This is a genomic window from Steroidobacter sp. (genome assembly GCF_036402275.1).
Classification (GTDB): domain Bacteria; phylum Pseudomonadota; class Gammaproteobacteria; order Steroidobacterales; family Steroidobacteraceae; genus Steroidobacter.
Genome location: NZ_DASWTF010000029.1, coordinates 112,154 through 169,071, shown reverse-complemented (window position 1 = coordinate 169,071; position 56,918 = coordinate 112,154). Strand labels below are relative to the sequence as shown.

Sequence of the window (56,918 nt, the reverse complement as noted above, 5' to 3'; positions counted from 1 at the left end):
CCAAAGTGGCTGGCTCGACTGCGCGGCGTCCTCGGTAACTCAGGGGTCATTGGCAGCACCGAGTCAGTAAAAGCAGAGCTCTACGAACTCTTCCCGCAGACGCGATGGCGCTTACAAACACTGCCGATTCCACTACCCGGCGCTGCAGCCGGTGCCGACCCGTGGGTGAGCAACGGACCTCCCGAGCTGCAATTCTTCGCTGAAAACGACGGCTCCGTTCGGCTACTCTTCGCGAGCAGGATCGAGCCCGAAGAGATTCGGCGGCTGGAAAAGAGACTCCGAGTCGTGGCCATCAACATGCAAGCCGACGGCTTTCGCGAGATGTTGTTCAGCTGACACTCATCATAGGGATTCTCATAAAGAACGGCGTCAGTCGTTGTCGCGGTGTATCGCTCCCGGGGTGAGTTGGGACGACACCGACACGATGCAGAATGCGCCCACAACGAGCGCCGCACTCACGATGACGCGACGAATGTCGGAGCCCAACAGAAACTTGTCCTTCTGGGATCGAATGCCGCTGTCATACTATCGCACTCACCGGTCGATCGTACGGAACACCTGCCACGACGGATGATCCATTATGTCGTCTGCATCCGGTTCGATGAAATGGCTCATCTTGCCAGCGTTGCTCGCGATGTCTGGCGCTGTTTCAGCTGAGCCCGATGCAAAGACACGGCAGGAAATCTTGCATCTGATCTCGCACCTCTCCGCATCAGGATGCCGGTTCAACAGAAATGGCACGTGGTACGACGCAGCTCGCGCGGTAAGTCACCTCAACCGCAAGTACGAGTACCTGTCGAAGCGGGACCTGATCCCGAACACCGAAGCATTTATCGAGCGCGCAGCTTCCGAAAGTAGCGTCAGTGGCAAACCGTATCTGGTCAAATGCGGAAACGCCCCCGAGGTGCAGAGCGCCGCATGGTTTCGCGAAGCACTGCAGAAGTTCAGGTCGATATGACGCGCGTCCGGTCGCGGGAATCGTAAGTGCAATTCATCGAGAACAGCATCATCGGTGTTCGAGCCGCGTGTATCCGGCTCAGCGCAGGCCCGGAAGCCCCGGATGTATGCCTGTTTCCGATGATTCACATAGGGTCGTCGGCTTATTACGCCGAAGTGAGACGCCGCCTGAGCACATGCGATGTGGTTCTCTTCGAAGGAGTGAGGTCGTTTCGTGCTTGGATGATCACTCGCGCGTACTCGATCGCGACTCACAACAAGCGCCTTGGCCTCGTTCAGCAAAGACATGCACTGCCGGTAGCCACGTTGAGCCAGCGCAAGATCCATGCAGACGTGAGCACAGATCAGTTTCACGCCGCATGGGCCGACATTCCCTGGTATCAACGAGCCCTGCTGTTCTTTGGCGCACCTCTGTTTGGACTCTGGCTCTACTTCACGGGAACTCGTCAGTCCATCGGGCGCCGCTTGAACACCGAGGAAGTCGAGTTGAACCGGGACTTCGAACGCTTCGAGCTCAGACCGGAGCTGGAAAAGATGTTCGCAACAACTCGGGATCTCCGTCTGGTCGATGAAGTTGCCAAGGCCGTGGAAACGAGCGGGGTTGGGACTCGAATCGCAGTACTGTACGGAGCAGCCCATATGCGGATCGTCTCGCGCCTACTCACAGGCAAATACAGGTATAGGGTGGTCGAGTCCGAATGGATTATGGTCTTCGATTATCAGGAATGAAGCGATATCTCGGCGCGCTGTTCGTCATGATGTCACCGGCTACAAATTCGTTTGCATGCGAATGCCCGCCGCCATCGGCTGTCAGCGATTTCGATCGAGCAGATGCGGTCTTCGTGGCCGTCCCGAGCAGGATTGAGGACACTATCGCAATCAGTGGACCCAGGCGGATCACGCTCAAGGTGACGGAGGCGCTCAAAGGCAATCTCGGCCCCGTGGTCAGCGTGAAGACGCCTGCTTCACAAGCGGCCTGTGGCATCCCCTTCGCGCTCGCGAAGTCGTATCTCGTGTTTGCAGAGGCGTCTGCCCGAGGGTGGGTCGTGCGTGCATGCGAAGGTACGAAGTTGATGAGCCAGGTAACAAACGAAGAGATGGCGGCGCTCAGAAAGCCCACCAAGCCGTCGCATGCGGTGCGCGCTCCCCGGGAGCCTGAGCGCTGACGTCATTCTAGAAACGACATGAACAGCGCCAACGCAACTGGTCCTGCATACCGAATCCGCACGCCACGTCTCGTGCTTCGCTGCTGGAATGCCGAGGATGCCCCGCTTCTCATGACGGCGATCACCGCCAGTTTGGACCACCTGCGCGCATGGATGCCCTGGGCACATCACGAACCGGAGAGCATCGAAGCCAAAACGCAACGGCTGCGTGACTTCCATGCCGACTTCGAGCAGGGCCGCGACTTCATCTATGGCATCTTCAGTCCCGATGAATCCCAGGTGCTCGGTGGCACAGGGTTGCACCCGCGCTTGGGTGAAGGCGCGCGCGAGATCGGCTACTGGATTCACGCCGATCACGCGGGCCAAGGATATGCGACCGAAGCGGCAGCCGCGCTGATCAAAGTGGCTTTTGAAGTAGAGAACCTCCGGCGGGTAGAGATCCACTGTGACCCGAACAACTCGCGGAGCGCAGCTGTACCCCGAAGGCTAGGCTTCACGCATGAGGCCACGCTGCAGCAGTCCGTCGACGGCACGCCGCGCGATGTGATGATCTGGCGTCTGCTTCGAGAGAATTATGACCGCACACCCGCGATAGCGATCGAGATCGAGGCTTTCGATGCGCTGGGACAAAGACTGCTGTGATTCACAAGAGCGAATCAGTCGAGTGGATGCCTTTTGTTCTTCGGGGATTCATGTTTTGCCAATGCCTAATGCCGACAACGCGCTGCGTCCAAGTTTCATAAGATTACGTCCGATTTCTGCGCATCTGAACTTCCCATTTCGCACTTCCCATGAGAGGTTTGATTTCTCTCACATCGCCACCCCTTTTCCCCCGGTTCACGCCTGGCTGGCTCTAATTAAGATGACAGCGATCATCGACGTTCTCGCCGTGTTGTTCCCAGCACTCTTCCTCGCCTGCGCCCCGCTGCTATTGGTGACACGCTTTCTTCGGCCGAAGCTGCTTCCCTGGTGGGCCGTGTTCCTGTGCGCCTCCAGCGTGGGGTGGGTATTGCTTGTGCTCAGCGAGCATTTCGACGACCTCAGTTACGAGCAATGCCTGGAGGAATCCGTATTCCGACTCGAATCGCGACCTGAAGGCCTGACACAAGTAGTCGATCCGGACTGCCCGTTTATGTTCGTGACCGAGGTGTACTCGTACAACTTAGAGTTGGGTTGGTTGTGGGCGCTCCTCTACCTGAGTCCCTGGCTTGCGCTCTACGGATGTATTCAATTGGCGCGCAAACGCGTGAGCGGCGTACCGCATCGCTAACAAGTCATCCAGATTGCGACTGTTCTACTGGGGATAAAGTGTGGGCATCGCGCGCCAGGAGCCAGCGGCCATCGGGCTGCTTGCGGTAGATAGTGATACGGTGTCCGGCGAGTTGCGTTGCTTCCCCGCCGTCCCGCGGCGCGACCGATAACGAGTCGCGACTGCGCGTGTAGGCGACTTCGCCGACAACCACGACCTCTTCCAACTCGCTGACGCAACCGATCCGAAACTTGCGGTGGGCGGCTGGAAAGTTGGTGGAGAACTCGGCCCGGCCCGATGGCGCCTGCCCTGGATTGAGAAACACGACATCATCCGCCGCCAGGGTGAGCAAGCGAGCGAGATCGCCGGCGTTCACTGCATCGATCCAGGCGGAGTGCACTTCGCGGATTTGTCGTTCATCAGCATCCATCGGTAACCTCCAGCCGGTTGTCAGATTCCCTTGCGGACAGACTTCGCTGTCTGCAATGGGTCAGGACATATATTATCCGTCGCGGCACAGGCGCCGCTTACCTCTATAGGCATGCAGGATAAAACTGCTTCTCCACCGCTCTCGATTCGCTCGTTGTTCGAACGTGCGGGCTGGTCGCCAGCTCGGCAAGTTCAGGTTTCAGCGCGTGTTCCAATCGGTCATCCCGCGCGAGCAATTCTTTGTTCGTTCACTGGGCTAAGGGTAGGTGAATCTGGCCCGGGAGTGGACTGCGCCGCAAGCGACATCGCGTTCCGCGATGAAGACTCCGAGTTCGAAACCGAATGGAGTCCGCACTTGGGCTCGCAGTTGATCTGTGTTGGCGGCCTGCATAACGAACACGGCGAGCTGTTCATCGACTCGAGAGGACGTGTATTCGGCGCGAGCCTCATTCATGATGCCTTCTGGTTTGAAGGTGCGGATGTGTGGACAGGTATCGAGGGCGCGCTGCTTGGGCGCCGGAGCCGTCCTGTTCTTCACCCCACTCAGGATGCCGTCACACTGTACGGGGAGCGTTACGCACGTGGCGATCCTCGCATTTATTTGCCATAAACAGGAGCTAGAGGAGAGGGGACATGTTCAATCACGTAATGGTCGGGTCGAACGACATCGAGCGCTCCAAGCGCTTCTACGACGCGGTGCTTGGAACGCTTGGGGCGCGCGAACCCCTGCGCAATCGGGCGGGTTCTGGCCACATCCGGCTGTTCTACCGGCATGACGGCAACAGCTTTTGCGTTTCCGAGCCGATCAACGGTGAAGAGGCGACCTTCGCAAATGGAGGCACCATCGGCTTCAAATGCAATTCGCCCGAGCAGGTCATAGCATTCCATGACGCGGCGATCGCGCATGGCGGCACATCGATCGAAGATCCGCCGGGACTGCGCGACGGCAGCTTGGGGCCGATGTATCTGGCCTATGTACGCGATCCCGACGGCAACAAGCTCTGCGCAATTTATCGCGTCAAGTAGCATCGTTGACCTAAGCGGAAGAAGGGATTCCGGAAGGCGCGGCAACTCACGCCTGCAGCGCGTTGGCGGGATCCCTTCGAAGGCTGAGAATAAACGCGACCGTCGCCACCAAGGCAGCCGGCAACACGAACGCGCTACACATTGCAACCAGCCCCAACCACTGCAAGTCGTCAACCCGGATCAGTGCCACAATACCCGCGAGCGCAATCCAGCCCGCAGCGATACCCACTCCGTCTTTCAGTCTGCCGCCTTCAGGCGGTGGCACATACTCCGAATGAATCCATAGCCTCTTCGCGATCGACCACACCCGCCACAAGGAGAACAGCGCCAATAGCGAGACGGCTGAAAGGCAGATTCCTATGAACCCTCGCCCCTCAGGGGCAATCTCGATCCCTCCCAGAACTCCAGCCGTAAGATAGCCGTACGCCGCAGGAGTGATGGGCGCTGCCGGCAGATAGGTGGCCACCAGCAGAGTTCGAATCGCGATCCGCTTCCCATTCATAGCCGATCTCGTGCGTCGCGTTCGTTCCGCGACTCGATCGCCGACTTGTACTGCTTTTGAGCTTCCATGGACTCGCGGATGAACTTCAATTGAAGGGGAGTTTTATTGGCCAGCTGCTCGGTCTCTATTCTCCTCGCCAGGCTGGCATGTAGATCGGTGCCGTCGATCGAATCGTGTCTCTGCATGTGGCGGTCTATGCTGTTGAACTCGGAGGCCGTCAGAGGAAAAACAGCACTGCACCCGCCGCAGTGAAGGCGATGCTTGCAAATGAAGCGAAGGACGCGAATGGCCGATAGGGTCACCCACTCGGATTCTCTGGACACGAACCATTCCGAGTCCCGCCTGCAGTCGTAGCAGTACGCGGTCGCGACTTCTCCAAGCAGCCGCTGTTCCTTGTCCCACCCGAACACTATCCACATCGAGATCTCCCTGAATCACCCGCGTCGTATAACTTGTATGCAGACGGCCGAGTGACGCGATATATCATAACGGAGCTGGTGTTTTCCCGCTGTGCCACCGTTTGAAGTCATCACCGTTCATGGGGCGGACGCCGAAAGCGCCTGGAACGAGCTGCGTACCAGGTCTCCGAGACGTTCGATGAGATCAAAGCGGCGGGCCTCGCATTCGATGTGCAGGGCTGGCTCGCGGAGCGGATCGAAGAGAATGCGGAGTACTTCGAGTACGAAGAGGAGGAGGCAGAAGATGTCGGGTCGATTCCTTGCTTCACGCCGGCCTTGGATATCAGCACCGGCGAGCCTCTCGAAGAGGTTTGCTTCGGTTTGATACCGGTGGAGTCGCCCTGGCTCGTCCCTGCGTTTCTAAAGTTTGGCGGCTGGAACGATTGCCCGGAGGCGTCGGTTCATCTGGCCTTCTTCCGTCGCTGGTTCGAGCAATACGGTGCAGAAGTCGTGACTGTGACTAACGACGTCATCGAGTTCCGTGTCAGCAGACCTCCGCGCACGCCGGAGGAAGCGAAACAACTGGCGATCGAACCCCAGGCGACTCCTATCAGCCTGACCTGGAATAAAAAAGCCGGGCGGGACTCCCATCCCGCCCGGCTTCGCTCCGTAGCGCGCGTTAGCGCGTCACCAAAACCTTCTTGACCCAGCCGCCGCCGCTGCTGGACTCGATCTTCAGATAGCCGTCCTGCTCCTCGCCCATGAAGATCATCTCTTCACCTTTGGCCAGCGTTGCGACCGTCTTCGACGTATCGCTCGGGGAGGAATAAACCTTCAAGTTGCCGAGCTTCGGCACGATGGTGTCGCCTTCGTTGTAGACGGCGCCGCCCTTGGTCTTCTTGCCCGCTTCTTCAGCGAGCGTGCCCACGTCGCGCTGCAGGCTCGGCTGGCTGCGAACCGAGCGCACGATGTTGTTGTAGTTATCCATGAGGCTGGCGGCGATCACCTTCCCTTCGTTGGTCTTGGTGTAGCCGCCGAGCGCGCCGGCCGCGCCGCCGCCGAATGCCAAGCCGCCGAGCTTGAGATCCGCCTTCTTCGAGCTGCCTTCGGCGGCCGCGACCTGCACACCGGTGCGCGAATCGGTCACGAGCATGCTGGTCTGCGCTTCCTTGAACTTCAAACCGCCAGCGACGGCGCCGATCACGCGTCCGCTGGACCCAGGAAGCAAGCCACCGAGCGCGCCGCCCATGCCGCCTGCATCGTTCTCGGAAAACACAACCGCGGGCGTGAGCACGAAATCCGCGCTGACCATCTGGCCGCCGCCCATATTCGAATTCTGGCGCAGCTCGCCGGACTCCTGCAGCGCGCGTTCCTGCATCATGTTCTGCATGCCGATGCCGCGCTCGACGACGATGAAGCAGTTCGACTGCTGCACCATCATGCGAATCAAACCCGTGGGAGACTGCAGGCCGTAGCGCGACAACGATTGAGAAACATAGTCCTGCGGCTCGACCACAGCCATCGCACCCATCGGCTTGTCGCAATGTTCGAGGCCGTTAGAGCCTTGCGATCCGCCCGGCCCGGCCGAGCCCTGAATCTCACTTCCGCCCTCGCCTTTCTTCTGACCCAGCATCCCTTGAGCGCCGACCGCGAACGGCAGGCCAAGCAGCAACGTGGCGGCGAAAGCAGCGCGCACGCCCGACGTCTTCACCCCTGAAACATGGGCCGATACGGACTTCATAAGATTCTCCCAACGGATGTGCAGGCAGGCGCACAGACCGCGCCGACGGTGCGTAATACTTGTTTAAGGCCAGTTTGAGCCGCCGGTCGCTTGCCGCCAACGATCTGAGCACGCAGCTCCCAGACGGTCAAGCAGCCAACTTCCACTCATCGCGATAGCTGCAGCGCGTGCGAATCGTCGTTCACGGCGTTGCCTGCAATCGCGGCGGTCCAGCATAGTTACCGAATGATTCCAGCCGGATTCGCCGGCGGTAAATGCAACTTCAGTACACATGCCCGGACGGACCATGCCCAGCCAGCGAACGGTTATTCGAATAAACGCATTGGCGATCCTGATCATGTCACTGGTAGGACTCGCAGCCTGCGGCGACGCCGACTCGCCCGAGCAGCAGGTGCGGGCCGTCATTGAACAGATGGAATTAGCGGCCGAGAACCGTGATGTCGGCGATCTCATGGAACATCTGTCCGAGGACTACCGAGACTCGAACGGGATGGGCCCCGAGGAAGTCTCCCGCTATCTGCGCGGCTACTTCATTGCGAACCAATCCATTCACTTGCTCACGCGGATCGAGGAACTGGCGTTCCCGACGGATGGCGAAGCGCGCGCGCAGGTGCTGGTCGGCATGGTGGGCCGAGACGCGGCGGCGACGAATCAATGGGACCTCGCCGCCGACCTGCACACCTTCAAAATCGCCCTGCGACGCGAGGCCGACGACTGGAAAGTGAGCTTCGTCGAGGTGATGCGGAAATAACCTTCACGGGGCTTGCCTTTCGCGCCGCATTGACGCAGGGACCTCACTCTGTAATATGGCTGGCATTCCTTCGGGTTGTATTCAACGCGCTTGTCCGCGGCGAGGCCCTGGCCGGCCTTACGCGCTGCCAACCTTCGCGAATCAGCCCTACTGAATCAAAGACTTAGACCGTGATCGCGGTGTTAGACACCGATGATCTGACGCCGCGCGCCGCGGCGACGGTCCCGCGCCGGAGGCTCTCTTGGGATGCAGTGACGTTCGCTGCCGGTTCCTCGGGAGGTCCGCTGTGCGGCCCTGACCATGCCCGTCGCTCGCATCGATGGCACGGTCAGGCTCGATTTTCCCGACGATGGTAACGGTAGGCCAACATGACAAACGGCACTGAAGGGGCCTCCAAGGAAGAGGCTGTGAATGAGGTCGCTCTGCAGGGGCGCACCACCCGTCCAGGCAAGCAGGGTCTGTACGATCCCGCTTATGAGCACGACGCTTGCGGCGTCGGCTTCGTCGTAGATATTAAAGGCCGAAAATCGCACAAGATTCTGCAGCAGGGCCTGCAGGTCCTGACCAATCTGGATCACCGTGGCGCCTGCGGAGCCGAGACCAACACCGGCGACGGCGCGGGTGTGCTGCTCCAGATGCCGCACGAGTTCCTGGCCGCGGTGGCCAAGAAGTCGCGCATCGATCTGCCCGCGCCCGAGCATTACGGCTGCGGCATCGTGTTCCTGCCTCGTAATCCGACGCTGCGTCGGCGCATCGAAGAGCGCTTCGAGCAGATCGTGCAGTCCGAGGGCCAGACGGTGCTCGGCTGGCGCACGGTGCCAACCAACAACTCCTCGCTCGGCGACACGGCCAAATCGTGCGAGCCGTATATGCGGCAGGTGTTCGTCGGCCGTAATCCGAATCTGCCGGACGCGCTCGCGTTCGAGCGCAAGCTGTATGTGATTCGCAAACGCGCTTACACCGAGATCCGCACGTCGACGATGGAAGGCGCGGCGTCCTGGTACGTCGCCAGCCTGTCTTATAAGACGCTCGTTTATAAGGGCATGCTGCTGACCGAGCAGCTCGGCCCCTACTTCCCGGATCTGCAGGATCCGAGCATGGAGACGGCGATCGCGCTGGTGCACTCGCGTTTCAGCACCAACACGTTCCCGAGCTGGGATCGGGCGCATCCGTACCGCTATGTCGCTCATAACGGCGAGATCAACACCGTGCGCGGCAACGCGAACTGGATGCACGCTCGCGAAGCGCTGTTCCAGTCCGAAGCTTTCGGTGACGACATGGAGCAGATCCTGCCCATCATCAATCCGAACGGCAGCGACTCGGCGATGTTCGACAACACGCTCGAGCTGCTGGTGCTGGCCGGCCGCTCGTTGCCGCACGCCATGATGATGATGATTCCCGAGCCCTGGTCGAATCATCAGACCATGGACGACAACAAGCGCGCGTTCTATCAGTATCACTCGTCGTTGATGGAGCCGTGGGACGGCCCCGCCGCCATCGCATTCACCGACGGCAAGCAGATCGGCGCCGTGCTCGACCGCAACGGCCTGCGTCCTTCGCGTTACTACGTGACGAAGGACGGCCTGGTCGTGATGGCCTCGGAGGCCGGCGTGCTCGACATCGCGCCCGAGAACGTGCTGATGAAGGGCCGTCTGCAGCCCGGCCGCATGTTCCTGGTGGACACCGAGCAGGGTCGCATCGTCGAAGATGAAGAGATCAAGAAGTCCATCACCACCGAGCGTCCGTATCGCCAGTGGCTGAACGATCATCTGGTCCATATCAACGATCTGCCCGCCGCGCCGGAAGTGCCGGCGCCGGATCACGACACGCTGCTGCAACGTCAGATCGCCTTCGGCTACACGTTCGAAGACGAGCGCATGATCCTGACGCCGATGGCGCAGAGTGGCGTCGAAGCGATTGGCTCCATGGGCAACGACACGCCGCTCGCGGTGCTGTCGAACAAGCCGCGCCTGTTGTACGACTACTTCAAGCAGTTGTTCGCGCAAGTCACCAACCCGCCCATCGACTGTATCCGCGAAGAGATCATCACTTCCGCGGAAACGCGCCTGGGCTCGGAAGGCAACCTGCTGAACCCGCAGCCGGCGGACTGCCGTCGTCTGGAAGTGAAGTGGCCGATTCTCACCAACGAGGAATTCGCCAAGGTCCGCCGCATGGATCTGCCGGGCCTGCGCGTCGGCGTGCTGCCGAGCCTGTTCCGCGTGACTCGCGGCGAGAAGGGCCTCGTGAAGTCGATGGAAGAAATCCGGCTGATGGCTCGCCGCATGATCGAGGAAGAGGAAGTGAACGTCCTCATCCTCAGCGACCGCGGCGTGAACAAGGAGTTCGCGCCCATTCCGGCGCTGCTCGCCGTCGCTGGCTTGCATCACTACTTGATTCGCGAAGGTCTGCGCACTCGCGTCAGCCTCGTGATCGAAACCGGCGAGGCGCGTGAAGTTCATCACTTCGCGTTGCTGATCGGCTATGGCGTAAGCGCGATCAATCCCTACGTCGCGTTCGAGACCATCGACAGCATGATCCGCGACGAGCGCCTGACCAACATCGATCACAAGACCGCCTGCAAGAACCTGGTGAAGGCCGCGACCAAGGGCGTCATCAAGGTGATGGCCAAGATGGGCATTTCCGCCATCCAGAGCTATCGCGGCGCTCAGGTGTTCGAAGCCGTCGGTCTGCGTCAGGACGTGATCGACGAGTACTTCACCTGGACGGCGTCGCGCGTCGGCGGCATCGGCATGGACGTGATCGCGCAGGAAGTGCTGGTGCGTCACCGCGCCGCGTTCCCGGAGCGCCCGACCAACGGCCACACGCTGCCCGTGGGCGGCCAGTATCAGTGGCGCGCGGACGGCGAATATCACCTGTTCAACCCCGAGTCGATCCATCGGCTGCAGAAGTCCGTGCGCAACGGCAACTTCAACCAGTTCAAGGAATACTCCAAGCTGGTCAACGAGCAGGCAACCAACCTCTGCACGCTGCGCGGACTGCTGGACTTCAAGCTGGGCGAAGCCGTGCCGCTCGAGGAAGTCGAGCCAATCGAAGCGATCATGAAGCGCTTCAAGACAGGCGCGATGTCGTATGGCTCGATCAGCTCAGAGGCGCACGAGACGCTCGCGATTGCCATGAATCGCATCGGCGGTAAGAGCAACACCGGCGAAGGTGGCGAGGATCCGGCGCGCTTCAAGCCGTTGCCGAATGGCGATTCGAAGAACTCGGCGATCAAGCAGGTCGCGTCGGGCCGTTTCGGCGTCACCAGCGAATATCTGGTGAGCGCCAACGAGATTCAGATCAAGATGGCCCAGGGCGCGAAGCCCGGTGAAGGCGGTCAGCTGCCTGGCACCAAGGTGTATCCGTGGATCGCCAAGACTCGTCACACCACGGCCGGCGTCGGTTTGATTTCGCCGCCGCCGCACCATGACATCTACTCGATCGAAGATCTCGCCGAGCTGATTCATGACCTGAAGAACGCGAACCGTCGCGCTCGCATCAGCGTCAAGCTGGTGGCCGAGGTGGGCGTCGGCACGGTCGCTGCGGGCGTCGCTAAGGCGCACGCCGATGTCGTGCTCGTCAGCGGTCACGACGGTGGCACCGGTGCGTCTCCGCAAACGTCACTTGCTCACGCCGGTCTGCCTTGGGAGCTCGGCCTCGCCGAGACTCATCAGACACTGGTGATGAACAACCTGCGCAGCCGCATCGCTGTCGAAACGGACGGTCAGCTGAAGACGGGTCGTGACGTTATCGTCGCCGCTCTGCTCGGCGCCGAAGAGTACGGCTTCGCGACGGCGCCGCTGGTGGCGACGGGCTGCATCATGATGCGCGTGTGTCACTTGAACACCTGCCCCGCCGGCATCGCGACTCAGGATCCGCGTCTGCGCGAGAAGTTCGCGGGCAAGCCGGAGCACGTCGTCAATTTCATGCGCTTCATCGCCATGGAAATGCGCGAGCTCATGGCTCAGCTCGGCTTCCGCACCGTCGACGAGATGATCGGCCGCGTCGATCGTCTCGAGGCGCGCAAGGCTGTGAATCACTGGAAGGCCAAGGGCCTCGACTTCAGCAACCTGCTGTACCAGCCGGAGTCGGGCGAGAACACGCCTCGCTTCAAGCAGATGGAGCAGGATCACGGCCTGGAGAAGTCGCTCGACGTGACCCGGCTGCTGGAGATCTGCAAGCCTGCGATCGAGCGGGGCGAAAAGGTCGTGGCCGAGCTGCCGATTCGCAACGTGAATCGCGTGGTCGGCACCATCACTGGCAGCGAAGTCACTCGCAAGTACGGCTCCGCCGGCTTGCCTGAAGACAAGATCCAGATCCGCTTCAAGGGTTCGGCCGGCCAGAGCTTCGGCGCGTTCCTGCCGCGTGGCATGACCTTCTATCTCGAAGGCGACGCCAACGACTATCTCGGCAAGGGCCTGTCGGGCGGCAAGCTGGTGCTGTTCCCGCCGGCGGGTTCGACGTTCAAGTCGTACGAGAACATCATCATCGGCAACGTTGCGCTGTACGGCGCGACCAGCGGTGAGGCGTACATCGGCGGCATGGCGGGCGAACGCTTCTGCGTCCGTAACAGCGGCGTGCACGCTGTCGTCGAAGCTGTCGGCGATCACGGCTGCGAATACATGACCGGTGGCCGTGTCATCGTGCTCGGCCCCGCTGGCCGTAACTTCGGCGCCGGCATGTCGGGTGGCGTTGCTTATGTGCTCGATGAGCACGGCGACTTCCACACCAAGGTCAACAAGGAGATGGTTGACGTTGGCCCGTTGTCGGAGCCGGAAGAGATCGCCGCGGTCGGCGCGATGATCGAGCGCCACTACGGTTATACGAAGAGCGCTCGCGCCCGGCAGGTGCTCGATAACTGGAATGACATGGTGAAGAAGTTCGTGCGTGTGCTCCCGCGTGACTACAGCCGCATGCTGGCTTGTATCGCGCGCGCCCACGAGCAAGGCCTCACCGGCGACGACGCCATCATGGTGGCGTTCGAAGAAAACGCCAAGGACACGGCGCGCGTGGGAGGTAACTGATGAAGAGCCAGGCCATTGCGGCTGCCTGCGTGCGCGTCCCGCTCAAACGCGGCGACGCGCGCGCACTCGCAGTCTGACCGTCGCCATTCATCATTTAGCCAAGAGCCAATTTCAGTCATGGGTAAGCCAACAGGATTCATAGAGTATCTGCGCGAGCTGCCGGTGGATCGCACCCCGCAGGAGCGCGTCAAGGACTGGAAAGAATTCCATCACCACATGGAAGACAAGCGGCTGCGCCATCAAGCCGCGCGCTGCATGGATTGCGGCGTACCGTTCTGTCACACCGGCAAATTGATCAGCGGCATGGCCTCGGGCTGTCCGGTGAACAACGTGATTCCGGAATGGAACGACCTGGTCTATCGCGGGCTGTGGCGCGAAGCGCTCGACCGCCTGCACATGACCAACAACTTCCCCGAGTTCACCGGCCGCGTGTGCCCGGCGCCGTGCGAAGGTTCGTGCGTGCTCGGCATCAACAATCCGCCCGTCACGATCAAGACGATCGAGAACGCGATCGTCGATCGCGGCTGGGAGGAAGGTTGGGTGCTGCCGGAGCCGCCGAAGACTCGCACCGGTAAGAAGGTTGCTGTTATCGGCTCCGGCCCTGCGGGTCTCGCCGCTGCTGCTCAGTTGAACAAAGCCGGCCACAGCGTGACCGTGCTCGAGCGAGCCGATCGTCCGGGCGGTCTGCTCATGTACGGCATTCCGAACATGAAGCTGGACAAGCGCGAAGTCGTCGAGCGCCGGTTGAAGCTGATGGAGAAGGAAGGCATCAAGTTCATCTGCAACGCCAACGTGGGCGACAACGTCGAGCCGCAGCTGCTGCTTCGTGACTTCGACGCCATCGTGCTCGCCACCGGCGCGACCCAGCCTCGCGACCTGCCGGTCGAAGGCCGTTCGCTGACGGGCATTCACTTCGCGATGGAATATCTCACTGGCAGCACGCAGGCGCTGTTGAACGGCGGCGCCGATCACGCTCCGATTCACGCTCGCGGCAAGGACGTGATCGTCATCGGCGGCGGCGATACCGGCACCGACTGCGTCGGCACGGCCATGCGCCATGGCTGCAAGTCCGTCACTCAGATCGAAATCATGGCGCAACCTCCGATGGACCGCGCCGACGACAATCCCTGGCCGGAGTGGCCCAAGGTCTACAAGATGGACTACGGACAGGAAGAAGCCGCCGCGAAGTTCGGCGCTGACCCTCGGACGTATCTCACAACGGTGAAGCGCTTCAATGCCGACGCTGACGGCGCGGTGAAAGAAGTGGTCACGGTGCAGATCGATTGGCAGAAGAACGACAAGGGCGGCTTCGTTCCCGTCGAAGTGCCGGGCACGGAGAAGGTTTATCCCGCCCAGATCGTTCTGCTGGCCATGGGCTTCCTCGGCCCCGAGCAGATGCTGCTCAAGGACCTCGCCATCGAAACCGACGCTCGCAGCAACGTGAAGGCGGACCACGGCAAGTTCTCCACGAGCCTCAAGGGCGTCTTCGCCGCCGGCGACTGCCGTCGCGGCCAGAGCTTGATCGTGTGGGCGATCAACGAAGGTCGCGGCGCGGCGCGGGAGTGCGATCGTTATTTGATGGGGACGACTGAGCTTCCCTAAAGCCCGACGATGAACGAGGGGATGCCTTGGTGATCCCCTCGTGTCCTGCGCATCTTCTAACGATGCCGGGACTATAATAAATAACGAACATTCAACTCATGGAGGAGTACTGTGCAAGCCACCGTATCTCGCACGCCCGCCCTGGCGGTGCTCTCATGGTTGTTCATGGCGCAAGCACCACTATGCGCAATGGCGGCAAATACTGCTGATGCCGTCCAGGCGCTGGTGGAATTCAAGAAAGGTTGCAAACGCGCAGAAGCGCTTTGGCCGGCGCAGCTCTGCGGCCCGATCGTGCTGGTCGATCCGGAAACGCGAGCGGCGGTGTCGAATCAGCGGGATCCGGGCGGGCAGTTCAAGGCTCAGGATGGAATGTTCGTCGGTGAGTGGCCGGCGAACATGGACATTGCAAACACGGCCATGAACTGGGGCGGCACGAGCTGGGCCGTGGTGATGTTGCCCCTCTCGCAAGATCCCTTCAGCCGGCTGCAACTGCTGGCGCACGAATCGTTCCATCGCATACAACCCGAGCTCGGTTTCGAAATGGCTGACGCCATGGCTCAGCACCTCGACGAGCAGGAAGGTCGCTTATGGTTTCGTTTGGAACTTCGAGCCTTCGCACGAGCGCTCCGCAGTGACGGCGACGAGGCGCGTGACGCCGCTTTGGACGGCCTGTTGTTCCGGCGCGTTCGGAATGCTTCGTTCCCAGGATCGGCTGCGATTGAACGCCGCTTGGAAGGCCACGAAGGCCTGGCCGAATATACCGGCATGCGCTTCGCGCTCGACGTAACAGGCAACGTGGAGGAGAGCGCACGGCGCGTGGAGGCTTTCGAGAAACGTCCGACCTACGTACGCTCGCTCGGTTACGGCACCGGCCCTGCGCTGGGACTACTGCTCGATCGATATCGACCGGGCTGGCGGCGGAACGTTGGAAAAGCACCTGACCTGGCTGTTCTTCTCGCCACGACGCTCGCGGGGCCCGAAACGAATTCACCCGAATTGGCCGTGCGTCGTGCCGCGAGTTACGGTTTCGATGCGGTTCGAGAGGAAGAAACAAAGCGCTCCGAACGCTTGGCTGCGGAACGAAAACGCTATCGCGAACAACTGATCGACGGGCCGGTGCTGACCCTCGCACTGCCCGAGCGGCGTCTCATCTACAATCCCAACACCGTGCTGTCGCTCGGCGATCAAGGCAATGTATTTCCCAAGTCCATCCTGACGGGCCCGTGGGGCCGCTTGACGCTTCAGGAAGGTGGCGCACTAGCCTCGTTCAACCGGGATCGCGCCCGCGTCGCTGCACCGAAGATGTTCAAACCGGACGACAAGCGAACCGTGACTGGCCCCGGCTGGACCCTGGAACTCGAGCCTGGCTGGCGCTTGGCGCCCGACACACGCCCCGGAGATTACCGCGTGGAACGCGACGGCGGCGCCCGGTAAAGCTACGTCGATGAATCATTCCTGGTCATCCTTAGCAATTGATCGAGCCAGCATGACGCCGAAGATCGCGCCCAGGAAAGCGACCGGTGTCCCAAACAAAATAGCTAATGGCCACATCGAGGCGCCACCGCCTCGATAGGGCAACACGTAACTATCGAACAGGATCCATAACACGAAGCCGACGACGGGAGCGCAGACCGATAACCACCACGACCCTCGCCACGCCTGAAGCACGAACGCCGATCCGGACGCCAGAGCGACGAGAATGAGCAAGTTCACCGTGCCGACCCGTCTAGTTCGTTACCTCACACCTTCTTCCAGGCGACATCCACGCCTTCCGAATCTCCAACAGCGTCCTTCAGGATCTTGAGCAAGCCGGCGCTGGCGCCATTCACCTCGAGAATTTCGATCGTGTCCGGACAGACGTAATAGTCCGTGTCCGTTTCGTGCTCTTCCTCCAGCTGATCGATGAGCAGCTGCAGATCTGCATCGTCGATAGTTCCCAGAAGCGCGCCAGTATCCTTCAGAGACAATGCGAACATTCGAAACATCCTCCTAGCTTCTTGCTTGTTCTCACGGGACACGTCAGCGCGTGCTTCGGCGGCCTCGTTCCGTGAATGTACGTAGGATAGACGACCCGGACGTGGGACGACAGGACTTCCCTGAATTTCCTGAATAAGCGCGCGGATCCTTACCGGCCCCCTTCAGGCCTTGTAGACTCTGAGAGCGGACTTGGAGGAGCACTATGTCGAAATCCTTGAAGCAGCTCGAAGAGCAGGCTCTCGCTCTGAGCGTAGAGGAGCGTGCGCAGCTCGCTGATTCCTTGCTCGAATCACTGCGCTCATCCACTTCCGATATCGAAACAGCGTGGGCCGATGAGATCGAGCGGCGCATTGCCGCGTTGGATCGCGGGGAGATCTCCGCGTATCCAGCCGAGGATGTGTTCTTCGACGCGCGGCGTCTCACGCGATGAAGCGCGCGAAATTTCGTTTGCACATGAACTTTTGAAGATTCGATCCTCCAGCTGGAGCGTCAACTGTTAAATTCCAGCGGCGCGCGCCGGTTACTCGGGATCCTGCGTCTCACTCTGGCTTCGAAACAGATAGCGATGGAAGCGTTCCGGTGCGTTCAAAAAGTCACGAGTGAGCTGGTAGTGCTCCGTATCTCGGTAGCCGACCTCACGTAATTGACCCTCCTCGATACCGAGCACCGTCGCTCCAGGCAGTGTCAACAGGATGGGCGAGTGCTTGGCGATGATGAACTGCGCCACCTTCATCGAGGCGAGTTGATAAAGGATACTCAGAAACGTGAGCTGACGCCCCGGCGACAATGCGGCTTCCGGCTCGTCTAGCAGGTACACGCCGTCTTCCATGCGATTTTCGAACAGCGCCAGGAAGCCTTCACCGTGCGACTGCTGATGCAAGGATTTCCCGCCATAGGCCAGGAATGAGCTGCCGACCTCTTCTAGGTACGTGGCGAAGTTGAAGAAGGTCTCCGCGCGCAGAAAGAATCCATCCGAAACACGTTGACGCCAGCTCAGCCGCAAGGCGCGTCCCAGCGCGTGGCCATCGGCACCCTCGGCATACGAATTGTCCCGGTTGCCTCCTTGCGCGTTGAAACCCAGCGCCCAGGCGAGCGCCTCGAGCAGCGTGGATTTTCCGGAACCGTTCTCACCGACCAGGAATGTCACAGGAGCTTTGAATGCGAGATCGAAGCGCTGCTCGACCAGCGGGATCGTGAACGGGTGAACGCCTGCCTGAACTCTACCCTCGTCCAGCGAAACTCGCGTGAGAAATGGACTTCCCAGAGCTCCGTGAGCAGGCCTGGGCTTGTTCTTTCTAGCCATCTCAATACATCAGTTATGTCTGTTATTGCAGTCTGCCTAAGCGTTGTGATCGGCGGCAGAGCATAGTCGACTGAGTGACAGATCTCTCCTGAATTTCGAGAAAAAGCGAGGCATTGCGCGTCAGGCTCTTCGCGTCCGCGGTGAAGGGTTGGGCGGGCGTTTCTTCGAAGATGTGTTTTGCTTTCGCTTCGAACCGGCGCCAGAGACGGCTGCACCCAGCAGGCGTCGGAAGGTTGGGCATTCCATGTGCGTCGGCGCTGGGCAAGCGGCGGCGTGGCGCAGGCCGTCGCGCATGGCGCTTAGTTTGCAGATGGTTGCGTCGAGTTCGTCGGCCTTGAGAGCGAGCAGTTTACGGTCGATCCGCAGATTCCCGTCGGGTGCGAACATCTGCGCGATCTCGTCCAGGGAAAGGCCCGCGGACTGTCCCAGTGCGATGAAGGCCAGCCGCTCCAGCACAGAGGCGGCAAAGAAACGACGCAACCCGCGCCGGCCGATCGAGGCGATCAGCCCCTTTTCCTCGTAGAAGCGCAGCGTCGAGGCTGGAACGCCAGATTTCCTGGCCACCTCAGCAATGTCCATTTCCTCTTGACCTCAAGTTGACTTGAAGTGGCACTCTGCCAATGACAGCGACGGTTTTAAAGAGCGAGGAAGCCCGATCTCATGAGCGATGTGCTCTCAATAGTCTTCATCGGCGTGGGCGCCACCATCGTCATGGATGTATGGGGCGTAGCGCGCAAGATGTTTCTTGGCATTCCACCGCTCGACTATGCCATGGTCGGGCGGTGGATCGGTCACATGACACATGGCCAGTTTCGCCATGATCGTATCGCGGCAGCTTCACCCATTGTAGGAGAACGCGCGCTCGGCTGGAACGTCCACTACCTCACCGGCATCGCGTTCGCCGGGGGCTTCGTCTGGATCGTGGGTCACGAATGGCTGCGCCATCCAACGTTATCGCCCGCATTGGCATTCGGTGTCGGCACTGTGCTTGTGCCCTTTCTATTGATGCAGCCCTGCATGGGCCTAGGCGTAGCCGCCTCGCGCGCACCGCGCCCAGTCTCCGCACGGCTCCAAAGTTTCATCACGCATGGGATTTTCGGATTTGGCCTATGGGCGGCCGGATGGGCGACACGCTGCTTGGGCTGACGCGGCGCCAAGCAGGCTGCTAGCGTTCGTCCGCTTCATAGACATAGTGCGCCTTAATATCCAATCCGTCTTTGAACCCTGAATCAAGCAGGTTCAGCTCGATGCCACCGCCATGCATGGACCCTCGAGAAGCATCGGAGCGCTGGCTGCGTCGCCTCTCGTCGCGATAATCACCGCCATCGTGACGGGCAAGATGAGCGGTGGTGTTTTCCTTGCGATACAGAGGCTGCTTCATGGCTCAAGGATGCTCCGTCACCGAGAACAGCTCCGTGAAGTCGAGTTGCAGTTCGTCACGACTCGCCGTGGCGGGCCTGACTCTGGTCAGCCACGCGAACGCCTCGCCTTCAACGTCTGAATCACCTACGCTGACTCGACCGCGAAAGAACTTAACGAGGTCGAGCGGCGTCTTGATCGTATCGAGATCGGCGTCCGTGGGCTGAATCCCAAACAGGCGCTCGAACTCGATAGCCATATCGATTTTGGCTAGATAACCGCTCCAGCTACTGAGCCCCTCGCGCATCTCCTGGCCCACTGCATCGAGCGACAAAGAGCAATGCCGGCATAGCGAGCGCAGCGCCACCAGGTCTCGCGGAGCGTAGCTGCCTTCTTTTCCGCAGCTCGGACAACGGATCAGCAACGGATCGGAAAAAAGCATGATTATTCGCACTCTCCCTGCTGCGAAACTCAGCGTACGTCATCCCCTGTCGCGCTCCAAGCGATTGCCAGGGCTTCACCGAACCACCAGAACGCCGGAGCCACGAGCAGAGCAGTGATGACTCGCATCATTGGGACACAACATGGACCATAGTATCTGCCTCACCGCCACTACAAAGCGCCGCAATTTCCACATCCTGACTTCGCTCCTCGCTCTGCGTTGCAATCACACGGTCGACCTGAATGAGCTCGCCCGTGTCCAGGTTGAAGAGCAAGGAGAACCCGTTGAAAAAGGTCTGACCCTCCACGGAGTGCACGATGTCGATTCCGATGTAGGGCGGCAGACGCGAGGTATCGTGATACCACGACGCGGAAACGCGTAATTCGGCTCGCTCCAGGGAAAATATCGAGGTCAGGCAGCTCGGCAGCACCGTTTCATGGGCCCCGATGCGAAGATTCAATGTCGGCACGGAGTCGGACCAGATGAGGCGTGCTGGTTGGTACTTTTCAGGCAGACCCTGCAACGATCCGTCGCTACCGATCGTGATCATCCTGTCCTTGTGCGCGACGGCCGTGCCTGCGAACAGCAGCAGGATGAGAAGAGCCTTGGTGTTTTTCATGATGGGGCACTGCAACTCAGGAAAGAGCAAAGCGCGCGCCGCTCATAATAAGATACGGCACCGCTGGCTACCAACAAACCGATCATGCCCCGCTACGTTGCCTTCCTCCGCGGCGTGAGTCCGATGAATGCCAAGATGCCCGAGCTGAAGCGGGCGTTCGAAAGCGCAGGTTTCAGGAATGTTAAAACCGTGCTCGCCAGCGGCAATGTGGTGTTCGATTCACCCGCCAAGTCGGACGCAGCCCTCGCGCGTCAGGCAGAGAAGGCGATGGAACAGCAGTTGGATCGCACGTTCCTGACCATCGTGCGATCGGCAAAGGCGCTGAGCGAGTTGATCGATGGCGACCCGTACGGCGGGTTCAAGTTGCCGCCGAAGTCGAAGCACGTGATTACGTTTCTTCGCAAAGCGCCCACGGCGAAGCTGTCGTTGCCGATCGAATTCGAGGACGCACGGATCCTGGCCATTCGCGGCCAGGAGGTGCTCACGTCCTATGTGCCGCATCCGGGGTCGCCGGCGTTCATGCGGCTCATCGAGAAAACGTTCGGTACGGAGATCACAACGCGAACGTTGGACACCCTGAAGAAGTGCGCGGCTGCCTGACGCAGCTCGCGCACTTCCTGCTCTACCTCACTCGCACCGGCAACGGCGGCGCCTTCGCGGGTTTCGCTGGATTCTTCTCGAGTTCCGACAGCGCGATCTCGATGGCGCGGTCGAGCTGAGGATCGCGGCCGGCGTTGACCTCGCGAGGCCATTGCTCCACTTCCACGTCGGGCGCGACGCCTTCGTTCTCTACGCGGTAGCCCTCTTCGTTCCAGAACGCGATGTTTGGCGCCGTCACGCCGCCACCGTCCAGCAAGGTCGGGAAGCCGAGAATGCCAACGAGACCGCCCCAAGTCCGCTTGCCGACGATGGGTCCGAGCTCGAAACGTTTGAACATCCAGGGCAGCAGGTCGCCGCCCGAACCGGCGTTCTCATCGGCGAGCAGAACCTTCGGGCCCTGAATGGCGCCGCGAGGGCTGATCAGGTCCTGGCCATAGCGCATCTTCCAATGCGCGATGAGCGGCCGGCGCAAAACGTCGATGTAATAATCGGCGATCTGACCGCCCCGGTTGTAACGTTCGTCCAGGATCAGGCCGGCTCGTTGCGACTGCGGATAGAAGTAGCGCTTGAACATCGTGTGTCCGCCATTGGCCGTATCGGGCACGTGCACATAGGCGAGACGACCGCCGCTCTTTTCGGAGACATAGCGGATGTTTCCTTCCACCCAATCCATGTAGCGCAGCGTCGTTTCATCGCCGATCGGCACGACGACGACATCGCGAGAGTTCTTGCCGTCAGGCGTCGGGCCGACGGTGATGCGCACTTGCCGATCCGCCCGATTCTCGAACAGCGAATACACGCTGGTCGGCGCACGCAACTCCACGCCGTCGACCCCCAACAGGTACTCACCGGGTTTGACATACACGCCCGGCGCACGCAGCGGTGAGCGCAGCTCGGGGTTCCAATTCAATCCACCGAGGATCTTGCTGAAGCGATAGCGATCTCGGTCGATCTCATAATTGGCGCCGAGCAGACCCACGCTGACTTTCGCAGGCTTGAACGGGTGATCGCCCGGCGACTGATAACTGTGGCCGACCGCAAGCTCGCTCAGCATCATCTCGATGACACGCTCGAGATCGCTGCGCGTGGCGAGGTCCGGCAGGAACGCACGATACTTCTTACGCATTGCCGGCCAATCGGCGCCGTGGAAGTTATCCGCATAGAAATAATCGCGATTGATCCGCCACGCTTCGTCGAGAATCTGCGCCCATTCGGCTCGCGGCTCGACGGCGACGCTCACGGTATTGAGCGCGAGCTTGCCCTTGCCCGGCGGCAGTTCATCGGCGACATCGGTCACGAACCAATCCGTGCCGACGCGATACCCGATGCGCTTGCCATCGCGCGACAAGTGGAAGTCCACCACCTCTTTAGCCAGCGTCTTCACTTCGCGCTTCTCCAGCGTGAAGCGCTTCAACTCGCCGGGCTTGCTCATCGCTTCCTGAGCCGTGGCGCCATTGCCTTCGATGAAATAGATTTCGCCGCTCGCACCGACGCGCAAGCCGTGACGCGCGCCGACGCCCGCAGGCAAGGCGACGATCCGATCCTCGATGCCCACCGCGTCGATGCGCACCGCGGGCGGCTTCTTGCCCTTCCCTTTCGCATCCTTTGCCGCGTCCTTCGCTGTGTCTTTGGATTTCTCCTCGGACTCCGACGGAGTGTTCGACAGTGCCGTGAGATCCACCTCATCGCTCTGCGGCGGCACTGCGCTCGGGCCATCCTGCCGCAGCGTGATGGCATACAGACCGAAGCGCACCGGGCTGTCGATATTGATTTGCGAGAACCAATCCTTCACCGGCCCCGCATCGGTGGACGCCAGCACATACAAGAACTCGCCATTCGGATCGAACGCCGGCTCGAGCATTTCAGACAGGCCATCGGTCACCTGGATGGAGCGACCCGTCTCCACCGACCAGACATTGACGGTCTGAATCAATCCGGCTGCTTGCACCGTATACACCAGCCAGCGGGAATCGGGTGACCAGTTCGCGCGCATCGGGTTGAACGGCGAATACACCGGCTCGGAAGCGATCTTGATGTTCTTGCCCGTGCCGAGTTCGATCACCCACAGCGACTGGGTGTTGTCGCGATAGGCAATACGAGCGCCGTCGGGAGAGAACAGCGGATCCTCATAGAAGCCCGCGCCCGACAAGCGGTAGTGGCGCGGCTTGGCCTTGCCGTCCTGATCCGCGAGCAGCAACTCATACTCGCCGCTCACGTCGGAGAACCAGGCGATCTGCTTGCCATCGGCGGACCATGTGGGCGACTGATCGTTTGCACCGGTCGAGCGCGTGAGCTGGCGCGCATCGCCTTTCTCGGCCGGCACGGTGACGATTTCGCCGCGGTAGTTGAACGCCATGCGCTTGAGGTCCGGCGAGGCCGCCGCTTCGCGAACCCACTTCGGGTCGCTCGCCAGACGCGGGCGCGTCTCGATCAAATCGGAAATCGCCGAGATACGAATCTGCTGCACGGTGTTGTCGCGCGTATCCAGACGATGCAAATAACCGCCCTGCTCGAACACGATGACGCCCGAGCCATCGGTGCTCGGTTCGGTGACTGGGAAGTCCTTCAGTTGAGTGACCTGGGTAGCGCCGTTGGCGTCATGGCGGAACAGGTTGAACTCGCCGTTGCGGTCGGAGTTGAAATACAACGTGCCGCCGACCCACATCGGATCGGTGTCGTTGCCGCCGTCTGCCGGCTTGGGCACTTCCTTTACGGAATAGTCGCCCATGTCCATGAGCCACAGACGGCTCTGCGTGCCGCCGCGATAGTTCTTCCACTGGCGAAACACGTCGCGGCCGGGCAAATACGCCAGCGTGCGGCCGTCAGCGGAGAATGCCGCCTTGGTTCCTACAGGCACTGGCAGGCGCGTCGGCACACCGCCGGTCACGGCTACGGAGTAAAGCTGGTTCGTCTGCGGCGCGAAACGTCCGCGTTCGGAATAGAACATGACGCGGCCGTCCGGTGTGAACCCGACGACGACATCACGCCCTGGATGCCACGTGAGGCGACGCGTTTCGCCGCCCTGCGCGGGCATCACGTAGATATCGGTGTTGTCGCCATAGTTGGCGCTGAATGCTAACCATTGCCCGTCCGGAGAAAAGCGCAGCGCCGACTCCCTGCCGGGGGCCTGAGTCAACCGCCGTGCGCTGCCGCCAGAGAGCGAGGTCAGCCAGATGTCGTTGTCGTAAACGAATGCCAGGTTCTGTCCGCGCACAGCCGGGCTGGACAGCATGCGTGTGTTGCCCGCATCCGCCGCGTGGCCTAGCGGGGCCACCGCCAATCCGAGGAGTGCAAGCAGCGTCGTATGTTTCATTAACTCTCCGAAGTGCTGATTCCGTGAACAGGTCGCATGCATTGTGAAATCCGAGTGTCGCCGCTTAGTATCCCGCGCGACGAACCCGATTTTGACGAACGCAGAACCGGAAAGGTTGCAACGTAGCTCATGACGACATTCTTCCTGCAACTGCTGGCCGCGTGGATTCTCCTGGTCGTGGCGCATGTCTCTGCGATGGCGCTGGCCGGAGTCGCGCTCGGCGTGGACTTGCGCGAGGTCTCTTACGGTTTTGGCAAAGAGCTTTTCAGCCGAGGCAAGTTGAAGATCAAGGCAGTGCCTTTGGGAGGTTACGCCAAATTCGGGGACACGCGCGAGACGGAGGCGGATCCGCCGGCCGATCCGGCCACCGCGTTCAATCACAAGCCCGTGGCCATACAAGCGATCATTGTACTCGCCGGCTGCGCGGTGCTGGTGCTGCTAGCCGCATTGGTCCTAGCCGGCGCCAGCGTATCCGAAGTCGTCGAGGGATTCCGGCAGATCGTCGTCGGGGCGCTTGGACCGAAGTCGACGGCGCAGGAATATATTCACGCGCTCTACGCACTATCGACGACCCATGGCTTCCCGGCGTTGCTCGCGGTATTGGCCACGAAGGTGGCCGCATTCAACCTGCTGCCCCTGCCCGTCTTGAACGGTGGCCAGGCGCTGCTCGCGTTTGTGCCGACGGATCGGAACGTCTATCCAGACTGGCAGATCCCGTTGATGAACATCGGGATTGTTCTGATGCTGGCATTGGCCGGCTCGTGGGGGTTTGCGATCCTGCTGTTCCTCGCTGGAGGAAAGTTGTGATGCCACGACATTCAAGCGAGCCATGTCCGCGCGAGGATGTCCACCAGTTGATCCGCTGACCATTCCTTGCGGTCGGACACCTGGCCGTCGCCGATCTCGACGATCCTCAACTCGCCGTCGTTCCTTTGCGCGACGTCGACGGAGAAGAACGGGCTTGGGATTCGAGTCGCACATGCAGTGACTACCGCCGGCAGTGCTCCGTCGGAGGAGAACGCCGCGCCGTTGGCGACGAAGTAACGGCGTTCCGAACCTGATAGATATTCTTCTTTACGGCGTACACACACGCCGCCTTCGATTTCTCCTCGGTATTTTTTCAGAGCGGCCACCACTTGGGGGACCTCGCCCGGCGTTGCCACGAGCGAGCCGGCACCGGTGTTCGACGATTTCACGTAGTCCTTGACGAAGTAGCCGGGCCACTGGCGGCCGGCCAGTAGCGCCTCGAAGTCGGCGTCTGGCTCACACATCAGCGTCTCGGCGGTGAACTCGCGGACGAGCGGATACCAGGACGGCAAGTGATGGGCCGCTCTATAACTTTCCGGCGAGACGACCATTCCCGCCGAGAGTTGCTCTATGGATTGGACCAGTCGCGCATAGCCGTCGACATTCAGCATCCAGCCTCTGTAGAGCACCTCTTCGCCCGCGGCAGGGCGTGGCCTCGGATCGAATCGCCCCCGCTCGAAATCCTCGAAGGAGAATATGGACAACTCGAACCCGCGAGCGCGCGCCAGCTCGTACTCGGCCTGAAACAATGGTTCCGGCCGGCGCTGATCGAGGGGATCGTCGGGATATAGAATTCTCATGGGAGTATTTTATGATCGGCGGGCTCGACAGATCACTCGCGTCGACGGAAGATCGCCGCCATCATGGAACCGGAGTTTGCCCCCCGCTACTCGCCCGAGGAGCGCCGACGACGGCTGCTCCTGCACGGCGTGATTTGTGTGCTGCTGTTTGCAGCGTTGTATTGGTGGGCGCTGCCGCGCTTTCGATCGTTTGTCCCCGACGCGCCGTGCGAGGCCGTGTTCGGTGTGCCGGCTTCCACAGTGTTGCTTTATGCAGCGCTGGTCGGCGCGCCCATTGCGGGTGCGATTCTGCTGGTAGTACTGACGGCGCGTACTTCGATCCACGCCATCGCGACTCGACGTTATCCACCGCCCGGCCACAAAGTATTCGGCCGCGTGAAAGTGAAAAGAGGCTGGCAAGCCGTCGCGTTCGCGCTCATGCCGGCGATGGTCATTACCTATCTGTGCGTTCTGAGCGGCCAAGGAATAAGGACGGCGGCTCAGATGGCGCGCGAAATCGATCGTTCAGCCGACTGCGCCGCCGATCGGAATAAACAGGCGCCGCAGCGAGGGCCGCATCAGCAGCGGCCTACACGCTAGCACCGGTCTGGATCGCAACATCAAGACGGTCTATAACTGCCCTCGTGAACCGCTCGGGAGCCGTCGCATGTTGAAGTGCGTGAAGTTTGCCGAACTGCCCGTCGTCGACCAGGACCGCGCGCTGAATTTCTATACCGAGAAGCTTGGCCTGCAGGTGGCTCAGGACGCTCCTTACAAGGAGGGCTGGCGCTGGATCGAGCTCGCCGTGCCCGGCGCTCAAACGCGCATCCTGCTGACTCAGCAAACCGGCGAGCCGAAATCGGACACGCCTCGCTTGGTCTTCATCGCCGACGATGTCGAAGCCACTTACCGCAAGCTCAGCGCCCGAGGCGTGGAGTTCACCAAAGAACCCAGCAAGGCTCCCTGGAACCCCGGTCAAACCTTCGCCCAACTCCGCGATAGCGAAGGCAACGGCATCGTCATCAGCACCAGCTGAAGCTCACGGCTCGTCGTAGACGAGCACGATTTTTCCGCTCGGCGCCAGCCATGGTTCCAGCAAGGAACGCGCCAGGGCTGGATCGCGATGAAACAGCCCGACTCGAACGGCGAAGATCTTGTCGAACTTCGTTCGGCCCGGATCGAACTCGATCACGTCCACCGCCTGAAATTCAGCTTTGCCGGACGCGACATGCTCGCTGTTCCGGCGAACCGCTGCGTCGATCATCTTCTTCGACTTGTCGATCGCCAGCAGCCGGCCGGAACGCAGCTTTTCGCATACAAAGCTCGCCGCCACGCCATGGCCGCAGCCAATCTCGAGAACACGGTCGCCGGGCTGGATCCGCATGCCCTTGACGATTGTTCGCAGGCGTTCGGTCATGGTCGTCCTCACTCGCAAATGCGCGCCCCCGCGCGAAGCGTATCAGGAACAAGATGCAACCGGAGACGTTAGCTGCTCTGAGGCAGCTACGAAACGGAGTTACTCACATGCGCGAGCTCATCCAGCTGGAAGAACAAGGATGGCGGGCACTCTCGACTGAAGGCGATGCGGGCAAGAAGTTCTATGCATCCGTTTTACGTGAGGACGCGGTAATGCTGTTTCCTGGCGGAATGCGGATCGAGGGGCGGGAGCCAATATTGGAATCTCTCGGGGCCCAGCCGTGGGAGTCATTCCGGATCGAGGACCCGAAGGTGGTTCAACTCACAGCGGAGTCTGCAAGCGTTGTTTATAAAGCCACCGCTCGGCGCAAGGGCAGTGAAGCCTACACCGCGTTGATCAGCAGCACGTACGTTCGGGGGACGAGCTGGCAGCTCGTCGTTCACCAACAGACGCCGACCTGACGGCCCTTCAAGCAGCGCTTTCCAGCAGCAGCACGGCCTGTGCATCTTCATGCAGCTGAAGTAATGCGAGCAGCTCCAGCAGCGGCTCGGCAAGCGCGACGTTGTCGGCGCGAGCGCGGCACTCGCGTACGCCTGTGACAATGTCCGCGAGGCGCCGAGAGAGAGATTCGAGGTTAAGGGACTTCAGCTGTGCTTGAACTTGCGACGTTTCCTCCAGCCAGGAATCGCGCAGCCGGAGGCACCCATGATGAAGTAGTGAGCCAACTGCTTCGCGCACTTGCCTCAACGCTACCGCGAGTGGCTCCGTCGTCTGGACAGGTGCGTGGCCGAGAGCGATTTTGGCTAGCGCGCCGCAGGCGTGAGAGAAGTCAGGGACGACAACGCGATCGCAGGCGACAGCCCAGGGTTCGATGATGGCGACGCCCTGCTCCCAATGCAGAACTCCAGCAACGTGGCGCAGCGCTCCGAACTGTCCAGTGAAGCTGCCCGCCAAAGCATCGAGCGCATGCTTCACATGAGTCTCATGAATCCGCCGCACGAGCACGCGATGCTCGTCCGCATCGCGAAGCACCGCAAGTAACGCCTGCTCGTTGGAGTCGTACAGCACCTCTTCGACTTCAGCCGGAGTGAAAACGATGAACCGGCTAGCCGCATGACGCGGCTCGATCTGCGCGGTTGGGCTTGCTCGCTTGTTCGCGACGAGTTGGGCGACGCTCGAGAAGCGCAACGGCGCATTGAGCGAGGACCAATCGGCTGCTTGCGGCAACACACTGTTCTGCGAGCTGCGAGCGCCGGCCAAGCGGATCGTGCCATCGGCGAGCCGTCGGGCCTGTTGGGCAAGCAACTGGCCTTGCGCGAGTTGTTCCATTCGAACGCCGGGAACGAGTCGCTCCGCGGCTCGCAACGTGGGCTCCTCCGCCGCACGTTCGCTGGGCACCGACCATTGCTTGCGAAGGATGAACTTGGTTCCAGTATCCAAGTCCGCAAGCACCAGTCGCGTCATGCGCGTATCGCCGTCACGTGTGGTGCGAGCGCCGAGACACATCAATCGCGATCGATCCAGTTCGGTCTCGCTGGCCTGGCCGATACCAAGCACTGCCTGCGCTCGCCCAGGCAATCTGCCCGCAGACAGGCGCAATGTGAGCTCGGCTAACAAATGAGCCCCGTCGCGAGCCTCATACAAAGCGCTGCGCGCCGCGTATGCGCCCGCCCATTGCTCCAGGTCGTCGAGTACGTTGCAGAGCCACTGCGCCCCAAACGAACGTGCCGACTCCTGGGCGCGTGTGAAAGCCTGCGCATGCGGCGTCGTACCGGAAGCAACACCGTGCGCTAGCAACGATGCAGTTAACGCGACGAACGCTGCGCGATCGATCTGCGCCCGGGTGCCCTCATCGCCCAATCGCACCTGGACATGCTTCTCACCGCCATGCCGAGCATCAGCAAGTCGAAACGCCCACACCCCCAGCGCAATGTGCTCACAGGCGGCTGCGCGCACGCAATCACAACGTGCCGCTTCAATCGCAGCTCCCGCCCAAAATCGTACCGTTGCCGCCGGCAGGCGCGCAGTCTCACATGGCTCGCCACTTGCCTCGCGACGCACGTCAACCGTAACTCCCTGGACGAGTTGCGCGTGAGCGAGCTTCAACAACGCAGGAGCAATCAATTGCTTCAGTGTCTCGTCCGTAACCGTTCCAGGAGACTCACGTTTCGCGGGAGTAGCAGACGAGGCTGCAGCCGATTCTTCTCGATACGCGAGCACGGCAATAATCCGGTGCCGACACGCGCGCGCCGCCCCGCACGTACAGGCGGTCTGATCGATAGGTTTGCCGTTCGCCCACGTCGTAACGACGCCATCAGAGAACGTCGCAGTCAAAGTGCCCGCGCCATCCAACGCAAGCTGCGGCCGATAGCCGGCCTCGAGCTCACGAACCGCGCGCTTCACGATGCCAGCATTCGAAGCCTGCGCGAGCGCCTCGGGCGAGAGATGTTGGAGGTCGGTGCGCGCGCTCACTTCAGCTTCTCGGCAAGCCACGCAGCGAGCTGTCCCGGCGTCATCGCACCTACATGCGCGCCGAGCTCCACCAGTTTTCCGGCCAGCTCCCGATCGTAGACAGCATTCGCCTTGTCATCGAGCGCCGCTAGTCCAAGCACAATCGTTCCCTGCGCAATCAACGATCGCACGGTCTCGATCAACACATACGGCGACATGCCTTCATAGAAGTCGCTGACGATCACGACAATCGCCCGACGCGGCACATCGATCTGATCGGCCGCATAACTCACCGCTTTGCCGATGTGCGTGCCGCCGCCGAGTTGCACGTTCATCAGCACCTCGACCGCATCCTGCGCCTGAGGCGACAGATCGACGATCTCCGTATCGAACGCGATCAGATGCGTGCGAATGCCCGGCAATCCGGACAAACACGCGGCCGTCACCGCCGAATGAATGACCGAGCTCACCATGCTGCCGCTCTGGTCGACGAGCAACAGGATCTGCCACGGCTCCAGAGTTCGACGCTGGTTGACGTAGAACATGGGGCGCTCGATGACGAGCCGCCGACGCCCGGCGTCGTAATGCTTCAGGTTACGACGCAGCGTCTCGCGAGCGGCGAATTGATTCCAGGAACCCTGCCGGCTCAGCTGCTGCCGCTTTCGGCTGCCCGTAAACGAACGTTGCACCTGTTTAGCGAGCTTCTCGATCAGCTCCTTCACGACCTTCGCCACCAGCTGCCGCGCCAGCGCCAGCACCTGCGGATTCATCAAATGTTTGGTCCGCAGCACTGCCTCCAGCAATGCCGGGTTGGGACTGGCGCGCTCGAGCACCTCGGGATTGGTCACGACTTCGTCGATGCCGTAACGCTCGATGGCGTCGCGTTCGAGACGTTCGATGGTCTCCTTGGGAAATAGCTCGTGGATCTCGTTGATCCACTCCGGCACGGACAGTTGTGATGCTCCGTTGCCGCCGTGACGATCGAGCGTGTCGCCTTCGGCATCGCGACCATAGAGCCAGGCCAATGCGCGATCCATGCCCAGCGCCGGACCGTTGCCCAAGCCCGCTTGCAAGCTGCCTTCAGCCGCCTCGCCCAGCAGCAGACGCCAGCGTTCGACCGGAGTCAGTTCGGCAGGCGCCTTCATGCAACGATCCCCAACTCGCGCGCCCATGTGAGCGCTTGCCCCGCGATGCGACGCGCATCGATGAATGCGTCCGCGCCTTGTCGAAGTAACAGCAACTGATGGCGCTGGGCCTGCGACAAGCCCAACACACCAGCGACTAAGGCACCCAGCGCACCGCGTTCACGCGGAGGAAACCATGCGAACGCCGCTCGCAAGCGAGGCAGCGCGACCAGGAAGTCTTCGGGACCCATCGCCTCCAGCGCCGCATCAACAGCGCGCACGATGGCGTCATTCTCAGTCGCAAGACCGCGCGCGCATGAAAACAATCCGTAAAGAAAATCGCCGAGAGCGTCCCGCGGCGGAACCGCACGCGTGATCGCAAGTAATTGCTCACGAGCCGCCGTGCTATCTGCTCCCAGTCCTTCGTGAACGAAGGCAACTGCGAGGGCCGAACCTTTGATCGCCGCGGGCACACTGGCGCCCCTCGCAAGGCGCACCATGGTTTCTAAACAAAAGCGCTTGTCGAACCCCTGGAGATCCAAGCGAAGCACGCCGTCGCACACTCGCACCGCCTCGACGTCGCCGACGGCGTGAGAGGTACGATCGCCCTGGCAGCCATCGAGCAACCAAATAATGCGATCGGCGAGCACTATCAGCGTTTCGCGAATCAACCCGCTCGTATCCAAGCCCCAGAAACCGGCGCGCATGACATCGAGCAGCACATGAGCGGCAGCCGCGATGGCCTCGTGATCGTGCATCGTTGGCACATCGCGAGCGAGCTGTGCTGCAAGTTCCTCGCCCATGTCGAGCAAGCCGGCGCGGATCGCCTGCAACATGCAGGCAGCCACCGTCGCCGGTTTGCCCTGCGCATCGTGAATCAACTCAACCAGCCTCGCTCGCGCGGCGGCTTCAAGTGTCGCGCCATAGACTGCCGCTTCGATCAGATTAGGGAACCAACGATCGTCCTGCGCGCAGGACCAGTGTTCTTCGAATCGCAGCGCCTCCGGCAGCTGACGGGCGGCATTCGGCGCTCGAATTTCCTTCAGCTGCACGCCCTCCACACCGAGGATTCGCAAGCGCCAGAGCAACTGCGCCTTTGGAACATCCGTTTCGCGGCGGCGATCGAGCACCGAAGTTGACCTGGTCCGTGTGATCTCGATGCCACGAGCCGCAAGCTCACGATCGACATCGTGCAACAGCGGCGGCAGCGGCGTGTCGGCGTGCAGTCGACCGCCGCCTTCACCCGTGATCGCCAGCAGCGCTTCACGCAGCAGTGGATGATCCTGCGTGGACAGCAGTTGATTGCCGGCCCAAGGCGCGGGGCTGTCCAGAGCCTCTTTGACGAGCGAACTCTGCACGGCGTCGAGAATGTCTGCCCGCAACGGCACGGGATGACCGCGCATTTTCATCAGTCCTTGCAGCGTCAGCTCCAACGCGATCAGATCTGACGTCGATACAGCGACGCGCTTGCCGCGCAATCGAGCGGCGATCTGCTGAACTGCGCGGCGACCGGCGGCCGACAATCCCTCCTGCCAGGCCCATTGATAGAACAGCGGCGACTGCATGCCGGCGCCATAGCCGCCAAGTGCGTCGACCTGTCGGTATTCATAAGGCACGAGATAGCTGCCTGCCGCGTGCTCACTGCCGGGCGTGAATGTTTCAGGCTGGACCGAGCCGTCGAGGCGCGGCCACGTGGCTTCAATTGCACGCTTGTGCCACCCACCGCACACGACCAGGATGGGACGCTCGTCCTTACGCTGATCGGCTTCCCGCCGCATCCATGCAATCCACAGTGCCATGTAGGCTTCGCGCGCCTGATCCTGCTCGGTTCCCGGTTCATCGCCGCGCAGCTCGTGAAAGTAGAAGTCGAGTCGTTCGCGCAGCTCGGCGTGCGCATCGGTAGGCAAGGACTCGAACAGATGATCCCAGAGCGCGTGATCGCCATCGCACGAGAATCGGCGACACAACGCCTCGATGCTTTCCGAATACCGAGAACGGCGCTCATCGACCTCGACGCTTGCGACACGCCGCCGAGCGTCAGGCAAGGTCCGGTACTGCCAGTGCGGCAAATCGATGAATCGCACGTCGGCGCCAATGCCGTGCGCAGTCCGCAGAGCCACCCACTCGGGTGAGTAATCGAGAAGCGGAAACCAGCACTGCGCCGGCCGCTCGCCCGCGTTGCTGTAACTGTAGAGCGCGATCGGCAGCTTGTGATCGAGCAGCAGCTCTCGAATGCGGTGATTAAAATCGCTCGGCCCCTCGATCAACACAGCGCAAGGCTGCAACGTCTGCACCAGATGCGCGGCGAGCCGCGCACAGGCGGGACTGTGATGTCGAACGCCGAGGACCTGAACGGTCATTGCGGCAGCAGATGGCGGGCCGCGTGGAAATCCCGCCAGTGATCTCCTTTGCGCCTGACGGCTCGATGCTCGATGTAGCGACGGATCTTTTTCAGATCGTCGCTATTGTCCTTGGCGGCGGCCCCGGCCAGCGCTTCGACGATGTCGGCGGGCTTGCCAGAGTCGCCTCGCAAATAGTGGCCGCGCAAAGTCACTGCGTACGCGACGCTGACTGCTTCAGCCGTGCTCACCACGGTCGACAGCTTTTCGCTCGCTCCGCCTTCTTTGTCCACGCCCTGGCGCAATTCGCGGAACGTCGTCACCAGCACTTCGAGCACGTCGTTCGACGGCCGCGCCTTGATGCCGTCCTGAGCCAGCATGCGCGCCACTTCGCTTTGAACCAGCGCCAGCTCGCGATCGTAATCGGCGATCGGGAACACGGTCTCGAACGAGAAGCGACGCTTCAGCGCCGCGGACATCTCATTCACACCCCGGTCGCGAGTATTGGCAGTCGCGATCAGATTGAACCCCGGCGCGGCGAACACTGCGTTGCCATCGGGCAGTTCCGGGACCATGAGCAGTCGCTCCGAAAGAATAGACAGCAATCCATCCTGCACTTCGGGCGGACAGCGCGTGATCTCTTCGAAGCGCACGATGCGCCCGTCCTGCATCGCCCGGTACAGCGGCGATGGGACCAGCGCTCGCGGCGAAGGCCCTTCGTTTAACAACAACGCATAGTTCCAACCGTATTTGATCTGGTCTTCCGTCGTCGCGGCGCTGCCTTGAATGGTCAGCGTGCTCGTGCCGCTGATCGCCGCAGCCAGCAGCTCGGACAGCAGACTCTTCGCCGTCCCCGGCTCGCCCACGAGCAACAGCGCACGATTGGAAGCCAACGTGACGAGCGCGCGTTCGATCAGGCTCGGCGCGCAAACGATTTTCGGATCGATGCCGTCGCCGCCAACCACGAACTGGAGTACTGCCTTCATCGACAGCTGCCAACCCGGCGGCGTGGCGTCCCGATCGCGTTTTTTCAGCTTCGCGAGCTCCTCGGCGTACAGTACTTCCGCCGGCGGGCGTTGCATCGAACGGCGCGCATCCTGACTCATTGGTTCACTCACCCCGCAAAGGGAGCCATCAACTCGATGTCACGCAGTACTTCGCTCGCGATGACCGGATTCAGCGTCGCGAACGCCACTTGCCCCTGATTGTCCCAGGTGCCTTTACGGCGGAGGATCAGCTCGGGCAGACGTTGCTTGGGCTCATAGCTGATATCTCCCACCACCGTACCTGGATCGAGGGTCAGCTGCACTTCGTGGTGATCGTCGACTGCCTTGCTGAACCAGCCGACCCAGCCAGCATCCTGCGCCTCGCCGCGTTCCCAGCCGCGATTGATCAACCCCATGACCGCGCCGGTGGCGACCACCTTATCTTTGAAGCGTGGCAGCGAGGTGGCGCGCAATTCGTCCGCCGTGAGCGAGTACGTCTCACGCCCGAGCTGACGGAACGGTTGCAGGATTTCGTAATCGGCGAAGATCTGTCCGAACGCGGACTGCAACGCCTGCGGCATCTCCAACACGTGCGCGATGCCGACAGTCGCGTCGTCCGGCAGCTCGTAGAGGGAATCCTGCTCGTCGGCCAACGTCCAATCTTCCGCGACACGGAACGCGTGCGTCATCTTCCCGTCGCGATACACACCCCAAACCAGTCGGGCCGCGAGGTGTCGGGTCAGCGGATGTTCCAGAAAGAACAACTTGTAATCGGCAGCGGACCAGCGACGCCGCGCCACCATCGCGAGCTCGAGACGAATGAGCTGCACGCTGGCAATGGCTTTCGCATCTTTCTTGAGTTGTTTGTATCGCTCGGTGGCCGCGTCCGCGAGCGCCGCGTCGTCGCTCTTGTTCGGCTTCGGCAGATCCTTCAAGCGCGCACCCTGCGCATCGCGCACGAACGGCTTGAGAGTTTCGTCGAAGCTCACAAAGAACTGGCGGGGCCCGAAGTCGAGCACGAGCTTGCCGGTCTCGTCCAGACCGAGATCGGGCACGAGCCGGTCGGCCAGCTCGACAGCCGTGAGGCCGCGGGCTTCGGCGATCGCATCGATCTTCTCTCGCGCCTTGTCCTGCAAGCCTTTGAATTTCACCTTGCTCGCGATGGCGTTCAGATGCATCAGCGACGCATCCGTGCCAATCGTGGCAAGGACGTCGAGTCCAGTCACCGCACGCGCGTGGGCCGCTTCGCCGGGCCACTCGCGAATACGCGGAGTCAGTCGTCGCGCAGTCTCATCGTTGCCGAGCAGGCCCAGCGAGAAGAATGCCCAGCCTTCCTTGCTCGGCGCGCCGGAGGCCAGCCATGCTTCGAACACATCCCAGGCGAACTCGGCCAACGAAGCCGGAGTACACAGCTCGCGAACGACCTGGATGCCGGCGTACGGCGCGTCCAGGCGGCTGATGGTGAGCATGTTTCCGATGTATTCGATCGCACTGAGCGGCAAGGCGCTGCCATCCGGCAGCTCGGGCCGTCGGAATGCCGCGGGCACGAAGAACGACGGCATCTTCGGCATTTTCGACGGCAGCACCAGCAATGGATCGGCGTCGAGCAGTGCCTGCAAGGCCGAAGATGTCTCGGCGCCGTATTCGGCTGCGACTTCGCGCGTCACCTGCTCGAATCCGTTATGCACGAGCCAACGCAGGCCGAACCGCGCGTTATCGCGTTCCTCTCGAGGCGGACCGAACGCGAGCGGCACGGCGGCGATGGCCGTGGTTCGCGCGTGCAATGAAATCCACCGAGTCGCGACTGCTTTCGCTTTCTTGAGATTGCGTAACGCGTGTAGCGCAATGGGCGTCAGCGCGGCGCTGTTCACCTTCTCGCCGATCGCCAAGCCCTCGGTCGCGTTTGTCTTTGTATAGGCAACGAAGCCGGGCAACGCGCGCAAGCCGTGGCTGCCCAGGAGCGCCCGGATGGACCCCGTGTTGTCGCTGCCCCAGGAGCTCCATAAGCGCGACGGAAAGCTATTCCACAGCGACAACGCCACCTTGTCCGGCAGCAACCTGAGGGTTTCGACCGAGTAGCGGCGATAGGGAGCTTCGTTGATATCGTCGTCGCTTACGGGCTCACCGCGAAGTATGCGGTCGTGCACGGCCGGATCGATGTCCAACGCCTTGAGAAAATGACGTTCCGGCTGCTCGTCCTTGGGCAATCTCTTCCGGAGCCAGGGATTGGGTTCGAGCGCCGCAAACTGCTGCAACTCCGCTGGCGACCATTCGAGAGCGTCCGCCACCGGCAGTTGTTGTAGCTGCAGCGTCGGCAACTCCTGCGCCTTGCGCTTTTGCAGCCAGGGAGGATTGCGCAACAACTCCGGGAGGCTCGCAGGATCGGCATCCGCCCGATTGAGCGACGCGAGCAACGCTTCAAACTTGCCGCGACCGGCAGGTTGCAGCGTCGCCAGCGCACTTTGCGCGGCTTCGGGTTTACGCAATGCCAGTCGTACGGTCCAACCTTCGAGCGAGCGATCGTTGCTGCCGAGCCATTTTTCCAAACACACCTTCAGCACGGCCGCCGGATAGCGTTCGGAGAGCTTGTCGAGCGCGGCGCGCACATCCTTGTTTTCCATTGCATCGACCAGCACTTCGATCAGCGCCGGGACGCGCATGGCCGTGAGCAGCTTCAGCGCCTCTGCTGTCGACCCTGAGGCCTTCTGCAACGCCAGCACCAGCAGATCGAACGCACGTTCGCCATGCAGATGCGCCTGGAGCAGGAGGGGGCCGGACAAATAATAGAGATGCCACTGCTTGCCCTTGAGGTAGGTGTGCATGGACTCCACTGGCAGCGCGCTGTGCGCAAGCCACATGAATGAGTCGTCCAGGTTGCGCTCGATACAGTCGAGCGCCCATTCATTCAGGTGTGGGAACAGATAAGCAGCGGGGAGCAGAACATCCGCGTTCGCGGCGCGAGCTTTCGTGGCGACGGCTAGCGCTGCCCGGTACTGCGTATCGTCCGCCGCCGCGATCCTGTGGCGCAGATCGCCGATCATGTGCGGGCTGTGGTATCGCGAGGTGTTGTACACGATCGGCCACATCTCCAGGACGAGATCGAGCGCGAAGGCCACACCATGCAAGGAACAGGCGGCATCGATGATCCAATCCAGGCCGCCGCGTTGGTACTGCGACAGCGCCTGGGCCATCAGTTCCATCCAGAATTCCAAGTCTGGCTGCGACAGCGCCTGCTTGGTGATGCGTTCGCGCGAACCGGCCAGGCCCCAATACGTCCAGGGGCGGCCCGCCGCTTGCGCGAGCGCCTGCATGTTCTCGTGAGCGTGCTGATGTCTGTCGTCCTGGAACTCCAGCAGTTTGTCCAATGGCGATGCCTTGGGCGCCAGTGGGGGCACGTTGATCCCTCGCACGATGGGCAGCGCCTTGCGCCACTCCTCGGTCCATTGAAATCCGCCGGTCGGCCATTCGATGTCGGCGACGGGTCCGCTCTGCGACGAGACCCGCGGCGCAATTGGGGGCTGTGACGTTGCTGCCGGCGGCGATTCGAGTCGAGAGCTCGCGTCAGCCGCGGCCGCTTTATCGCTGGCCGATGCGACCTCACGAGGCTCTGTCTTTACCGGCGCCAGCGTCGCGACCGCCGCGGCCCCGACTTCCGTGTAGCCGCCACGAGTTTTTTCTTTAATGAGTTTGTCACGTTCCTTGCCGGCGGCTTCCGCGCTGGCGAAGGACTTGGTCTTGGTCTGACCGTTGGTGCCGATGCGGCCGAATCGGACCGTGAGCTCGCTATCGGTGACGGCAACTTCCCAGAACTTGCTGGAAGAGCCCTCGACCAGTTCGAAGCGCTGCATATCCCTGTTCCATTATGTGCAAACAGCCCCGATCCTAATGCGGGAACGTGACCGCGCCAGCGATGCAATTCAAAATTATGGGATCAGCCTCCAATGCAGTACGCGACGTAACCCAGCAGCGCCAATCCGGCGACGATTCGCAGCTCGACGGCTAACCGACGCTCGGCGTCCTGCCGACGGAACACCCACCGCATCAGGACATAGCCGCCGGCCATCAGCAGCACGCCGAACAGATGCCGGTCGTCGCCGACCATATCGCTAGGTTGATGGATCAATCTGTTGGATCCGATATGCGCGTCGCCGCCAGCCAGTGCGAGTAATCCGGCGGCAATGAAGGCGCCGGAAATCCCATAGGCAAGCAAACTCAGGCCATCCCATCGAATGCGCAAACCGGCGTTCCTCGTTCGTTGAGACTATGCGGCGAAAGGAGCCATCAATTCGAGGTCCCGCAGCAGCTCGCTGGCGACGATCGGATCGAGATGAGTGAATTTCACCAATCCTTCCTGGTCCTCGGTGCCTGACTTGCGGAGCACTACCTTCGGGATCCGTTGCTTCGGTTCGGAGCTCACGTCGCCGAGCACCGTGCCGGGATCCAGCTCGATGTGGACTTCGTGCTCGTCGTCCACCGTCTTGCTGAAGTATCCGACCCAGCCGCCGTCCTGCGCGTCACCTCGCTTCCAGCCGCGGTTGACCAACCCCAGGACCGTGCCGGTCGCCACGACTCTATCCTTGAATCGGGTCAGCGAACTGGACCGTAGCTCATCTTTCGTCAGCGCATAAGTCTCACGGCCGAGCTGCCGGAACGGTTGCAGGATCTCATACTCGGCCAGGATCTGGCCGAAGGCCGACTGCATCGACTGCGACATTTCGAGCACGTGCGCGATGCCGACGGTTGCATCGCCAGGAAGCTCGTACCGTGAGTCCTGCTCGTCGGCCAGCGTCCAATCTTCGGCGACGCGGAAGCCCTTGACCATTTTCCCCTTGCGATACACGCCCCAGACCAGGCGCGCGGCCAGATGTCTGGTCAGTGGATGTTCGATAAAGAACAGCCGGAAGTCGGCGGCCGACCAACGGCGCCGCGCCACCATCGCAAGCTCGAAACGAACCAGCTGCACGCTCGCAATCGCCTTGGCGTCTTTCTTCAGCTGTTTGTAACGCTCGATCGCTGCGTGCGCGAGCTTCGCGTCGTCGCTCTTGTTTGCTTTTGGCAGATCCGGCGCAGACGCGCCCTGCGAGTCACGCACGAACGGCTTGAGCGTTTCGTCGAAACTCACATGGAACTGTCTCGGACCGAAGTCGAGCGTCAGCCCGCCGTTCTCGTCGAGCCCTAAGTCCGGCACCAATCGATCGGCGAGCTCCTCGGCCGTGAGACCGCGAGCCTCGGCAATCGCAGCGATCTTTTCCCGCGCGCGATCTTGCAAGGCTTTGAATTTCACTTTGCTCGCGATGGCGTTCAGATGCATCAGCGCTGCGTCGGTGCCAATGGCCGCAAGCACATCGAGCCCTGTGACCGCGCGAGCATGCCCCGCCTGACCGGGCCATTCGCGAATTCGTGGAGCCAGCCGACGTGCGGTTTCATCATTGCCGAAGAAGCCGAGCGCGAGGAACGCCCAACCTTCTTTGCTCGGCGCACCCGCCGCCAACCAGGCATCGAACACATCCCATGCGAATTCCGCTAATGAGGTGGGAGTACACGTTTCGCGAACCAGTTGAATTCCGGCATACGGAGCGTCCAGTGAACTGAATGTCAGCATGTTTGCGATGTACTCGACTGCACCCGCCGGCAGCGCCTTGCCGTCCGGTAGCTCCGGGCGCCGGAACGACGCGGCCACGAAAAACGACGGCAGCCTCGGCATTTTCGACGGCAGCATGAGCAGCGGATCGGCCTCGAGCAGCGCCTGCAGAGCCGCCGCCGTCTCGGCGCCGTACTCGCTGGCCACTTTCTTTGTGACTTTGTCGAAGCCGTTCTCCATCAGCCAGCGCAGACCGAACCTCGCGTTATCACGCTCTTGTCGCGCCGGACCGAACGCAAGAGGCAACGCGACGACAGCAGTCGCTCGCGCGTGCGCCCCGATCCACTCCTGTGCGACCTCTTTGCCCTTCTTCAGATTGCGCAGGACATGCAGCGCTATCGGTACGAGCGCGGCGCTCGTCACGTTCATGCTCAGACGCAATCCCTCGATCGCATGAGCTTGAGCGTAGGCGATCAACCCTGGCAATGCTTGCACGTCATATCGCGCCAACAAGGCCCGGATGGGCTTCGTGTTCGCATCCCACGGTACGTACCACAAATGCGCTGGGAAGCTGTTCCACAACGATAGCACCGCCGGCTCTGGCAACAGCATCATGTCCTCGATGGAATAGATGCCGCGATACTCGCCCTTCACGATCTCCTTGGGCCGCACCGGCTCACCGCGCAGCACGCGCTTGTGGGCTGCCGCCACGATGTCCAGCCTGCTCAGTACGAAACGATCCGGGTCTTCGTTCTTCGGCTTCTGATTCAGTAGCCAACGCGGCGGCTTGAACGCGGCGGCCTGCTTACGCTCCTTCGCCGGCCATGCGATTGCATCGGCCACGGGCATCGGCTTGAGTTTCAGAGTCGGCAGTTCCTGTCGAGCTCGCTGTTGCAGCCAAGGCGGGTTGCGCAGCAACTGGGGCAGAGCAGCGGGATCCGCGTCAGGGCGATCCAACGCCTCGAGCAATGTTTCGAACTTGCTCCGGCCGGCCGCATCGAGCGTCGCAGCCGCGCTTTGCCATGCTTCGGGCTTGCGCAGCGCCAGCCGCACCGTCCAGCCTTCGAGCATCCGATTGCCACCGCTGAGCCATTTCTCGATACCCACTTTGAGCGCGGCGGCGGGAAATTGCTCGCTGAGCCGATCCAGCGCCGCGCGCACTTCTTTGTCCGCCATGCGATCGATGAGCACTCTCAGCAAGGCGGGAATGTGCATGGCCGTGAGCAGCTGCAGCGCTTCCTTCTTGTCGTCACGTCCGTCGGCGGTATCCAGCGCGAACACCAGCAGATCGAACGCTCGTTCGGCATGCAGATGCACCTGGAGCAGCGCCGCCGGCACTTGGTAATTGAGCAGCCACTCGATCGCCCTGGCGTGGTTCAACAGCACGTCAGGCGGCAGGACGGTGTACGGCAGCAGCCAGTGACGATCATCGAGCTTGCGCTCGATACATTCGAGCGCCCATTCGCTCAAGTGAGGAAACAAATAAGCGCATGGAACCATCAGATTCGCATCGCGAGCACGGGCTTTGCTCGCGACCGCCAGCGCCGCCTTGTACTCCTTTTCATCGGCCGCAGCGATCGAATGGCGCAGATCGCCGAGCAAGTCAGTGTGCGTGTCGGCTTCCTGCTGCTTGCTGATGATCGACCACAGCTCCAGCACCACGCCGAGAATAAAGGGCAGGCCATGCAATGTTCTACCCGCGTTGGTGACCCACTTCATGCCGTCGGGATCGTAGTGGGGAGCGAACTGAGCGCTCAGCTCCAGCCAGAGCTCGAAATCGGGCTGGAGCAATGCCTTGCGTGTGCATCGCTTGCGCACGACGGTGGCGCTCCAGTATTTCCATGGGCGCCCTGCCGCCTTGACCACCGACTTCATCTCGTCGCCATAGATATCGGCCATGCCGTCTTCGAAGCTCGGCGGATGGTCTTCTGGCGAGGCTAACGGAACGTAGGGCGGAACGTGAATGCCGCGGACGATGGGCAGGGCCTTGCGCCACTCGTCGGTCCACTGAAAACCGCCGGTGGGCCAGTCGATGCTGGCAGTCCCTTCGACCGCTGCGACGCGCTTCATTCAATCCATTCCGTTGGGGCACCCGCTCGCGATCCTAATGCGGCGAGCGGGCCGGAACTGAGAACTAGAGCGACTTATCGCGCATCGACGACTTACTCGCGCGTGCCGACACCCCGATGCAGCAGCCACACGCAGCTTATATATAGAACGGCCGCCGCGCCGATCATGATGGTGTACGCCAGGCCGACGTTCACGTCCGACACGCCCAGGAAGCCGTAACGGAACGCGTTGACCATATATAGAATGGGATTGGCGTGGGAAATGTTCTGAGCCCAGTCCGGCAGCAGCTTGATGGTGTAGAACACGCCGCCCAGATAAGTGAGCGGCGTGAGCACGAAGGTCGGAATGAAAGAAATCTGGTCGAAGTTCTTGGCGAACACCGCGTTGATCATGCCGGCCAGCGCAAACACGATCGAGCTCAACAGCACGGCCGAGATCACCACGCCGATGCTGTGAATCTTCATGTGCGTGAAGATCAACGTGATCGCGGTGACGACGCCGCCGACGATCATGCCGCGCACGATGCCGCCGACCATGTAGCCGGCGACGATCAGCCAGCCCGGCAACGGCGACACCAGCAACTCTTCGATGTGCTTGCCGAACTTGGCGCCGAAGAACGACGACACCACGTTGCCGTACGAATTGGTGATCACCGACATCATGATCAACCCGGGCGCGATGTATTGAATGTACGTGTAGCCGCCCATGTCGCCGATGCGCGTGCCGATCAGGCTGCCGAAAATGATGAAATACAGCGTCGCGGTGATCGCCGGCGGGACGATGGTCTGGCCCCAGATGCGAATGATGCGGCTGAACTCGCGGATGACGATGGTGTTGAAACCCACGATGTTTGTTTTCAACAGCACGGGTTCTTTGACCGACGGCGCGAGACTGGTCTGGTTTTGCACGGCGTTATCCATGAGCGGCCTCTTTCTGATTCACCAGCCGCATGAATAATTCTTCGAGCCGGTTGGTCTTGTTACGCATCGACAGCACTTCCACGCCCGACGCGGACAGCTGCGAGAAAATGTCGTTCAGACTCTGGTCCTTGGAGACTTCGATCTCCAGCGAATGATCGTCCGGCATGCTCACCGTGTAGCCCGGCAACACCGGCGCGGTCGCGATCGGGTTGCGCAGGTTGAAGACGAACACTTCGGTCTGCAGCTTGCGCAGCACGCGACTCATGCGATCGTTCTCGATGATGCGGCCCTTGTCGATGATGGCGACGTGACGACAAAGATTTTCTGCTTCTTCCAGATAGTGCGTGGTGAGGATGATGGTGGTGCCGGCCGCATTGATGTCGCGCATGAACGTCCACATCGTGCGACGCACTTCGATGTCCACGCCCGCAGTGGGCTCGTCCAGAATCAGCAGCCGCGGCTCGTGCATCAGCGCGCGGGCAATCATCAATCGGCGCTTCATACCGCCGGACAACGTGCGCGACACCGCGTTCCGCTTTTCCCACAACTGCAGCGCAGTCAGGTATTTCTCCAGGCGCTTCGTGGCCACGTGACGCGGGATACCGTAGAAACCGGCCTGGTTGAGCAGAATCGTGGTGACTGTTTCAAATTGATTAAAGTTGATTTCCTGGGGCACCAGGCCGATGCAGGACTTGGCCACCGCCAGCTCAGTATCGATGTCGTGCCCGAACACCTGAACTTTGCCGCTGGTCTTGTTGACCAAGGAGGTGACGATACCGATGGCGGTGGTCTTGCCGGCGCCGTTCGGACCGAGCAGTGCGAAAAAATCGCCCTCCTCCACCGCCAGGTCGATTCCCTTGAGCGCCTGAACGCCGTTCTTGTAGGTCTTCGTCAGCTGCTGGAAGGTCAGTGCTTGCATGGGCGTCGCACCGCCGGGGCTGGCGGCGATGACATTGATCGGAGTGGGAAAAGTGGCTGCGAAGGGTATCGATCCGGGGGCGGACCAGCAAGGCGCGAATGGTCACCAGAGTCGTGCCTGCGGCGACCTGCCGGCGCCCGGCTGTCACCAGACGGCCACTTTCAACGAATGGGCCATGAAGCCACGGCGGCTTGACGGTACCATTCCAGGGCGCATCATGACGGCCTTGCCTTAGCGCAACCCAGCATGTACACGAGCTTTTTTGGCCTGGGCGAGAAGCCCTTCGCGATTACTCCGGACCCGCGTTACCTCTTCATGAGCGAGCGGCATGCGGAGGCGCTCGCGCATCTTTTGTACGGCATCACCGAGGCCGGCGGCTTCATTCAGCTCACCGGCGAGGTGGGCACGGGCAAGACCACCATCGTGCGCTCGTTGCTCGAGCGCATGCCGGGCCACGCCGACGTGGCCGTGATCCTCAATCCGCAATTAACGCCCGTTGAATTTGTACTGACGATCTGCGAGGAGCTGGGCATCTTCATGCGCGATGAAGACGCGACCAGCATCAAGGATCTGGTGGACCTGCTCAATCGCCGCCTGCTGGAAGCGCACGCCAAGGGCCGCCGCATCGTGGTCATCGTCGACGAGGCACAGAACCTGTCGCCGGCCACGCTCGAACAAGTGCGCCTGCTGACCAATCTGGAAACTGCATCTCAGAAGCTGCTGCAGATCATCCTGATCGGTCAGCCCGAGTTGCGCGAAGTGCTGGATCGGGTCGAGCTGCGGCAGCTCGCGCAACGCATTACTGGCCGTTATCACCTCTCGCCGTTGTCGCGCACCGAGACGGCGTCGTATGTGAATCACCGACTCAAGGTGGCGGGCGCCAATGGCGAAATATTCAGCAACCTGGCGTTGCGCGAAGTGCATCGTCTGAGCGGCGGCATTCCTCGCATCATCAATGTGATTTGCGATCGCGCGCTGCTCGGCGCGTTCACTCAGGAACAGCATCGCATCGGCCCGGGCATGATTCGCGAGGCCGCGAGCGAGGTGTATGGACGCTCGTTCAGCCCGCCGTGGATGAAAGTGCTGGTGGGTTCGGCGGCCGGTGTCGCGGTGATGGGCCTGGCGCTCGGTGTTGTGACACTGACCCGGAACGCAGAGGTTCAAACGCCTGTCGCAGCGGCGGCGACTCCAGCAGTAGTGGAGCCTCCGCCCGTGCAGGTGCCTCAAGTGACTCCGGTGGCGCTGCCCGTCATACCACGCCCGCAGGATGTCGCGGATGTGCTGGTGGAAAAGGTCGGGATGACCAACACGGAAAGCGCCTTCGGACAGCTGCTCTCCCTCTGGGGCGCCAAGCTCACGCCGAAAGCTGGCCGGCCTTGCGATCAGGCGAAGAAACAGGGGCTGGAGTGCGTGTATCAGCAGGGCTCATGGGCGCAGCTGCGCACGTTGAATCGCCCGGCCATCCTCACGCTGATCGACGAAGACAGCAACGCGCATCAGGTCGTGGTGTCCGGTCTCGTCGGCGACACGGCGAAAATCAATTTGCCCGACGAGACGGAGATGGTGTCGGTGGCCTCGCTGTCACGACTCTGGTCCGGCGAGTACCTGGTGTTGTGGCGGCCGCAAGTGAGGTCGGGGCGCGTCTTGTCTCCCGGCATGCAGGGCGACGGCGTGCGCTGGCTGCGCACCAGGCTGAACACGGTGGCGGGCAAGCCCGAAGAGGAGCCGGCCAGCGATTATTACGATGAGGATCTGGTGAAAATGGTCGAGGACTTTCAGCGTCAGAATCGCCTGAACGTCGACGGCATCGCCGGCGTGCAGACGCAGATCGTGCTGGACGCGCTCGGCAATGCCCCTGGCACGCCGGTGCTCGTGGCGCAGGCGCGGGGAACGAGCTGATGAGCTTCATCCTCGACGCCCTGAAAAAATCCGAGAACGAGCGGCAGCGCCAGGTCGGTCCTTCGCTGGCCGATGTGAGAATCCATCGGCGCCATGCCGAGCGGCCCTGGTGGGTGGTCGCGGTGGCGGCGCTGCTCGTCGTCAATCTCGGCGTGTTGTTGTTCGTGCTGATCCGCGATGGCGACGCGATGCCGACTCCGGCGCAACAGGCGCCCGCGCCGGTGCAGAACGCGCCTCAACAAAGTTATAACGCCGCGCCGCCTCCGCAGGCCGCGCCTCAGCAAAGTTATAACGCGCCTGCTCCCGCTCAGCAGTATCAGTATCAATATCAATATCAATATCAGCAACCGCAGGCGCGGCAGTATCAGCCCGAGCTCGTTCCGACCGATCCGTCGGTCCGTTCTCTGGCGGACGAAGCCGGGGGTTATCAAGAGCCCTACCCCAGCGAAACGGTGAATCAAAATCTGTCGGGTGCCGCCGTCGTGCCGGAGGGTCCGCCGATGGTTCGGCAGATTCAGCCGCCGGCCGTCTCGCCTCTGCCGTCCGGCGCAGTCTTCGAAGCGCGCACGGCGGCGAATCCGCCCGCCAACGGCGCGCTGGTGGGTAATGAAACTCTGCCGACGTTCGACGATCTGACCGCCAGCGGCACCAGCCTGCCGGAACTGCACCTGGACATTCACGTGAATGCGCAGAATCCCGGCGAACGTTTCGTGTTCGTGAACATGCGCAAGTACGTGGAAGGGGAGACGCTCAAGGAAGGTCCGACCGTGGAGCGGATCATCGCCGAGGGCGTGGTGCTGAATCAGCGCGGCCTGCGATTCCTGCTGCCGCGGCAATAACTACAGTTTTGAATCCTGTCGGCCGTGGGCGACGAACCCACGGGTCATGCGTGGACCTGTCCTGGAACTGAACGGCGCCCGCCTCAGCCGACTGTTGCGAGCCGGCATTCAACGCCTGCTCGCCGATCAGGAACATTTGAATCGCATCAACGTGTTCCCGGTGCCTGACGGCGACACCGGGACCAACATGGCGCTCACCATGGGCGCGGTGCTGGCGAGTCTGCGGCGCGGACCGGACGATCACGCCGGGACCACGCTGACTCGTGCAGCCGACGCTGCTCTCGACGGCGCTCGGGGCAACTCCGGCGCGATCCTCGCGCAGTTCCTTCTTGGCATGGGCGACAGCGCCGCACAGCATGCAGCGCTCTCGACAGCACAGTTTGCTAGCGCGGTAACGACCGGCGCCTCATACGCACGCGAGAGTCTGGCAGAGCCGCGAGAAGGAACGGTGCTCACGGTGATCACCGACTTCGCCTCTGAGACAGCTCGTCTCACCTCCTCCGGCCTTCATGACTACCTGAGTCTTTTCTCACAAGCGCTTCACAAAGCTCGCGTATCGCTGCAACGAACGGCCGAGCAGCTGGATGAACTGCGCGCGGCGCGAGTCGTCGACGCGGGAGCGCAGGGCTTCGTGGATCTGCTCGAAGGCATGACGGAACATTTGCACCGGGATGTGGACGCCGAGCCTGCTGAAACTTCGGTCAGCTCGACCGACGGCGAAGCGACGGCCGGCGAGACTCACGACCTGTCGCATCGCTTCTGCACCGAATGCACTATCAGCAGTCCCAACATCGATCGCCGCAAGCTGCGCGAGCAACTCGCCGCGCTCGGCTCATCGTTGGTGCTGGCTGGAACGACACGCAAAGCCAAAGTTCACATTCATGTGAACGATCCCGCCGAGGTGTTTCGCGTCGCTGGCCAGTTCGGGGCGGTGACGGCTCAGAAGGCCGACGATATGCAGCGCCAGCAAGAAGCGGCGCACGATCGGCAGCGGCGTGTCGCCATCGTCACGGATTCGGTCGCTGACATTCCGGACGACTTGCTGGATCAGCTGGGCATCCACGTGGTGCCATTACGCATTCAGTTCGGCGAGCAGAGCTATCTGGACAAGGTCGGGTTGTCGCCGCAGGAGTTTCTCGCGGAGCTGGTGCGCAATCCCAAGCACCCGAAGACCTCACAACCGCCCGCCGGCGATTTTCGACGTCAGTTCGAATTCCTGACGTCTCACTTCGAGTCGGTGGTCTCCATCAATGTCACCGGCAAAGTCAGCGGCACTTGCAACTCCGCGCAGACCGCGGCTGATTGGGTGCAGCGCTCGCGGTCGATCGAAGTGGTCGATTCCTTCAATGCCTCCATCGGACAGGGGTTGCTGGCGATCCACGCCGCGGAGCTGGCCGCACTAGGCCTGGACGCAGAACGAATCGTTGCGGCTGTTCGCAAGATGATTCCGCTCACGCGCACTTATGCCCTGATCGGGTCTATGGAATATGCCGTTCGTGGCGGACGCGTGAAGCCTGCCATGAAGTCCATCGCGCGTGCCCTGCGTCTCACGCCGGTGTTGGCAACCCGCCGCGATGGCCGGATTGCGCCGGCGGGCGTGCTATTCGGTCGTCGTCGGCAGGCCAAGCTGATTCGCTTTATCTGTGCGCGAATGAAACGCGGCCAGACGTATCGCGTCGGCGTCGGACACGCGAACGCGGAGACTGACGCACACTATCTGCTACAACAGTTGCGCCGCGAGCATCCGCAGATCGAGAAATCGTTCGTGATGCCCGTCGGCAGTACACTCAGTGTCCACGGTGGGCCGGGCACGCTCGTGGTCGGCGTTCAGCCTGTTCTTTCGACGTAGCAGCCTTCATTTCCAATCGCGCAATCTGACCTGCGCGTACCGATACCCTGCCTCGATGGCGCGATCGAAGGCGCGCCAGTTGAGCATGTCGATCTGCTCCAGTGGCGGCTGAAGTAACAAATCGGAAAGTTCGCGCCGCGCGGCGGTGTTGGCCGTGCTGTTGACCATGCCGGAGCGCCAGAGGATTTGCAGGATATTGATCCGCTGTTTACGGTCGCGAAACCATTTCAATACACGCCACAACGGTGGCGCATCGGAATCCACGCAGTCGGTAGTGAACACGCGATCCGCCGCGACATCCACGCCGATGACGCGCCCGACACCTGACTCTCGCATGACATCGACCGGAAGATTGTTGATGGTCGCGCCGTCGACGAAGACTTCGCCGCGATCGATCACGGGTGGCAGCACACCGGGAATCGAGACCGATGCCCTCAGCCAGCGCCACAACGTGCCGCGACGATGCACCGCTAATTGCCCGGAGCTCAGATTCGTCGACACGCAGAAGTACGGCAACGGCAGATCTTCGATGGCCACGTCGCCGAACTCATCGTGCAACAGACGACTCACTTTGCGGCCCGAGACCAGCGACACCAGCGGCAGCGTATAGTCGTTCACCGGATTGGTCGCGACGAAGCTGCGACGAACCCGCTCTTGTAACTCTTCCTGGCTCCATTCCAAGGCATGGCCCGCGGCGACGATGGAACCGAGGCTGGTGCCGCCGATGGAGTCGATGACGATGCCGGCTTCGCGAAAGGCGCGTAGCACGCCGATGTGAGCGAAGCCTCTGGCCCCACCGCCTGACAGCACGACACCCAATCCTGTTCCCGTTAGCGAGCGCGCGAGCCTCGCGATATCCGCGGGGCCGCGAATATGGTGGTGTGGCAAGCCAGGTTTGAGATCCAGCCAGCGCTGCGTCTGACCCGTTACGGTCGGGCTCTTGTGTAACAACACCAGCTCCGGCCGCTGCCCGGTGAGATTGCGATCCAGATAGCCCTGCAGCGCCGGCCAATCTGAAGTTTGCGACTCCACGTCCGCGAGCAGCAGGATCACGTCAGCCTGACGCAGGCACAGCTTGCTCCAGCTGCTGGCGGCAGCGTCGCAAACATAGACGACGAATTCATTCGCACGCTCGACCGCGTGAAACCACTCGGTCGTGCGTTGAGCGCCGCGATGATTCCACACCAGTTCGCAGGATCCGATGTGATCGAGAAACGTGACGAGCTTGGCCGCGAATACGGTGCCACTGTCGCTGCCGTCGTGAGGCACGATGGCGAAGGTTCTCGGCATGGATCGTTGGGTGCGACCTGGCGTTTGTGACATCTCCAGTCGCTGCACGAGCAGCTGCGCGACTCGCAGCAGCCCTTCTGGATGCTGTTGCATCACTCTTTCGAATGCCGCGCGCGACAGGCGACCGAGCTCGCTATCGCGAAGCGCGATGACGGTGGCGCTGCGCGGCTTGCCGGAGATCAGCGCCATCTCGCCGACCAGCTCGCCGGCGGCGATTCTTCCGACCAGGCGCCGGGTCCGGCCGTCAGTCGATGCAAATGCGCCGAGACTGCCGCTGATGACGCAATAAACAGCGTCGGGGGCGTCGCCCGCCTCGAACAACGTGGAGCCGCCTTGGATGGCCAGCCAGTCGAACTCTTCGAGAAGCGCGGTCAGTAGTGAGGAATCGAGGCCGTCGAACAGGGGCAACGTGCGCGCCAGCCAGTCGCAATCGCGTACTTCCTCGGCTTCCGCGGCGGAATAATCTTGTTCGAAGCTCATGCGCAGCCGTCCCCACGGCCCCATCCCGGGCGCGGACTCTGACTGTGTTCACTGCAACGAGGCCATTGGGCCATATACGCGGCGGGACTGGGAGGTAGACACTGATTTAGTTATTGACACTCTGTCAACGCGAGGCGCACCATACCCGCCATGTCCTACATCGCCGATCGCCGCCAGGAAGAGAAAGACCGCCGACGCAGTGAAATCGTCGACGCCGCCGAGACACTTTATCGCGATCTCGGCTGGGATGCGGTGACCATGGACAGCGTGGCCCGCAAAGCCCGGCTGAGCCGTGCCCTGGTCTACGTCTATTTCAAGGACAAGGGTGAGCTGCTGCTGGCGATCACCGAACGCGCCATGGAAGTACTGCGCAGCCGCTTCGAGGAAGCCAGCCAGCGTGCCCGCGTCGGCATCGACCAGATCGAGGCCATGGGTCGGGCCTACATGGCGTTCGGGCTGGAATTTCCTCACTATTTCGACGCTTGCGCGCGTCTGGAAACCCGCGCCACCGAAGCTCCCGAGCAGGGATCGACGGAAGCGGCCGTCCTGCAGATGGGCATGAAAGTGCACGACGTGGTGGTCGCGTCCCTCCAGGCGGGTCAGCGCGACGGGAGCATTCGCCCGGACATCGGCGACCTCGAGGTGACTTCGCGAGTGCTGTGGGGCTTCACCCACGGGTTGACTCAGATCGCGATCACGAAGGCGCGGCCGCTGGCCGACGCCGGCATCAGCGTCACGCAGCTCACTCAGCAGGCCATCGGCATGATTCGCTACACGCTGGCCGGGCAGCAGCGCCCAACCGCCGAGTAGCGGCGGTTTTTATTTGCGCAATTTTTGACACTTGTCTAACGACTGAACAACTGTGGAGACTGGCTGACCATGGGAGCGGCGCGATATCTGGCGACTGTCGGCCTGTGCTTGAGCGCTTGCGCGGCTGGCGCGCAGGCGCCGGTGGCCAACGATTTCGATACGGTCGTATCGGATTACGTGGCCGAGGGCCTGCGCAGCAACCTCGCCCTGCAGAGCGAGACGCTCGAAGTGGAAAAAGCGGCTCAGGCTCTCGCCGAAGCGCGCGCCCGGTTCTTTCCCGAGCTTTCGTTCGAAGCTCGTTACACACGCGCCGACGGCGGCCGCGTCATCGACATTCCCATCGGCAGCGCGCTCAATCCCGTCTACTCGACCTTGAATGAAATGCTCATCGCGCAAGGCCAGCCGGCGCGATTCCCGCAGATCTCGGACGAGTCCATTCCTTTCCTGCGCCGGGAAGAGCAGGACACGCGGCTGTTACTACGTCAGCCTTTGTATGCGCCGGCCATTCCCGCGGCCGTTCGTGCTCAGCGCGCTTTGTTAGATGCGACCAGCTTCAATCGGATGGCGATTGCTCGCGCGCTCCGTCGTGACATCACCGTTGCTTACGTGGATTGGCTGACGGCGCGCAGCTCGGTCGAGATCGTTGCCGCCAGCGAAGCGCTGCTGCAGGAAAATCTGCGCGTCAATGAATCTTTGTTCGATAACGGCAGGATCACCGAGGACCTGGTGCTGCGAGCCAAGGCCGAGCTGCTGGATGTCGAACAGCAAAAGCGCGAGGCGCAGAATCTGGCGACTCAGGCGCAGAGCTTTTTCAACTTCCTGCTCAACCGGCAATTACAGTCGGCCATCGAGCCCACCTCGCCGCCGACCAATGCCGCCGGTGGCGAGGCGGCGCTCGAACAGTTGTGGGACATGGCGCTCGATCGCCGCCCGGAAATCGCCCAAGTCGAACAGCTGCGACGTGCGAGCGAAGAGCAGGTTCGTATTGCCCGCAAGCAAAAATGGCCGATCTTGTCGTTGGGCGTCGATGCCGGCACGCAGGGCGAAGACTATCGTTTCGGCCAGGGTTATAACTTCGGTACTGCCTCGCTGATCTTCACCTGGCGCATCTTCGATGGCGGCGGCGATACTGCTCGCGTTCATCAAGCGCGCGCCACCGAGAAGCAGCTGGTATTGCAACAGGAAGAGATCGCCCAGCAGATCCGGCTCGAAGTGCAGCAGTCGTACGATCGGCTCACGACCGCACGGGACTCACTGGCGACCGCCGCGGCTCGCGCCGATGCTGCTCGCGCCGCCTTCCGTATCGCCAGCCGTAAGCGCGACGAGGGTGTGATCAGCCAGGTCGAATTCATCGACGCGCGCAGTGCTCTCACCAGCGCCGAATTGAACCACAACCTCACTCGTTTCAATGTGCTCGCACGCCGAGCCGAGCTCGAATACGCGACCTCGACGGGAGACATCCCGCTCGATCCAGGAGTTTGATCATGCCGCGCCTGTTCAGCGTTGTATCCCCACTGCTGTTGTCGGTGAGCCTGCTTGCAATCGCGGGCTGCAACAGCACTGCGAAAGATCAGCAGCCGGTGGAGTTGGCCCGCGTTCGCACCGCGGCCGCTGTCACTGGTCCCGCCGCGCCGTCGATTCGTACGAACGGCCTGCTCGCCAACGAAGATGAGATCCGGCTTTCGTTCAAAGTTGGGGGTGTGATTCGGCGCTTGTCGGTCACCGAAGGCGATCAGGTTCGCAAGGGCCAGAAGCTCGCCGAGATCGAGCAGGCGGAAATCGATGCGCAGGTCGAGCAGGCTGCGCAGGCATACGAGAAAACTCGTCGCGATGTCGAACGTGGCGAGCGCCTGTACGCCGACAAGGTCATCAGCCTGGAGCAGTTGCAGGATCTGCGCACTCAACTGGCGGTGAATGAAGCAGCTTTGAACTCCGCGAAATTCAATTGGAGTTATGCGGCTATCGTCGCTCCACACGACGGCACGGTCTTGCGCCGACTCGCCGAAGAGCGCGAGCTGGTTCAAGCCGGCAATCCCATCTTAGTGCTCGGCGCGAAGGACAAAGGTTTTGTAGTGCGCACCGGGCTGGCCGATCGCGAGATCGTGCAAGTGAAGCTGGGTGACGAAGCGGAGGTTCGACTCGACGCCCTGCCCGGAAAGACGCTCACCGGCAAAGTCACGGAAGTGTCGGGCGCGGCGGATGCGGGCAGCGGCATGTTCGGCATCGAAGTCTCGCTCGATCCCACCGATCTGCCGTTGAAGAGCGGCCTGGTCGCGAAACTCACCATCGTTCCCGCCACTGCCAAGGCCGGTCAGCGAATTTACGTTCCAATCGGCGCGATCGTCGAAGGTGACGGCCGCACCGCGCGTGTGTTCGTACTGGATCAGCAACATGCACGGCAACGCGAAGTCGAAGTGGCCTTCATCGAAGGCGAAGCCGTGGCTTTGAACGCCGGCCTGCAGGCGGGCGAGCAAGTCATCACCGACGGCGCTCAGTATCTGGAAGATGGCGAAGAGGTCACTCTCGCCGAGCCCGTCGCCCTCAACCGGGAGTAGCGCATGAGCTTCCTGGAATTTCCCATCAAGCGCTACCAGTTCACGCTGGTCGCGTTCGCCATGCTGGTGGCGCTCGGAATCTCGTCTTACATGAGCATTCCGCGCCAGGAAGACCCGTACTTCCCCATTCCGATTTATCAGATCATCGTTGGTTATCCCGGCGCGGAGCCGCGCGATGTCGAGCGCCTGGTGGTCAAGCCCATCGAGGATCGCATCAGCGAGCTGGACGACATCAAAAAGATCGAGTCGTTCAGCAACGACGGCCTGGCCATGATGCTCACGGAGTTCTACAGCACCGCCGACGCCGAGGAGAAATATGACGAGGTGGTGCGAGAGATCAACGCGCTGCGCCCGTCGCTGCCGGCCGAGATCTCACGTTTGGAGATCAAGAAGAGCAATCCGGGCCTGGTGAACATCGTGCAGTTCGCGCTGGTGTCTGAGGATGCCCCGTATCGCGAGCTAGAAGATCAGGCGCGCGATCTGAAGGACATCCTGAAAGCAGTGGACGGCGTTCGCACGTCCGAGACGTGGGCGTATCCGGCGCGTGAGTTGCGCATCGCTCTCGATCTGCCTCGCATGGCCGAGCTGAAGCTCGCCCCGAGCCGAGTGATCGAAGCTCTGCAAAGCGAGAACACCACGGTGCCCGGCGGCGCCATCGATGTCGGCAGCCGCAGCTTCAGCGTCAAGACATCCGGCAGCTACGAATCATTAGAGGAAGTGCGCGACACCGTCGTCGCCGCTGTCGACGGCCGCACCGTTCGGATCCGCGACGTTGCCGAAGTGAACTGGGATACGCAGGAGCACACGTACATCGGGCGGTTCAACGGCAAGCGCGCCGTGTTCGTCACTGCGAATCAGAAAGACGGCTACAACATTTTCGAGGTCCGCGAGCGCATTCTCGAAGCGGCCAAGAAGTTCGAGCCGCAGCTGCCGAAGCGCATCAAGCTGGAGCTGGGCTTCGATCAGTCCGAAAACGTCGCCACGCGGTTGAACCGGCTGACAACCGACTTTGCGATTGCCATCGGCCTGGTGGCGATCACGCTGCTGCCGCTGGGCCTGCGTGCGGCGAGCATTGTGATGATCTCCATCCCGTTGTCACTCGCGATTGGCGTTTCGACGCTGCACCTGGTGGGCTTTTCGCTGAATCAGATTTCCATCGCGGGCTTCGTCGTGGCGCTGGGCTTGCTCGTGGACGATTCGATCGTGGTGGTCGAGAACATCTCGCGCTTCCTGCGCGAGGGACATTCTCGAATGCAGGCGGCGATTCTCGCGACCCGGCAGATCTTCCTCGCCATCCTGGGCTGCACGGCGACCATCATCTTTGCGTTCTTGCCGCTGATGATGCTGTCCGGTGCGTCGGGTAAGTTCATTCGCGTGCTGCCGACGGCGGTGCTGTCGACTGTGCTCGCTTCGCTGCTGATCGCGCTCACCATCATTCCGTTCCTGGCGAGCCGGATTCTGAGCAAGCACGAGAATCCCGAGGGCAATCGTCTGCTGCAATGGGTGCAGAAGAGCATTCATCGCTTCTACCAGCCCCTGCTGCATCGGGCGCTCGCCAAGCCGAAGCTGACGGTATGGGGCTCGCTGGCGGCGTGCCTGGCGATCATGATCGGTGTCGGCGGGTTGATCGGCTTCAGCTTGTTCCCCAAGGCCGATACGCCGAACTTCATCATCACCGTCGAGACGCCAGACGGGAGCAGCCTGGCCGAGACCGATCGCGCGTTGAAGTTCGTCGAGGCACAGCTGGCGGCGATGCCGGAGGTGTCCAACTATTTCACGAACCTCGGTCGCGGCAACCCCAAGATCTACTACAACGAGTTCGGCAACGAAGGCGCGAGCAACTACGGCGATATCTTCGTCAAGCTCAAAGAGTACGACACGACGGACACGCCCAAGAAGCTCGAAGAGTTGCGGCGCGAGTTGAAGCAGTACCCGAACGCGCAGATCTATGTGAAGGAATTCCAGAACGGTCCACCCATCACCGCGCCGATCGCGATTCGAGTGGTTGGGCCCGAGCTCGATGAGTTGGATCGGCTTGCGACGCGCGTCGAGCAGATCATTAAAGAAACGCCCGGCGCTCGCGACGTGGAGAACCCCGTGCGTATCAAGCGCACGAACCTGCAGTTAAAGATTGATTCGCAGAAGGCGGCGCTGTTCGGGGTGCCGGCCATCGAGTTCGATCGCGCGGTGCGACTTGCGGTCGCTGGTATTCCGGCGAGCCGTTACAAAGAGACCGACGGCGAACAGTACGACATCATAGTTCGCACTCCGATCACGGAGCGAGCTGACATTCATGCGCTCGATCAAGTGCGCGTCACGACGCTGAGCGGCGCTACGTTGCCGTTGAGCCAGCTGGCCCAAGTGGAGTTCGCCACGGCTCCGACGCAGATCGATCGTTACAACCGTTCGCGCGCCGTCACGATCAACGCCGAGGTTCAGAACGGCTACAACACCGATCGCGTGACCACCGAAGTTCTGCGCCGGCTCGATGAGATGCAGTGGCCGCGTGGTTATTCCTATGTTCCGGGCGGCGAGCTCGAAAGCCGTAACGAAAGTTTCGGCGGCCTGCAGGCGGCCACCATCGTCGCGCTGCTCGGCATCGTTGCGGTGCTGGTGCTGGAGTTCGGCAGTTTCAAGAGCACGCTGATCGTGCTCAGCGTGGTGCCGTTTGGTATCGCCGGCGGCATCCTGGCGCTGGGTCTGGCGGGCTACAGCATTTCGTTCACGGCGACCATCGGCTTCATCGCGCTGATCGGCATCGAGACCAAGAATTCCATCTTGCTGGTCGACTTCACCAATCAGTTGCGAGCGGAAGGCATGTCGCTGGATGAGGCCATCGAGCGCGCCGGCGAAATCCGATTCCTGCCCATCCTGCTCACCAGCGCGACCGCCATCGGCGGCCTGCTGCCGCTGGCGTTGCAGAACGCGGGCATGTACTCGCCGCTCGCGTGGGTGATCATCGGTGGATTGATTTCGTCGACGCTGGTCGCTCGTATCGTCACACCGGTGATGTACAAGCTCATTCCGCCGACCATCGAGGTCAAGAAGTCCGAGGTCGAGCCAGCCGCCCTGCCCGCCTTCGGGCAATGACGCTGCCTGCCAGATGACTTTGCAGTAAAGTGCGGCTCCTGCACAGGAGCCGCGATGAAGTTTGAAACGCTGTCCATTCATACCGGACGAGATGTCGAGCGCGCCACGGGCGCGGTAGCCCCGCCGATTCAGATGAGCACGACGTTCGAGCGCGACGTCGATGGCGAATTCTCCCGAGGCTTTTCCTACAGCCGCGCCGACAATCCCGCTCGCCGCCCGTTGGAAGAATGTATCGCCGCGCTCGAAGGCGGCGCC

At 61.6% G+C, this 56,918-nt stretch carries 52 protein-coding genes (2 of these 52 running past the window's edge); 28 read left to right on the top strand and 24 right to left on the bottom strand.

What is annotated here, in order from left to right:
- From VGD45_RS14210 to VGD45_RS14185, 6 genes are all read left to right on the top strand, one after another.
- Positions 1-336 carry the 3' portion of a hypothetical protein gene (locus VGD45_RS14210; protein WP_331155978.1) on the top strand. The gene continues 42 nt to the left of window position 1, outside the view, so 336 of the gene's 378 nt are visible here — the last part of the coding sequence; its start codon lies off the left edge, out of view; it ends in the stop codon at positions 334-336.
- A 280-nt stretch (positions 337-616) separates the two neighbouring features.
- Positions 617-958: a DUF5329 domain-containing protein gene (locus tag VGD45_RS14205; protein ID WP_331155977.1), complete on the top strand. Its 342-nt coding sequence runs from the start codon at positions 617-619 to the stop codon at positions 956-958.
- Positions 959-984: 26 nt separating this feature from the next.
- The gene (locus tag VGD45_RS14200; RefSeq protein ID WP_331155976.1) at positions 985-1,686 is read left to right on the top strand and encodes a hypothetical protein; all 702 of its coding nucleotides are present in this window, start codon (positions 985-987) and stop codon (positions 1,684-1,686) included.
- Positions 1,683-2,123, top strand: a complete 441-nt coding sequence (locus VGD45_RS14195) for a hypothetical protein (protein WP_331155975.1) — start codon at positions 1,683-1,685, stop codon at positions 2,121-2,123. The genes VGD45_RS14200 and VGD45_RS14195 overlap by 4 nt, the downstream gene beginning before the upstream one ends.
- Before the next feature lie 18 nt (positions 2,124-2,141).
- Positions 2,142-2,765, top strand: a complete 624-nt coding sequence (locus VGD45_RS14190; protein ID WP_331155974.1) for a GNAT family protein — start codon at positions 2,142-2,144, stop codon at positions 2,763-2,765.
- A complete protein-coding gene (locus tag VGD45_RS14185) occupies positions 2,740-3,393 on the top strand; it encodes a hypothetical protein (RefSeq protein WP_331155973.1) in 654 nt (217 codons plus the stop codon). The genes VGD45_RS14190 and VGD45_RS14185 overlap by 26 nt, the downstream gene beginning before the upstream one ends.
- 4 nt (positions 3,394-3,397) lie before the next feature.
- Here the strand turns inward: VGD45_RS14185 and VGD45_RS14180 are convergent, their stop codons facing one another.
- Positions 3,398-3,802 (bottom strand): SgcJ/EcaC family oxidoreductase, encoded by a 405-nt coding sequence (locus tag VGD45_RS14180; RefSeq protein WP_331155972.1) that lies wholly within the window; start codon positions 3,800-3,802, stop codon positions 3,398-3,400.
- Between the two features lie 111 nt (positions 3,803-3,913).
- On the opposite strand from VGD45_RS14180, the gene VGD45_RS14175 reads away from it, so the two are divergent.
- Together VGD45_RS14175 and VGD45_RS14170 are read left to right on the top strand one after the other, a co-directional pair.
- Positions 3,914-4,411: an SUKH-3 domain-containing protein gene (locus VGD45_RS14175; protein WP_331155971.1), complete on the top strand. Its 498-nt coding sequence runs from the start codon at positions 3,914-3,916 to the stop codon at positions 4,409-4,411.
- A 23-nt stretch (positions 4,412-4,434) separates the two neighbouring features.
- Positions 4,435-4,827, top strand: coding sequence for a VOC family protein (locus tag VGD45_RS14170; protein WP_331155970.1), 393 nt, complete (start codon positions 4,435-4,437; stop codon positions 4,825-4,827).
- A 46-nt stretch (positions 4,828-4,873) separates the two neighbouring features.
- On the opposite strand, the gene VGD45_RS14165 is transcribed toward VGD45_RS14170, so the two are convergent.
- Both VGD45_RS14165 and VGD45_RS14160 read right to left on the bottom strand, forming a co-directional pair.
- The gene (locus VGD45_RS14165; RefSeq protein ID WP_331155969.1) at positions 4,874-5,329 is read right to left on the bottom strand and encodes a hypothetical protein; all 456 of its coding nucleotides are present in this window, start codon (positions 5,327-5,329) and stop codon (positions 4,874-4,876) included.
- Positions 5,326-5,748, bottom strand: coding sequence for a hypothetical protein (locus VGD45_RS14160; RefSeq protein WP_331155968.1), 423 nt, complete (start codon positions 5,746-5,748; stop codon positions 5,326-5,328). The genes VGD45_RS14165 and VGD45_RS14160 overlap by 4 nt, the downstream gene beginning before the upstream one ends.
- Positions 5,749-5,958: 210 nt before the next feature.
- Between VGD45_RS14160 and VGD45_RS14155 the strand changes: the two genes are divergently transcribed.
- Positions 5,959-6,432, top strand: coding sequence for a DUF4253 domain-containing protein (locus VGD45_RS14155; protein WP_331155967.1), 474 nt, complete (start codon positions 5,959-5,961; stop codon positions 6,430-6,432).
- Here VGD45_RS14155 and VGD45_RS14150 read toward each other — a convergent pair.
- Positions 6,407-7,468 carry a CsgG/HfaB family protein gene (locus VGD45_RS14150; RefSeq protein ID WP_331155966.1) on the bottom strand — a complete coding sequence of 354 codons (1,062 nt, stop codon included), beginning with the start codon at positions 7,466-7,468 and terminating at the stop codon, positions 6,407-6,409. The two genes, VGD45_RS14155 and VGD45_RS14150, sit on opposite strands and share 26 nt — an antisense overlap.
- Positions 7,469-7,790: 322 nt before the next feature.
- Between VGD45_RS14150 and VGD45_RS14145 the strand changes: the two genes are divergently transcribed.
- From VGD45_RS14145 to VGD45_RS14130, 4 genes are all read left to right on the top strand, one after another.
- Positions 7,791-8,219, top strand: coding sequence for a hypothetical protein (locus VGD45_RS14145; RefSeq protein WP_331155965.1), 429 nt, complete (start codon positions 7,791-7,793; stop codon positions 8,217-8,219).
- A gap of 368 nt (positions 8,220-8,587) precedes the next feature.
- A complete protein-coding gene (gene gltB / locus VGD45_RS14140; RefSeq protein ID WP_331155964.1) occupies positions 8,588-13,243 on the top strand; it encodes a glutamate synthase large subunit in 4,656 nt (1,551 codons plus the stop codon).
- Positions 13,244-13,360: 117 nt separating this feature from the next.
- Positions 13,361-14,845 (top strand): glutamate synthase subunit beta, encoded by a 1,485-nt coding sequence (locus tag VGD45_RS14135; protein WP_331155963.1) that lies wholly within the window; start codon positions 13,361-13,363, stop codon positions 14,843-14,845.
- 111 nt (positions 14,846-14,956) lie between these two features.
- Positions 14,957-16,279 carry a hypothetical protein gene (locus tag VGD45_RS14130; RefSeq protein ID WP_331155962.1) on the top strand — a complete coding sequence of 441 codons (1,323 nt, stop codon included), beginning with the start codon at positions 14,957-14,959 and terminating at the stop codon, positions 16,277-16,279.
- Positions 16,280-16,294: 15 nt separating this feature from the next.
- Here the strand turns inward: VGD45_RS14130 and VGD45_RS14125 are convergent, their stop codons facing one another.
- Together VGD45_RS14125 and VGD45_RS14120 are read right to left on the bottom strand one after the other, a co-directional pair.
- Entirely contained in the window at positions 16,295-16,558 is a 264-nt protein-coding gene (locus tag VGD45_RS14125; protein ID WP_331155961.1) for a hypothetical protein, read from the bottom strand.
- Between the two features lie 26 nt (positions 16,559-16,584).
- Positions 16,585-16,821 carry a hypothetical protein gene (locus tag VGD45_RS14120; protein WP_331155960.1) on the bottom strand — a complete coding sequence of 79 codons (237 nt, stop codon included), beginning with the start codon at positions 16,819-16,821 and terminating at the stop codon, positions 16,585-16,587.
- A 203-nt stretch (positions 16,822-17,024) separates the two neighbouring features.
- Between VGD45_RS14120 and VGD45_RS14115 the strand changes: the two genes are divergently transcribed.
- Positions 17,025-17,252 (top strand): addiction module protein, encoded by a 228-nt coding sequence (locus VGD45_RS14115; RefSeq protein ID WP_331155959.1) that lies wholly within the window; start codon positions 17,025-17,027, stop codon positions 17,250-17,252.
- Between the two features lie 90 nt (positions 17,253-17,342).
- On the opposite strand, the gene VGD45_RS14110 is transcribed toward VGD45_RS14115, so the two are convergent.
- Together VGD45_RS14110 and VGD45_RS14105 are read right to left on the bottom strand one after the other, a co-directional pair.
- A complete protein-coding gene (locus VGD45_RS14110) occupies positions 17,343-18,125 on the bottom strand; it encodes an AAA family ATPase (RefSeq protein WP_331155958.1) in 783 nt (260 codons plus the stop codon).
- Between the two features lie 120 nt (positions 18,126-18,245).
- Positions 18,246-18,704 (bottom strand): helix-turn-helix domain-containing protein, encoded by a 459-nt coding sequence (locus VGD45_RS14105; protein WP_331155957.1) that lies wholly within the window; start codon positions 18,702-18,704, stop codon positions 18,246-18,248.
- Between the two features lie 81 nt (positions 18,705-18,785).
- Between VGD45_RS14105 and VGD45_RS14100 the strand changes: the two genes are divergently transcribed.
- Entirely contained in the window at positions 18,786-19,271 is a 486-nt protein-coding gene (locus VGD45_RS14100) for a DUF2938 domain-containing protein (RefSeq protein ID WP_331155956.1), read from the top strand.
- A gap of 19 nt (positions 19,272-19,290) precedes the next feature.
- Here VGD45_RS14100 and VGD45_RS14095 read toward each other — a convergent pair whose 3' ends face one another.
- From VGD45_RS14095 to VGD45_RS14085, 3 genes are all read right to left on the bottom strand, one after another.
- Complete coding sequence (locus tag VGD45_RS14095) at positions 19,291-19,506, bottom strand: hypothetical protein (protein ID WP_331155955.1); 216 nt, start codon at positions 19,504-19,506, stop codon at positions 19,291-19,293.
- Positions 19,507-19,509: 3 nt separating this feature from the next.
- A complete protein-coding gene (locus VGD45_RS14090) occupies positions 19,510-19,926 on the bottom strand; it encodes a hypothetical protein (RefSeq protein ID WP_331155954.1) in 417 nt (138 codons plus the stop codon).
- 127 nt (positions 19,927-20,053) lie between these two features.
- Positions 20,054-20,545: a hypothetical protein gene (locus tag VGD45_RS14085; RefSeq protein ID WP_331155953.1), complete on the bottom strand. Its 492-nt coding sequence runs from the start codon at positions 20,543-20,545 to the stop codon at positions 20,054-20,056.
- 84 nt (positions 20,546-20,629) lie between these two features.
- On the opposite strand from VGD45_RS14085, the gene VGD45_RS14080 reads away from it, so the two are divergent.
- On the top strand, positions 20,630-21,145 hold the full coding sequence (locus tag VGD45_RS14080) for a DUF1697 domain-containing protein (protein WP_331155952.1): 516 nt from the start codon (positions 20,630-20,632) through the stop codon (positions 21,143-21,145).
- A 22-nt stretch (positions 21,146-21,167) separates the two neighbouring features.
- Here VGD45_RS14080 and VGD45_RS14075 read toward each other — a convergent pair whose 3' ends face one another.
- Positions 21,168-24,458 (bottom strand): S41 family peptidase, encoded by a 3,291-nt coding sequence (locus VGD45_RS14075; RefSeq protein WP_331155951.1) that lies wholly within the window; start codon positions 24,456-24,458, stop codon positions 21,168-21,170.
- Positions 24,459-24,587: 129 nt separating this feature from the next.
- On the opposite strand from VGD45_RS14075, the gene VGD45_RS14070 reads away from it, so the two are divergent.
- Positions 24,588-25,265, top strand: coding sequence for a site-2 protease family protein (locus VGD45_RS14070; RefSeq protein ID WP_331155950.1), 678 nt, complete (start codon positions 24,588-24,590; stop codon positions 25,263-25,265).
- A gap of 11 nt (positions 25,266-25,276) precedes the next feature.
- Here VGD45_RS14070 and VGD45_RS14065 read toward each other — a convergent pair whose 3' ends face one another.
- Entirely contained in the window at positions 25,277-26,065 is a 789-nt protein-coding gene (locus VGD45_RS14065; RefSeq protein WP_331155949.1) for an ATP-grasp domain-containing protein, read from the bottom strand.
- Positions 26,066-26,128: 63 nt separating this feature from the next.
- On the opposite strand from VGD45_RS14065, the gene VGD45_RS14060 reads away from it, so the two are divergent.
- The gene (locus VGD45_RS14060) at positions 26,129-26,644 is read left to right on the top strand and encodes a hypothetical protein (protein WP_331155948.1); all 516 of its coding nucleotides are present in this window, start codon (positions 26,129-26,131) and stop codon (positions 26,642-26,644) included.
- Positions 26,645-26,711: 67 nt separating this feature from the next.
- Positions 26,712-27,080 carry a VOC family protein gene (locus VGD45_RS14055; protein WP_331155947.1) on the top strand — a complete coding sequence of 123 codons (369 nt, stop codon included), beginning with the start codon at positions 26,712-26,714 and terminating at the stop codon, positions 27,078-27,080.
- Between the two features lie 3 nt (positions 27,081-27,083).
- Here the strand turns inward: VGD45_RS14055 and VGD45_RS14050 are convergent, their stop codons facing one another.
- A complete protein-coding gene (locus VGD45_RS14050; protein WP_331155946.1) occupies positions 27,084-27,461 on the bottom strand; it encodes a class I SAM-dependent methyltransferase in 378 nt (125 codons plus the stop codon).
- 107 nt (positions 27,462-27,568) lie between these two features.
- On the opposite strand from VGD45_RS14050, the gene VGD45_RS14045 reads away from it, so the two are divergent.
- Positions 27,569-27,922, top strand: coding sequence for a nuclear transport factor 2 family protein (locus tag VGD45_RS14045; protein WP_331155945.1), 354 nt, complete (start codon positions 27,569-27,571; stop codon positions 27,920-27,922).
- A gap of 7 nt (positions 27,923-27,929) precedes the next feature.
- Here the strand turns inward: VGD45_RS14045 and VGD45_RS14040 are convergent, their stop codons facing one another.
- The 9 genes from VGD45_RS14040 to VGD45_RS14000 all read right to left on the bottom strand — a co-directional run bounded on the left by VGD45_RS14040 (position 27,930) and on the right by VGD45_RS14000 (position 43,851).
- Complete coding sequence (locus VGD45_RS14040) at positions 27,930-29,933, bottom strand: hypothetical protein (protein WP_331155944.1); 2,004 nt, start codon at positions 29,931-29,933, stop codon at positions 27,930-27,932.
- The gene (locus VGD45_RS14035; RefSeq protein ID WP_331155943.1) at positions 29,930-31,057 is read right to left on the bottom strand and encodes a VWA domain-containing protein; all 1,128 of its coding nucleotides are present in this window, start codon (positions 31,055-31,057) and stop codon (positions 29,930-29,932) included. Before VGD45_RS14035 ends, VGD45_RS14040 begins: the two co-directional genes overlap by 4 nt.
- Positions 31,054-33,396 carry a DUF5682 family protein gene (locus VGD45_RS14030; RefSeq protein WP_331155942.1) on the bottom strand — a complete coding sequence of 781 codons (2,343 nt, stop codon included), beginning with the start codon at positions 33,394-33,396 and terminating at the stop codon, positions 31,054-31,056. Before VGD45_RS14030 ends, VGD45_RS14035 begins: the two co-directional genes overlap by 4 nt.
- Positions 33,393-34,481, bottom strand: coding sequence for an AAA family ATPase (locus tag VGD45_RS14025; RefSeq protein ID WP_331155941.1), 1,089 nt, complete (start codon positions 34,479-34,481; stop codon positions 33,393-33,395). Before VGD45_RS14025 ends, VGD45_RS14030 begins: the two co-directional genes overlap by 4 nt.
- An 8-nt stretch (positions 34,482-34,489) precedes the next feature.
- Positions 34,490-38,209 carry a WGR and DUF4132 domain-containing protein gene (locus tag VGD45_RS14020; RefSeq protein WP_331155940.1) on the bottom strand — a complete coding sequence of 1,240 codons (3,720 nt, stop codon included), beginning with the start codon at positions 38,207-38,209 and terminating at the stop codon, positions 34,490-34,492.
- Between the two features lie 83 nt (positions 38,210-38,292).
- Positions 38,293-38,598, bottom strand: a complete 306-nt coding sequence (locus VGD45_RS14015) for a hypothetical protein (RefSeq protein WP_331155939.1) — start codon at positions 38,596-38,598, stop codon at positions 38,293-38,295.
- Positions 38,599-38,622: 24 nt separating this feature from the next.
- The gene (locus VGD45_RS14010; RefSeq protein ID WP_331155938.1) at positions 38,623-42,012 is read right to left on the bottom strand and encodes a DUF4132 domain-containing protein; all 3,390 of its coding nucleotides are present in this window, start codon (positions 42,010-42,012) and stop codon (positions 38,623-38,625) included.
- 92 nt (positions 42,013-42,104) lie between these two features.
- A complete protein-coding gene (locus VGD45_RS14005; RefSeq protein WP_331155937.1) occupies positions 42,105-42,932 on the bottom strand; it encodes an ABC transporter permease in 828 nt (275 codons plus the stop codon).
- Positions 42,925-43,851 (bottom strand): ABC transporter ATP-binding protein, encoded by a 927-nt coding sequence (locus tag VGD45_RS14000; RefSeq protein ID WP_331155936.1) that lies wholly within the window; start codon positions 43,849-43,851, stop codon positions 42,925-42,927. The genes VGD45_RS14005 and VGD45_RS14000 overlap by 8 nt, the downstream gene beginning before the upstream one ends.
- 246 nt (positions 43,852-44,097) lie before the next feature.
- Here VGD45_RS14000 and VGD45_RS13995 point away from each other — a divergent pair, with 246 nt between their 5' ends.
- From VGD45_RS13995 to VGD45_RS13985, 3 genes are read left to right on the top strand one after another with little or no spacing between them, the layout of a single operon-like run.
- Positions 44,098-45,750 carry an ExeA family protein gene (locus VGD45_RS13995; RefSeq protein WP_331155935.1) on the top strand — a complete coding sequence of 551 codons (1,653 nt, stop codon included), beginning with the start codon at positions 44,098-44,100 and terminating at the stop codon, positions 45,748-45,750.
- On the top strand, positions 45,750-46,589 hold the full coding sequence (locus VGD45_RS13990) for a general secretion pathway protein GspB (protein ID WP_331155934.1): 840 nt from the start codon (positions 45,750-45,752) through the stop codon (positions 46,587-46,589). Before VGD45_RS13995 ends, VGD45_RS13990 begins: the two co-directional genes overlap by 1 nt.
- Positions 46,590-46,635: 46 nt before the next feature.
- Entirely contained in the window at positions 46,636-48,438 is a 1,803-nt protein-coding gene (locus tag VGD45_RS13985; protein WP_331155933.1) for a DAK2 domain-containing protein, read from the top strand.
- Positions 48,439-48,444: 6 nt separating this feature from the next.
- Here the strand turns inward: VGD45_RS13985 and VGD45_RS13980 are convergent, their stop codons facing one another.
- Positions 48,445-50,208: a patatin-like phospholipase family protein gene (locus VGD45_RS13980; protein ID WP_331155932.1), complete on the bottom strand. Its 1,764-nt coding sequence runs from the start codon at positions 50,206-50,208 to the stop codon at positions 48,445-48,447.
- Between the two features lie 150 nt (positions 50,209-50,358).
- Between VGD45_RS13980 and VGD45_RS13975 the strand changes: the two genes are divergently transcribed.
- The 5 genes from VGD45_RS13975 to VGD45_RS13955 all read left to right on the top strand — a co-directional run.
- The gene (locus tag VGD45_RS13975; protein ID WP_331155931.1) at positions 50,359-51,018 is read left to right on the top strand and encodes a TetR/AcrR family transcriptional regulator; all 660 of its coding nucleotides are present in this window, start codon (positions 50,359-50,361) and stop codon (positions 51,016-51,018) included.
- A gap of 69 nt (positions 51,019-51,087) precedes the next feature.
- The gene (locus VGD45_RS13970; protein ID WP_331155930.1) at positions 51,088-52,500 is read left to right on the top strand and encodes a TolC family protein; all 1,413 of its coding nucleotides are present in this window, start codon (positions 51,088-51,090) and stop codon (positions 52,498-52,500) included.
- 2 nt (positions 52,501-52,502) lie between these two features.
- Positions 52,503-53,573, top strand: coding sequence for an efflux RND transporter periplasmic adaptor subunit (locus VGD45_RS13965; RefSeq protein ID WP_331155929.1), 1,071 nt, complete (start codon positions 52,503-52,505; stop codon positions 53,571-53,573).
- Between the two features lie 3 nt (positions 53,574-53,576).
- Positions 53,577-56,663: an efflux RND transporter permease subunit gene (locus tag VGD45_RS13960; protein WP_331155928.1), complete on the top strand. Its 3,087-nt coding sequence runs from the start codon at positions 53,577-53,579 to the stop codon at positions 56,661-56,663.
- Between the two features lie 54 nt (positions 56,664-56,717).
- Positions 56,718-56,918 carry the 5' end (the start) of a trans-sulfuration enzyme family protein gene (locus tag VGD45_RS13955; protein WP_331155927.1) on the top strand. 921 nt of this gene lie beyond the right edge of the window, so the window shows 201 of its 1,122 coding nt (coding positions 1-201); it begins with the start codon at positions 56,718-56,720; its stop codon lies beyond the right edge, outside the window.

What these genes read in the sequence shown, in the direction of transcription:
- VGD45_RS14195 (WP_331155975.1), top strand. Translation starts at nt 1,683, where the DNA reads ATGAAGCGATATCTCGGCGCGCTGTTCGTCATGATGTCACCGGCTACA.
- VGD45_RS14190 (WP_331155974.1), top strand. Translation starts at nt 2,142, where the DNA reads ATGAACAGCGCCAACGCAACTGGTCCTGCATACCGAATCCGCACGCCA.
- VGD45_RS14185 (WP_331155973.1), top strand. Translation starts at nt 2,740, where the DNA reads ATGCGCTGGGACAAAGACTGCTGTGATTCACAAGAGCGAATCAGTCGA.
- VGD45_RS14180 (WP_331155972.1), bottom strand. Translation starts at nt 3,802, where the DNA reads ATGGATGCTGATGAACGACAAATCCGCGAAGTGCACTCCGCCTGGATC.
- VGD45_RS14175 (WP_331155971.1), top strand. Translation starts at nt 3,914, where the DNA reads ATGCAGGATAAAACTGCTTCTCCACCGCTCTCGATTCGCTCGTTGTTC.
- VGD45_RS14170 (WP_331155970.1), top strand. Translation starts at nt 4,435, where the DNA reads ATGTTCAATCACGTAATGGTCGGGTCGAACGACATCGAGCGCTCCAAG.
- VGD45_RS14165 (WP_331155969.1), bottom strand. Translation starts at nt 5,329, where the DNA reads ATGAATGGGAAGCGGATCGCGATTCGAACTCTGCTGGTGGCCACCTAT.
- VGD45_RS14160 (WP_331155968.1), bottom strand. Translation starts at nt 5,748, where the DNA reads ATGTGGATAGTGTTCGGGTGGGACAAGGAACAGCGGCTGCTTGGAGAA.
- VGD45_RS14150 (WP_331155966.1), bottom strand. Translation starts at nt 7,468, where the DNA reads ATGAAGTCCGTATCGGCCCATGTTTCAGGGGTGAAGACGTCGGGCGTG.
- gltB (WP_331155964.1), top strand. Translation starts at nt 8,588, where the DNA reads ATGACAAACGGCACTGAAGGGGCCTCCAAGGAAGAGGCTGTGAATGAG.
- VGD45_RS14135 (WP_331155963.1), top strand. Translation starts at nt 13,361, where the DNA reads ATGGGTAAGCCAACAGGATTCATAGAGTATCTGCGCGAGCTGCCGGTG.
- VGD45_RS14120 (WP_331155960.1), bottom strand. Translation starts at nt 16,821, where the DNA reads ATGTTCGCATTGTCTCTGAAGGATACTGGCGCGCTTCTGGGAACTATC.
- VGD45_RS14115 (WP_331155959.1), top strand. Translation starts at nt 17,025, where the DNA reads ATGTCGAAATCCTTGAAGCAGCTCGAAGAGCAGGCTCTCGCTCTGAGC.
- VGD45_RS14110 (WP_331155958.1), bottom strand. Translation starts at nt 18,125, where the DNA reads ATGGCTAGAAAGAACAAGCCCAGGCCTGCTCACGGAGCTCTGGGAAGT.
- VGD45_RS14105 (WP_331155957.1), bottom strand. Translation starts at nt 18,704, where the DNA reads ATGGACATTGCTGAGGTGGCCAGGAAATCTGGCGTTCCAGCCTCGACG.
- VGD45_RS14100 (WP_331155956.1), top strand. Translation starts at nt 18,786, where the DNA reads ATGAGCGATGTGCTCTCAATAGTCTTCATCGGCGTGGGCGCCACCATC.
- VGD45_RS14095 (WP_331155955.1), bottom strand. Translation starts at nt 19,506, where the DNA reads ATGAAGCAGCCTCTGTATCGCAAGGAAAACACCACCGCTCATCTTGCC.
- VGD45_RS14090 (WP_331155954.1), bottom strand. Translation starts at nt 19,926, where the DNA reads ATGCTTTTTTCCGATCCGTTGCTGATCCGTTGTCCGAGCTGCGGAAAA.
- VGD45_RS14085 (WP_331155953.1), bottom strand. Translation starts at nt 20,545, where the DNA reads ATGAAAAACACCAAGGCTCTTCTCATCCTGCTGCTGTTCGCAGGCACG.
- VGD45_RS14080 (WP_331155952.1), top strand. Translation starts at nt 20,630, where the DNA reads ATGCCCCGCTACGTTGCCTTCCTCCGCGGCGTGAGTCCGATGAATGCC.
- VGD45_RS14075 (WP_331155951.1), bottom strand. Translation starts at nt 24,458, where the DNA reads ATGAAACATACGACGCTGCTTGCACTCCTCGGATTGGCGGTGGCCCCG.
- VGD45_RS14070 (WP_331155950.1), top strand. Translation starts at nt 24,588, where the DNA reads ATGACGACATTCTTCCTGCAACTGCTGGCCGCGTGGATTCTCCTGGTC.
- VGD45_RS14065 (WP_331155949.1), bottom strand. Translation starts at nt 26,065, where the DNA reads ATGAGAATTCTATATCCCGACGATCCCCTCGATCAGCGCCGGCCGGAA.
- VGD45_RS14060 (WP_331155948.1), top strand. Translation starts at nt 26,129, where the DNA reads ATGGAACCGGAGTTTGCCCCCCGCTACTCGCCCGAGGAGCGCCGACGA.
- VGD45_RS14055 (WP_331155947.1), top strand. Translation starts at nt 26,712, where the DNA reads ATGTTGAAGTGCGTGAAGTTTGCCGAACTGCCCGTCGTCGACCAGGAC.
- VGD45_RS14050 (WP_331155946.1), bottom strand. Translation starts at nt 27,461, where the DNA reads ATGACCGAACGCCTGCGAACAATCGTCAAGGGCATGCGGATCCAGCCC.
- VGD45_RS14045 (WP_331155945.1), top strand. Translation starts at nt 27,569, where the DNA reads ATGCGCGAGCTCATCCAGCTGGAAGAACAAGGATGGCGGGCACTCTCG.
- VGD45_RS14035 (WP_331155943.1), bottom strand. Translation starts at nt 31,057, where the DNA reads ATGAAGGCGCCTGCCGAACTGACTCCGGTCGAACGCTGGCGTCTGCTG.
- VGD45_RS14030 (WP_331155942.1), bottom strand. Translation starts at nt 33,396, where the DNA reads ATGACCGTTCAGGTCCTCGGCGTTCGACATCACAGTCCCGCCTGTGCG.
- VGD45_RS14025 (WP_331155941.1), bottom strand. Translation starts at nt 34,481, where the DNA reads ATGAGTCAGGATGCGCGCCGTTCGATGCAACGCCCGCCGGCGGAAGTA.
- VGD45_RS14020 (WP_331155940.1), bottom strand. Translation starts at nt 38,209, where the DNA reads ATGCAGCGCTTCGAACTGGTCGAGGGCTCTTCCAGCAAGTTCTGGGAA.
- VGD45_RS14010 (WP_331155938.1), bottom strand. Translation starts at nt 42,012, where the DNA reads ATGAAGCGCGTCGCAGCGGTCGAAGGGACTGCCAGCATCGACTGGCCC.
- VGD45_RS14005 (WP_331155937.1), bottom strand. Translation starts at nt 42,932, where the DNA reads ATGGATAACGCCGTGCAAAACCAGACCAGTCTCGCGCCGTCGGTCAAA.
- VGD45_RS14000 (WP_331155936.1), bottom strand. Translation starts at nt 43,851, where the DNA reads ATGCAAGCACTGACCTTCCAGCAGCTGACGAAGACCTACAAGAACGGC.
- VGD45_RS13995 (WP_331155935.1), top strand. Translation starts at nt 44,098, where the DNA reads ATGTACACGAGCTTTTTTGGCCTGGGCGAGAAGCCCTTCGCGATTACT.
- VGD45_RS13990 (WP_331155934.1), top strand. Translation starts at nt 45,750, where the DNA reads ATGAGCTTCATCCTCGACGCCCTGAAAAAATCCGAGAACGAGCGGCAG.
- VGD45_RS13985 (WP_331155933.1), top strand. Translation starts at nt 46,636, where the DNA reads ATGCGTGGACCTGTCCTGGAACTGAACGGCGCCCGCCTCAGCCGACTG.
- VGD45_RS13980 (WP_331155932.1), bottom strand. Translation starts at nt 50,208, where the DNA reads ATGAGCTTCGAACAAGATTATTCCGCCGCGGAAGCCGAGGAAGTACGC.
- VGD45_RS13975 (WP_331155931.1), top strand. Translation starts at nt 50,359, where the DNA reads ATGTCCTACATCGCCGATCGCCGCCAGGAAGAGAAAGACCGCCGACGC.
- VGD45_RS13970 (WP_331155930.1), top strand. Translation starts at nt 51,088, where the DNA reads ATGGGAGCGGCGCGATATCTGGCGACTGTCGGCCTGTGCTTGAGCGCT.
- VGD45_RS13965 (WP_331155929.1), top strand. Translation starts at nt 52,503, where the DNA reads ATGCCGCGCCTGTTCAGCGTTGTATCCCCACTGCTGTTGTCGGTGAGC.
- VGD45_RS13960 (WP_331155928.1), top strand. Translation starts at nt 53,577, where the DNA reads ATGAGCTTCCTGGAATTTCCCATCAAGCGCTACCAGTTCACGCTGGTC.